The organism is Tersicoccus solisilvae (genome assembly GCF_014643255.1).
Classification (GTDB): Bacteria; Actinomycetota; Actinomycetes; order Actinomycetales; family Micrococcaceae; genus Tersicoccus; species Tersicoccus solisilvae.
In genome coordinates this window covers 562405-609312 of the sequence record NZ_BMJI01000001.1, presented here as the reverse complement: position 1 = coordinate 609312, position 46908 = coordinate 562405, and the positions used below count along the sequence as shown (strand labels likewise).

45 protein-coding genes and 1 pseudogene (1 of these 46 only partly in view) are annotated in these 46908 nt (G+C 72.9%); 13 read left to right on the top strand and 33 right to left on the bottom strand.

Features of this window, described 5'->3' with window-relative positions:
• From IEX22_RS02925 to pdhA, 8 genes are all read right to left on the bottom strand, one after another.
• Positions 1-1305: FAD-dependent oxidoreductase (locus IEX22_RS02925; protein WP_188665991.1), on the bottom strand; the 1305-nt coding region annotated here is incomplete at its 3' end.
• A 158-nt stretch (positions 1306-1463) separates the two neighbouring features.
• Entirely contained in the window at positions 1464-2117 is a 654-nt protein-coding gene (locus tag IEX22_RS02920; RefSeq protein ID WP_188665989.1) for a DUF3618 domain-containing protein, read from the bottom strand.
• Positions 2114-2542, bottom strand: a complete 429-nt coding sequence (locus tag IEX22_RS02915; protein ID WP_438816580.1) for a phage holin family protein — start codon at positions 2540-2542, stop codon at positions 2114-2116. The genes IEX22_RS02920 and IEX22_RS02915 overlap by 4 nt, the downstream gene beginning before the upstream one ends.
• A gap of 53 nt (positions 2543-2595) precedes the next feature.
• A complete protein-coding gene (locus tag IEX22_RS02910; protein ID WP_188665985.1) occupies positions 2596-3294 on the bottom strand; it encodes a hypothetical protein in 699 nt (232 codons plus the stop codon).
• Between the two features lie 248 nt (positions 3295-3542).
• Positions 3543-4379: an alpha/beta fold hydrolase gene (locus IEX22_RS02905; RefSeq protein WP_188665983.1), complete on the bottom strand. Its 837-nt coding sequence runs from the start codon at positions 4377-4379 to the stop codon at positions 3543-3545.
• A 55-nt stretch (positions 4380-4434) separates the two neighbouring features.
• Entirely contained in the window at positions 4435-5982 is a 1548-nt protein-coding gene (locus IEX22_RS02900) for a dihydrolipoamide acetyltransferase family protein (RefSeq protein WP_188665982.1), read from the bottom strand.
• The gene (locus IEX22_RS02895; RefSeq protein ID WP_188665980.1) at positions 5979-7091 is read right to left on the bottom strand and encodes an alpha-ketoacid dehydrogenase subunit beta; all 1113 of its coding nucleotides are present in this window, start codon (positions 7089-7091) and stop codon (positions 5979-5981) included. Before IEX22_RS02895 ends, IEX22_RS02900 begins: the two co-directional genes overlap by 4 nt.
• On the bottom strand, positions 7088-8329 hold the full coding sequence (pdhA, locus tag IEX22_RS02890; RefSeq protein WP_188665977.1) for a pyruvate dehydrogenase (acetyl-transferring) E1 component subunit alpha: 1242 nt from the start codon (positions 8327-8329) through the stop codon (positions 7088-7090). The genes IEX22_RS02895 and pdhA overlap by 4 nt, the downstream gene beginning before the upstream one ends.
• A gap of 266 nt (positions 8330-8595) precedes the next feature.
• Between pdhA and IEX22_RS02885 the strand changes: the two are divergent.
• The 4 genes and pseudogenes from IEX22_RS02885 to IEX22_RS02870 all read left to right on the top strand — a co-directional run.
• Positions 8596-8988, top strand: a pseudogene (locus tag IEX22_RS02885) (Lrp/AsnC family transcriptional regulator); the annotation flags it as partial.
• Between the two features lie 218 nt (positions 8989-9206).
• Positions 9207-9500, top strand: a complete 294-nt coding sequence (locus tag IEX22_RS02880; protein WP_188665975.1) for a hypothetical protein — start codon at positions 9207-9209, stop codon at positions 9498-9500.
• A 43-nt stretch (positions 9501-9543) separates the two neighbouring features.
• Positions 9544-10275: a GAF and ANTAR domain-containing protein gene (locus IEX22_RS02875; protein ID WP_229659711.1), complete on the top strand. Its 732-nt coding sequence runs from the start codon at positions 9544-9546 to the stop codon at positions 10273-10275.
• 127 nt (positions 10276-10402) lie between these two features.
• Complete coding sequence (locus IEX22_RS02870) at positions 10403-10684, top strand: hypothetical protein (protein ID WP_188665973.1); 282 nt, start codon at positions 10403-10405, stop codon at positions 10682-10684.
• A 113-nt stretch (positions 10685-10797) separates the two neighbouring features.
• Here IEX22_RS02870 and IEX22_RS02865 read toward each other — a convergent pair whose 3' ends face one another.
• On the bottom strand, positions 10798-12522 hold the full coding sequence (locus tag IEX22_RS02865) for an ABC-F family ATP-binding cassette domain-containing protein (RefSeq protein ID WP_188665971.1): 1725 nt from the start codon (positions 12520-12522) through the stop codon (positions 10798-10800).
• A gap of 280 nt (positions 12523-12802) precedes the next feature.
• Here IEX22_RS02865 and IEX22_RS02860 point away from each other — a divergent pair, with 280 nt between their 5' ends.
• Both IEX22_RS02860 and IEX22_RS02855 read left to right on the top strand, forming a co-directional pair.
• Positions 12803-13735 (top strand): glycosyltransferase family 2 protein, encoded by a 933-nt coding sequence (locus IEX22_RS02860; RefSeq protein WP_229659710.1) that lies wholly within the window; start codon positions 12803-12805, stop codon positions 13733-13735.
• Entirely contained in the window at positions 13732-14652 is a 921-nt protein-coding gene (locus IEX22_RS02855) for a glycosyltransferase family 2 protein (RefSeq protein ID WP_188665967.1), read from the top strand. Before IEX22_RS02860 ends, IEX22_RS02855 begins: the two co-directional genes overlap by 4 nt.
• Here IEX22_RS02855 and IEX22_RS15745 read toward each other — a convergent pair.
• Positions 14640-14879 carry a hypothetical protein gene (locus tag IEX22_RS15745; protein ID WP_229659709.1) on the bottom strand — a complete coding sequence of 80 codons (240 nt, stop codon included), beginning with the start codon at positions 14877-14879 and terminating at the stop codon, positions 14640-14642. The two genes, IEX22_RS02855 and IEX22_RS15745, sit on opposite strands and share 13 nt — an antisense overlap.
• Positions 14880-14959: 80 nt before the next feature.
• On the opposite strand from IEX22_RS15745, the gene IEX22_RS15985 reads away from it, so the two are divergent.
• Complete coding sequence (locus IEX22_RS15985) at positions 14960-15088, top strand: hypothetical protein (protein ID WP_268236850.1); 129 nt, start codon at positions 14960-14962, stop codon at positions 15086-15088.
• Between the two features lie 54 nt (positions 15089-15142).
• Here IEX22_RS15985 and IEX22_RS02845 read toward each other — a convergent pair whose 3' ends face one another.
• From IEX22_RS02845 to paaA, 16 genes are all read right to left on the bottom strand, one after another.
• Positions 15143-16066 carry an aminoglycoside phosphotransferase family protein gene (locus IEX22_RS02845; RefSeq protein ID WP_188665965.1) on the bottom strand — a complete coding sequence of 308 codons (924 nt, stop codon included), beginning with the start codon at positions 16064-16066 and terminating at the stop codon, positions 15143-15145.
• Between the two features lie 250 nt (positions 16067-16316).
• The gene (locus IEX22_RS02840) at positions 16317-17342 is read right to left on the bottom strand and encodes a UDP-glucuronic acid decarboxylase family protein (protein WP_229659708.1); all 1026 of its coding nucleotides are present in this window, start codon (positions 17340-17342) and stop codon (positions 16317-16319) included.
• 2 nt (positions 17343-17344) lie between these two features.
• A complete protein-coding gene (locus IEX22_RS02835) occupies positions 17345-18463 on the bottom strand; it encodes a glycosyltransferase family 9 protein (protein ID WP_188665960.1) in 1119 nt (372 codons plus the stop codon).
• Positions 18460-20007 (bottom strand): PfkB family carbohydrate kinase, encoded by a 1548-nt coding sequence (locus IEX22_RS02830; RefSeq protein ID WP_188665958.1) that lies wholly within the window; start codon positions 20005-20007, stop codon positions 18460-18462. The genes IEX22_RS02835 and IEX22_RS02830 overlap by 4 nt, the downstream gene beginning before the upstream one ends.
• Positions 20004-21917, bottom strand: coding sequence for a glycosyltransferase (locus tag IEX22_RS16070; RefSeq protein WP_188665956.1), 1914 nt, complete (start codon positions 21915-21917; stop codon positions 20004-20006). Before IEX22_RS16070 ends, IEX22_RS02830 begins: the two co-directional genes overlap by 4 nt.
• A complete protein-coding gene (locus IEX22_RS02820; protein WP_188665954.1) occupies positions 21914-22873 on the bottom strand; it encodes a glycosyltransferase in 960 nt (319 codons plus the stop codon). The genes IEX22_RS16070 and IEX22_RS02820 overlap by 4 nt, the downstream gene beginning before the upstream one ends.
• Positions 22861-24012, bottom strand: coding sequence for a glycosyltransferase family 9 protein (locus IEX22_RS02815; RefSeq protein ID WP_188665952.1), 1152 nt, complete (start codon positions 24010-24012; stop codon positions 22861-22863). The genes IEX22_RS02820 and IEX22_RS02815 overlap by 13 nt, the downstream gene beginning before the upstream one ends.
• A gap of 2 nt (positions 24013-24014) precedes the next feature.
• Positions 24015-25700, bottom strand: coding sequence for an HAD-IIIA family hydrolase (locus IEX22_RS16065; protein WP_188665950.1), 1686 nt, complete (start codon positions 25698-25700; stop codon positions 24015-24017).
• A 14-nt stretch (positions 25701-25714) separates the two neighbouring features.
• Positions 25715-27352: a carbamoyltransferase family protein gene (locus tag IEX22_RS02805; protein ID WP_188665948.1), complete on the bottom strand. Its 1638-nt coding sequence runs from the start codon at positions 27350-27352 to the stop codon at positions 25715-25717.
• 94 nt (positions 27353-27446) lie between these two features.
• Positions 27447-28550 (bottom strand): zinc-binding dehydrogenase, encoded by a 1104-nt coding sequence (locus IEX22_RS02800; RefSeq protein WP_188665946.1) that lies wholly within the window; start codon positions 28548-28550, stop codon positions 27447-27449.
• Between the two features lie 157 nt (positions 28551-28707).
• The gene (locus tag IEX22_RS02795) at positions 28708-29475 is read right to left on the bottom strand and encodes an enoyl-CoA hydratase/isomerase family protein (protein WP_188665944.1); all 768 of its coding nucleotides are present in this window, start codon (positions 29473-29475) and stop codon (positions 28708-28710) included.
• A gap of 135 nt (positions 29476-29610) precedes the next feature.
• Positions 29611-30792, bottom strand: a complete 1182-nt coding sequence (paaE, locus tag IEX22_RS02790) for a 1,2-phenylacetyl-CoA epoxidase subunit PaaE (RefSeq protein WP_188665942.1) — start codon at positions 30790-30792, stop codon at positions 29611-29613.
• Entirely contained in the window at positions 30793-31296 is a 504-nt protein-coding gene (gene paaD / locus IEX22_RS02785) for a 1,2-phenylacetyl-CoA epoxidase subunit PaaD (protein WP_188666127.1), read from the bottom strand. It lies immediately after the preceding gene.
• Positions 31297-31322: 26 nt separating this feature from the next.
• Positions 31323-32141 carry a 1,2-phenylacetyl-CoA epoxidase subunit PaaC gene (gene paaC / locus IEX22_RS02780; protein ID WP_188665940.1) on the bottom strand — a complete coding sequence of 273 codons (819 nt, stop codon included), beginning with the start codon at positions 32139-32141 and terminating at the stop codon, positions 31323-31325.
• Between the two features lie 57 nt (positions 32142-32198).
• Entirely contained in the window at positions 32199-32513 is a 315-nt protein-coding gene (gene paaB, locus IEX22_RS02775; RefSeq protein WP_188665938.1) for a 1,2-phenylacetyl-CoA epoxidase subunit PaaB, read from the bottom strand.
• 2 nt (positions 32514-32515) lie between these two features.
• Entirely contained in the window at positions 32516-33520 is a 1005-nt protein-coding gene (gene paaA / locus IEX22_RS02770) for a 1,2-phenylacetyl-CoA epoxidase subunit PaaA (protein ID WP_188665936.1), read from the bottom strand.
• Positions 33521-33719: 199 nt separating this feature from the next.
• Here paaA and ptsP point away from each other — a divergent pair, with 199 nt between their 5' ends.
• A complete protein-coding gene (ptsP, locus tag IEX22_RS02765) occupies positions 33720-35459 on the top strand; it encodes a phosphoenolpyruvate--protein phosphotransferase (RefSeq protein ID WP_188665934.1) in 1740 nt (579 codons plus the stop codon).
• A 202-nt stretch (positions 35460-35661) separates the two neighbouring features.
• On the opposite strand, the gene IEX22_RS02760 is transcribed toward ptsP, so the two are convergent.
• The 4 genes from IEX22_RS02760 to IEX22_RS02745 all read right to left on the bottom strand — a co-directional run bounded on the left by IEX22_RS02760 (position 35662) and on the right by IEX22_RS02745 (position 40086).
• The gene (locus IEX22_RS02760; protein WP_076700857.1) at positions 35662-35931 is read right to left on the bottom strand and encodes an HPr family phosphocarrier protein; all 270 of its coding nucleotides are present in this window, start codon (positions 35929-35931) and stop codon (positions 35662-35664) included.
• A 52-nt stretch (positions 35932-35983) separates the two neighbouring features.
• Positions 35984-37123 carry a mannitol-1-phosphate 5-dehydrogenase gene (locus IEX22_RS02755; protein ID WP_188665932.1) on the bottom strand — a complete coding sequence of 380 codons (1140 nt, stop codon included), beginning with the start codon at positions 37121-37123 and terminating at the stop codon, positions 35984-35986.
• Positions 37120-39282, bottom strand: coding sequence for a PTS mannitol transporter subunit IICBA (locus tag IEX22_RS02750; RefSeq protein ID WP_188665930.1), 2163 nt, complete (start codon positions 39280-39282; stop codon positions 37120-37122). The genes IEX22_RS02755 and IEX22_RS02750 overlap by 4 nt, the downstream gene beginning before the upstream one ends.
• Before the next feature lie 69 nt (positions 39283-39351).
• Positions 39352-40086: a TetR/AcrR family transcriptional regulator gene (locus IEX22_RS02745; protein ID WP_229659707.1), complete on the bottom strand. Its 735-nt coding sequence runs from the start codon at positions 40084-40086 to the stop codon at positions 39352-39354.
• 151 nt (positions 40087-40237) lie between these two features.
• Between IEX22_RS02745 and IEX22_RS02740 the strand changes: the two genes are divergently transcribed.
• The 4 genes from IEX22_RS02740 (at position 40238) to IEX22_RS02725 (ending at position 43279) form a co-directional block, all read left to right on the top strand.
• Positions 40238-40699, top strand: a complete 462-nt coding sequence (locus IEX22_RS02740; RefSeq protein ID WP_188665929.1) for a hotdog fold thioesterase — start codon at positions 40238-40240, stop codon at positions 40697-40699.
• Positions 40700-40749: 50 nt separating this feature from the next.
• Positions 40750-42078 (top strand): phenylacetate--CoA ligase PaaK, encoded by a 1329-nt coding sequence (gene paaK / locus IEX22_RS02735; RefSeq protein WP_188665928.1) that lies wholly within the window; start codon positions 40750-40752, stop codon positions 42076-42078.
• 23 nt (positions 42079-42101) lie between these two features.
• Entirely contained in the window at positions 42102-42806 is a 705-nt protein-coding gene (locus IEX22_RS02730; protein WP_188665927.1) for a TetR/AcrR family transcriptional regulator, read from the top strand.
• Between the two features lie 65 nt (positions 42807-42871).
• Entirely contained in the window at positions 42872-43279 is a 408-nt protein-coding gene (locus tag IEX22_RS02725) for a VOC family protein (protein WP_188665926.1), read from the top strand.
• A 21-nt stretch (positions 43280-43300) separates the two neighbouring features.
• Here the strand turns inward: IEX22_RS02725 and IEX22_RS02720 are convergent, their stop codons facing one another.
• Both IEX22_RS02720 and IEX22_RS02715 read right to left on the bottom strand, forming a co-directional pair.
• Positions 43301-44035, bottom strand: coding sequence for a 5-oxoprolinase subunit PxpA (locus IEX22_RS02720; RefSeq protein WP_188665925.1), 735 nt, complete (start codon positions 44033-44035; stop codon positions 43301-43303).
• A 3-nt stretch (positions 44036-44038) separates the two neighbouring features.
• Positions 44039-45523, bottom strand: coding sequence for an amidase (locus tag IEX22_RS02715; RefSeq protein WP_188665924.1), 1485 nt, complete (start codon positions 45521-45523; stop codon positions 44039-44041).
• A gap of 112 nt (positions 45524-45635) precedes the next feature.
• Here IEX22_RS02715 and IEX22_RS02710 point away from each other — a divergent pair, with 112 nt between their 5' ends.
• Complete coding sequence (locus IEX22_RS02710) at positions 45636-46436, top strand: FadR/GntR family transcriptional regulator (RefSeq protein WP_188665923.1); 801 nt, start codon at positions 45636-45638, stop codon at positions 46434-46436.
• 200 nt (positions 46437-46636) lie between these two features.
• Here IEX22_RS02710 and IEX22_RS02705 read toward each other — a convergent pair whose 3' ends face one another.
• Positions 46637-46908, bottom strand: partial view of a GNAT family N-acetyltransferase gene (locus IEX22_RS02705; RefSeq protein ID WP_188665922.1) — the 3' portion only. 223 nt of this gene lie beyond the right edge of the window; the window shows 272 of its 495 coding nt (coding positions 224-495); its start codon lies beyond the right edge, outside the window; the stop codon is at positions 46637-46639.

The following is a 46908-nucleotide window of genomic DNA, read 5'->3' as shown; positions in this document are numbered from 1 at the left end:
GTCGGCCCGGCCGGCCGCCGGAGCCGGACGCCCCGGTCGGCGCGCGAACGCCGGCGCGTGCTCGGGCCGCGGGCCGAGGGCGATCAGCCGGGCGGGCAGCGCGGAGAACCCCGGCACGTGGCGGGCGAGTCCGAGCAGCACCGCCGGCGGTGCCGTCCGCCGCCCCTGCACCGCGGGCCCGAAGATCGCCGCCTGCAGCACCCGCTGCATGGCCTGGACGAGCACCGTCGGCGGGTACCGACGCCGCTGCACCGCGGCCAGGTCCCGCGTCGTCACCGTGCCCGCGCGGAGCGGTCCGGCCAGGCGGGCGGCCGCGGCGACGGCGTCCTGAACGGCGAGGTTGATCCCGACGCCGCCGGCCGGGGACATCGCGTGCGCCGCGTCCCCGATCAGGAGCAGGCCGGGCCGGTACCAGCGACGGAGCCGGTTGAGTTTGACGTCGAGCAGGTGGACGTCGTCCATCGACGCGATCGCCGACACCCGGTCCGCCAGGTCGGGCCGCATCCTGGCGACCCGGTCGCGGAACCGCTCGACGCCCTCGTCCCGCAGCTTCGCGTCAGCGCCCTTCTCCCGGAAGTAGGCGATCTGGAAGAACGTGTCCCGCACGAGCGAGAGCATGATCTCCCCGCGCCCGAACACTGGCATCAGCGAGGAGTGCTGCCGCTCCCCCTCGTGCCGCGGCAGCCGGAACCACCAGGTGTCGAAGGGGACGGGGAACTCGCGCGGCGCCAGGCCGGCCTGCTCGCGGATCCGGGAGCTGCGCCCGTCGCACGCCACCGTGAGGGGGGCGGTCAGCCGGTGCGTGGCGCCGGTGCCGCGATCGACGTACTCGACGCCGGTGATGGTGCCGGCCTCGGTGAGCAGGCGGGTCGCCTCGGCCTGCATCCGGATCTCGAAGCCGGGCTCCGGGCGGGCCTGGTCCACGAGGAAGTCGAGCAGGTCCCACTGCGGGATCATCGCGATGTAGTTGTACGGCGGCGTCAGCCGGCCGAAGTCGGCCAGCGTCACGGTCGTGCCGCGCCCGTTCGGCAGCTCGAAGTTGCCCAGCCGGTCCTGCGGAAGCGCCGCGAAGGCGGCGCCGAACCCGAGTTCGTCCATCACCCGGATGGTCGAGGCGTGAACGGTGTCGCCGCGGAAGTCGCGGAGGAAGTCGCGGTGCTTCTCCAGGACCGTGACGCGCAGGCCCGCCCGCGCCAGGATCAGGGCGAGCATGACGCCGGCGGGTCCGCCGCCGACGACGATGCAGTCACGCTGTTCGGTCGTGCTCGTCGACGTCGTGGTCGTCGACCTGGTGTCGGTGGACATGGCGGCCTCCTGGGATACCCAATTCAACACCTGTTGAATTAACGCTACGCCCCGGGAACCGCGAGGGGAAGAGGCACGTCCCGCACACGCCGATCGCCCGGGGAGCGACTGCTCCCCGGGCGATCGGTGCTCCCTCGTCCGGCCGGACGAGAGAGGCGTCAGTTGGACTGCGCGGTGTCCTTGACGTGCTGAGCCGCCTCCGTGGACTGCCCCTTCAGGTCCTCCGCGTGGCCCTGACCCTCGTCCTTCACGTTCTGGACGCCCTCGGTGGCCGTGTCCTTGACGGACTGCGCCGCCTCCTGGACCTGGGGCTTGAGGTTCTCGCCCATCTCCTGGGCGACCGACTTGGCCTGGTCCAACACGGGGCCGGCCTGCTCCTTGACGGACGCCGCCGCGTCCTGTTCGGCACGGCTCGCGGGGATCAGGGATCCGACCAGCCAGCCGGCGCCGAGGGCGATCAGTCCGGCGGCGAGCGGGTTGCCCCGCGTGCCGCGACGCACCTGCGCCGGGGTGGACCGCACCGCGTCGGCGGCACCGTTCGCCAGCTCGGACGCCCGGTCACCCGCCTCGTGGGCGAGATCCCCGGCCCTGTCCTTCACGTCCTGCACGCCGCCACCGGAGTGGCCCGTGCCGTGGTCAGGCGAACCCATGATGGACTCCCGCACGTCCGTCAGGCGGTCGCGGACCTTGTCGGTCTGCCGGCTGACGGCCTTGGTGGGGCTGACCTTCTCGGCCAGGGCGTCCACGTCCTGGCCGAGCTCGGCCCGGGTGCGCTCGATGTCCGCGCGGATCTCATCGGGATTGCTGCTCATGGCGTCTCCTTGCTGGGGTTCAGCGTCGGGGGGATCTCCTGGACGGTCTCCTGCGTCTGCGGCAGACCCTTGACCTTCTCGAGGTTCTTCTTGCCCATCTGGGCGAGCACGGCGGCGATGATGCCCCAGATGACGGCGACGATCAGGGCGGCCCACCCGACGGGCATCAGGCTGCCCAGCGCCCACATCAGGGCCATGGACAGGAACATCAGCACGAAGAACCCGCCGATGGCCGCGCCGACGAACATGCCGATGCCGGTGCCGGCCTGCTTCGCGGAGGCGGTCGCCTCGGCCTTGGCCAGCTGGATCTCCTGCCGGAAGAGCGTCGACAGGTTCTCGGCGAAGCTCGAGAACATCTGTCCGATCGACTCGGTGCGCGCGCGGTGCTCGGCCTCCGGCTCGGCTGCGGCCGACGCGCCGCCCATCGACGTGGACGGGTCGATCACCCGCGCGTGGGTCCGGTCCTCGGGAACGGAACTCATGCACGGCCTCCCGGCTCGGTCAGCGAGGTGTCACCCGCGGGATAGATGGTGCCCGGGACCCGGTCGACCGGCGTCGTCACGACGGGCGCCGACGTGGGCGGGGCGGGGGGCACGGGGGGAGCCGGAGGACGCGGGGCGGTCGGCGCGGACCGGCGCAGGTCGGCACCGTTCGTTCCGGCGCCGTCGTCCGCGGCGTCCTTGAGCCCGCGGGTCAGGCGCCCGGCGAGCAGGCCGACGCCGGCCGCAATGGCCAGGAACGTGCCGGGACGGCGCGCGGCGAAGCGACGGACGTCCTGCAGCAGGTCCGCCGGCTCCTTGTTCTCCAGCTGGGTCGTGAACCGCTCGGCGCGGTCGGCCACGGTGGAGACCACGCGGTTCACCAGGTCGGACTCGGGCTTCTCGCCCTGCGCCACCCGCCGGAGGTCGTCGGAGATGTTCCGCGACTGCTCCGCGAGCCGCTGCTGCTGGGTGGAGGCCTGCGAGCTCGCCTCGTCCTTGAGCGAGGAGACCATGCTCTTCGCCTGCCCGACGGCCTCGTCCTTGACGTTGGCCGCTTCCCGGCGTGCCGTGCCGGCGACGTCCTTGGCCGCGTGAGCCGCAGTGTCCTTCAACTGCTGCGCCTCCTGCTGCGCGGCATCCTTGGCGCCGGCGGCTCCGCCGCCACCAGGGTGAGTGCTTTCCGGGTTCTGAGTCATCAGGATCCTTCCGGTTCCAGCTGTGCCGACACGTTGCCGGCATGGCGTGTCCCCTGATCGTAAGGGTACTTTTCATCCTGGGCCAGTAGGCAGGCCGGGATTCTCGGCCGGAATCCCGCCGGAAGCGGTCAGGATGTGACCGCGTGCGCCTGTCTCTGCGGGTCTCCCCCGCACCGACGCTGGCGGCGTCATCGTGGCCACGTCGGCGTCGACGTCGACGGTGGCGCGCCACCGTCGAGCACGGACCGTCACCGGGTCAGTCGGGCGACGGCCGTCGTGAGCTCCGCCATCGCCCGCGGCCCGCCGTGTCGTTCGTCCAGGACGATGAGCTCGCTTCCGGGCCACGCCCGGTGCAGGTCCCACGCGACGACGAGTGGTCCCGAGATGTCCCGCCGACCGTGGATCAGGACTCCGGGGATGCCGGCCAGACGGTCCATCCGGCTCAGCAGGCCGTCGCCCCCGAAGCCCGCGTGGGACCAGTAGTGGGTGATCAGCATGGCCAGCACGTCGCGGACGGCCGGGTCCTGCCACCGGGGGTCCGGCCGCCACCCGGGTTCGAGGCTGACATGCACGTCCTCCCACCGGCCCCACGCCGCCGCCGCACCGGCGCGTACCCGGGGGTCGGGATCGCGCAGCGCTCGCGCGTAGGCGTCGACGACCCGCTCGCCGCGTCGGCGCGGGACGGCCTCGGCGTAGCGCTGCCACTCCTCGGGGAAGATCCGGCCCATGGCTTCGGTGATCCAGGCGACCTTCGCGGTCGACGTCGTCGTCACCGCGACGAGCGCGACGCCGGTGACCCGCTCGGGATGTGCCTGCGCGTAGCTGAGCGCGAGGGTGGAGCCCCACGAGCCGCCGGTGACGAGCCACCGCTCGATCCCGAGACGATGCCGTATCGCTTCGATGTCCCCGAGCTGCGCCGCCGTCGTGTTCGTGTCCAGGATGTCGGGCGCCTCGGTGACGAGCGGGCGGCTGCGGCCGCACCCTCGCTGGTCGAAGGTCACGGCGAGCTGGGTGGAGGGATCGATGCGGGCACGGTGGGCCGCCGAACCGCCCGAGCCCGGACCACCGTGCGACCACCGGCACACGGCGCGAGCACCACCGCGCCACCACCGGCTGCGGCGCTGACCGCCGAGCGCCGACCTACAGCTCGGCGAGCACCGACGTGGGGTCCTCGATGGCCCGAGCGATGAACATGAGGAAGGCCGAGGCGGTCCCGCCGTCGCACACCCGGTGGTCGAAGGCCAGCGTCAGTTGGGTCACCCGGCGCACCCGCAGCCGCCCCTTGACCACCCAGGGCTTCTCGATGATCCGCCCGACACCGAGGATGCCGACCTCCGGGTGGTTGATGATCGCGGCCGAGCCGTCCACCCCGAACACGCCGTAGTTGTTCAGCGTGAACGTGCCACGGCGCAGCTCCTCCGGCGTGCACTTGCCGTCCCGTGCCCGCGCAGTCAGCGCCTTCAGCTCGGCGTCCAGCTCGCGGGCGTTGAGCCGGTGGGCGTTCGGCACGGACGGCACGACGAGGCCGCGGTCGGTCTGGGCGGCGAAGCCGAGGTTGACGCCGTCGACCGTGACGATGTGCTCGCCGTCGATCCGGGCGTTCAGCTCCGGGTAGCGCATCAGCGCGGCGGCGGTGAACCGGCCGATCAGGGCCAGCAGACCGGGCGCACCGGCCGGGTCGGCCGCCTTGAGCCGCTCGCGCAGCTTGAGCAGGCGGGTCGCGTCGACGTCGACCCATACCGTGGCCTCAGGAATCTCCCGGCGGCTGCGGCTCATCGCCTCGGCGGTCACCTTCCGCACCCCACGCATCTCCGTGCGGGCGGTGATCGGCAGGCCGCTGCGGCGGTCGAGCTCGCCGGCGGTGGCGCCCGCCTCGGCGGATCCCGGCGACGACGGGGCCGGAGACTCCCCCAGGCTGGCCCCGGCCTCCGCCGTCGTCGTCGCGGTGCCCGTGCCGACGCCGACCGCGGCCTCCACGTCGCGTCGCAGGATGAGCCCGTCCTTGCCGGTGCCGTTGACCGTGTCGAGGGTGACGCCGAGGTCACGAGCCAACCGGCGCACGATCGGGGAGATCACCGCCGGCGCGCGCCGCACGTCGGATCCGACGGGAGGCGTCTGCGCCGGGGCCGCGCCGGACACCGGCGTGGGGGCGGCGGACGACACGGCGGAACCGGACCCCCGCGGTCGCCGGGTTCGACCGCGGGCCGTGGTGCCGCTGGTGCCGTAGCCGATCAGCACGTTCCCGGAGCCGCTCTGCGCCTGGTCGGCGGCGTCACCGCCGGCGGTGTCCGGGGTGACCTCCGCGGGAGGCGTCGCGCCCGCACGCTCCTCCTCGCGGTAGCTCAGGGCCCGTTCGGCGCCGACCGTGGCGGTGCCCGGGACAGCGGTGGTGGACGCGGCGGACGCGGCGTCGGCGCCCTCATCGACACTGATGAGCGGCGACCCGACGTCGATCACGGCGCCGGCGTCGCCGTGCAGGGTCGCGACGACCCCGCCGAACGGGGAGGGCACCTCGACGACGGACTTGGCGGTCTCCACCTCGGCCACCGGCTGGTCGACGACGATCTGATCGCCGACCGCGACGAGCCAGCGCACCAGCTCGCCCTCGGTCAGGCCCTCGCCGAGGTCCGGCAGGAGAAACGTACGCACGGTGCTCGACGTGACGGATGCGGTCGTGGCGGTGGTCATCGGTCCTCCCACTGCAGGTCGTCCAGCGCGTCCAGGATCCGGTCGACGCTGGGCAGGTGATGGTGCTCGAGCTTGGGCGCCGGGTAGGGGATGTCGAAACCGGTCACGCGGCGCACGGGCGCGGCCAGCTGGTGGAAGCAGCGTTCCTGGATGCGGGCGACGAGTTCGGAAGCGACGGAGACGAAGCCCTGTGATTCGGCGACGACGACGGCGCGACCGGTGGCGCGGACCGCGGCGGTGATCGCCTCGTCGTCCAGCGGCACCAGGGTGCGCAGGTCGAGGACGGCGACCGAGCGCCCCTCGGCCTCCGCGGCGGCCGCCGCCGCGAGCGCCGTCGGCACCGACGGCCCGTAGGTCACGATCGTCGCGTCGGTGCCGGACCGGGCGAGCACGGCGTGTCCCTCCGCCCGTTCCCGACCGGAGCCGACCGACTCCTGCAGGGCCGCCAGGTCGAGCGTCTCCTTCGACCAGTACAGCTTCTTCGGCTCGAAGAACACGACCGGGTCGTCGGACGCGATCGCCTCGCGGAGCATCCGGTAGGCGTCCGCGACGGTGGCCGGCGTGAAGATCTTCAGGCCCGGCGTGTGCGCGTAGTACGCCTCGGACGAGTCGCAGTGGTGCTCGACGCCGCCGATGCCGCCGCCGTAGGGGATGCGGATGACCATCGGCAGGCTCACGGCGCCCCGGGTGCGGTTGTGCATCTTGGCGACGTGACTGAAGATCTGCTCGAGCGCGGGATAGGCGAAGGCGTCGAACTGCATCTCGACGACGGGCCGCAACCCGTTCATCGCCATGCCGACGGCCATGCCGATGATGCCGGACTCGGCCAGCGGCGTGTCGAAGCAGCGGTCCTGCCCGAACCGGGCGGTGAGCCCGTCGGTGATCCGGAAGACGCCGCCCAGGGTGCCGACGTCCTCGCCGAACACGACGACGGACGGGTCGGTCTCCATCGCGTCGGCGAGCGCGGTGTTCAGCGCCTTCGCGAACGTCACCGGGGCGGGGGCCGCCGCGGCACGGGCCTGCCCGGCCGCCTCGGCCGAACTGGCCGTGGCCGCACTGATGTTGCCGTTGGCGTCCGACGACGTCGGGATCGTCAGGGTGTCGCTCATGATGCGCTCTCCTCGTGCGCCGGCGCCTGCTCGCGGGACAGTTCGTCCGCCAGCATCGCGGCCTGCTCCCGCAGTTGGGGGGTCGGCTCGGTGTAGACGTGGGCGAACAGGTCCTGCGGGTCCAGGTCGCTGTCCGCGTTCAGGGCCGCACGCAGGGCGGTGGCGACCGCCTCCGCCTCCGCCGCGATGTCCGCCTCGGCGGCGGCGTCGAGCACGCCCGCCCCGGTCAGGTAGGTCCGCAGCCGGGTGACGGGGTCCTTGGCCGCCCAGTCGGCCACCTCCTCGTCCTGCCGGTACCGGGTGGCGTCGTCGGCGTTGGTGTGCGCCTGCATCCGGTAGGTGTGCGCCTCGACCAGCACCGGCCCGCTGCCGTCCCGGACGATCTGCACGCCGCGGCCGAGCACGGCCAGCAGCGCGGCCAGGTCGTTGCCGTCGACCCGCTCGCCCGGCAGCCCGTAGCCGACGGCCTTGTGCGCCAGTGAGGGGGCCGCGCTCTGGTGGGCCAGCGGCACCGAGATGGCGTACTGGTTGTTCTGGATGAAGAAGATCACCGGCAGGTGGAAGACCGCCGCGAAGTTCAGGGCCTCGTGGAAGTCACCCTCGCTGGTGGCGCCGTCGCCGCACATCGCCAGCACGACGGTGTCCTCGCCGCGCAGCTTGGCGGCGTGGGCGACGCCGACGGCGTGAAGGAGCTGGGTGGTCAGCGGCGTGGACTGCGTGGCCACGTGCTCGACCATCGGGTCGTAGCCGGCGTGCCAGTCGCCGCGGAAGGAGACCATGACCTTCGCCGGGTCCACGCCGCGGCTCATCACGGCGACGCTGTCCCGGTAGGTCGGCATCAGCCAGTCCTGCGCGGCCAGGCAGAAGGCGGCCGCCACCTGGCAGGCCTCCTGCCCGTGGCTCGACGGGTACACCGCCATCCGGCCCTGCCGCACGAGGGCGGAGTTCTGGTCGTTGACGCGGCGCCCGACGACGAGCTTGCGGTACGCGGCCAGCAACGTCTCGTCGTCCGGGAACGCGTACTCGTGCCCCGGCTGCACCCGGCCCTCACCGGGGGCCTGCCGCTCGCCGTGCTCGTCCACCATCTGGATCGGTGCCGCGGCGGGCAGCATGTAGTCCTCGAGGCTGATGCCGAACGGGGTGGTTCCCGGCCGCGGCCAACGTCCACCGCTCTGCGGTGTCCCGTCCTCGGCCGTGCCCAACCCGCCGACGACGTCGGCAGCCGTGGTCTCGCTCATCGTGTTCCTTCCCGGACCGCGCGGGCGCGCTGACGCCGATCTGTGACTCAGGGCACAGGGCGGTCCTGTCGCACCAGTATGCTCCGAGCAGTCAATCCGTACCGCCGATGCGGATGAAGTGAAGACAATCCGTCACACAGCGCCGTCAGCGTAGACGATATGCTCAAGGCGTCGGTGCAGGACGCCGAGCGACTGGACGAAACGACCAACGCCTCGACGGCGATCGGCAGGGAGGTCATCGGCATGGTGCTGGACGAGGTGGACCGGACGCCCGGCTGCCCGTCGCCACCCTGGCCGCCCGCGTCCACGTCTCCCGCGCGAACTGCTACACCCGGCTGAACCGGCTGACCGCGGACGGCGTGATCAGCGGCTTCACGGCCGTCGTCGACCCGATCAAGGTGGGCCTGAGCGCGTCCGCGTACGTGACCCTGCGGTTGCGGCAGCACTCGTGGCGCGAACTGCGGGCACGCCTGGAGGCCGTCGAGGAGATCGCGCACATCGCCCTGGTCGGCGGCAGCTTCGACGTCATCCTGCTCGTGCGGGCCCGGGACAACGCGGACCTGCGCCGCGTGGTGTTCGACCAGCTGCAGACCATGCCGGGCGTGCTGGACACCCAGACCTTCCTCATCTTCGAGGACACGGACACCCGCGCCGGCTGACCCGGCCGGACACGCCGCGCGTGCACTTCTTTTGTCCAAGTGAGCGCCGCTTCGTATGCTGATGATCGGTCAAGCAGCGGCCGTTCATTCAGTGTGCCGTCCTGAGAACAGGAGTTCGCCGCCGTGACCGCTTCCCGCTTCTGCGCCGTGCCGCGCTCGCTCGCGCGTGGCCGCGTCGGCGAGACGGCACCGCCGGTGTTCCCTCGGCCGGAGGGCGGATGACCGACGACGTCATCGGCGAGACGCCCGCCGTCCCCGACCTGCCCGCCGTTCGTGACATCCTCTCGGCACCGAGCCGCCGTCCGCCCGGCATCCACAGCACCTATCTGAGCCCGACCGACCCGTTCCCGGATCTGGCCGTCCTCAGCCTGCATGACCTCCAGGTCCTGCACAGTCGGGTGGCACGGCAGCAGGAGCTGGAGTACCTGCAGCTCGAAGGCCCCCATCCCGTCACCCTTGACCGGCTCGACGAACTGACGCGCGCACTCGACTCGCAGGACCACCAGCCCTGAGTGCCTCACCGGCACCGTTCCACCCGTTCCGCGAAAGGGACCCGTGTCCACTCAGACCTCCGACGACTTCCTCGCCCAGCTCCAGGAGCTCATCCTGCGCAGCGACGAGTTCACCGACTTCCTCGAGGGTTTCACCGGGGTGCTCGCGAATCTGATGCCCGGCGACATGGGCGAGCTCAGCTACGCCGTGACGATGCTGCGCGAGCGGCGGCCCGGCACGGTGTCCGCCTCCAGTGACCGGGCGCGCGCCCTCGACGAATCCCAGACCCAGCACCCCGACGGTCCGTGCCTGACCTCCCTGCGTGAGCAGACCCTCGTGCACGTGCAGGACACCGGGACCGAGACGCGCTGGCCGGCGTACATGGCGACCGCCGCCGAGGCCGAAGTAGGGTCGATCATCGCCGTCCCGTTCGAGCTCGAGGGCGAGGCGCGGGCGGCGCTCAACGTCTACGCCGGTCAGCCGAACGCCTTCGACGCCACCGCCATCGAGATGATCGAGCGCCAGACCCAGCAGGCCACCGGCGCCCTCCGGCTGGCCCTGCGGCTCGCCCGGCTCCGCGACACCGAGGCGGACCTGCGCGCCACGCTCGAGTCCCGGACCGACATCAACCTCGCGGTCGGCATCCTGATGGGACAGAACGGGTGCAGCCAGGAGCGGGCCGTCTCGATGCTGACCGCCGCCTCCAACCGCCGCAACATCAAGCTCCGCCAGATCGCGGCCGACCTGGTCGCCAGCGTCGGCGGAAATCAGGCCGCGACCCGCTTCGACGGCTGACCGCACGTCCTCATGTGAAGCGAGCGGGACAACGCCGACCAGGCTGTGTAGCCTGCATCGTGTCGGTCGAACAGTGGCCGCACGTGCCACCCCGTCGTGCGGTGGCACTGAATGAGAGGCCACTGTGATGCCGGATCTTCCCGCTCTCACCGTTTCCGTGTCCGCCCACGACGATGTCGCGGAGAACCAGAACAGCACCTTCCTGTGTCCCAGGGACGCCTTCCCGGACCTCGAAGCCCTGTCGCTGACGGCGGTGCAGGCCCTGCACAGCCGGGTCTGCCGCCAGCTCGACCGCGAATACCTGATGACGCTGGACGGGCCCAGCTGCGAGACGCTGGACCGCCAGCAGGAACTGAGCGAGGAACTGGACCGCCGCGAGCTGCAGCGAGCGAGCGTGACGGCCCGATGACGACGGGGGGCCGTCCCTCGTGGCAGGACGCACGCAGTCCCTGGTGACCGAGGGCCCTCCTCTCCGCGCCCGCCCGGCCCGGTCAGCCGGCGGCCCGTCAGACACCAGGCCCGTCAGACACCGGGGAGCGCGAGCCGGCGACCGGTCCAACGCTCCCGCAGCCACCGGTCGTGGGTGGCCATCACGACCGTGCCGTCCCACGCCGCCAGGGCCGCCTCGAGGTCCTCGACCAGGCCGAGGGCCAGGTGGTTGGTCGGCTCGTCGAGGAGCAGGACGTCCGGCGGTGACGCCAGCAGGGCGGCGAGCGCGACCCGGCGCCGCTGGCCCGGCGAGAGCTCCCGCAACGGCCGGCGCAGGTCGGCGGCGTCGAGCAGTCCGAGCTCGACCGGACCGGGCACGTCCTCTCGCCCGCCGTTCTGCGCGGCCGTCAGCACCCCGTGCGGCAGCGCCGCCCGGAACGCGTCGAGCGCGCTGCCGGCGCCGTGGGGCCGGGGATCGTGCTGGCCGAGCTTCGCGACGACGACCCCGGGCTCGCGTTCCAGCTCGCCCGATCCGGCGTCGAGACGGCCGGCCAGCACGTCCAGCAGGGTGGACTTGCCCGCGCCGTTGGGACCGGTGACCAGCAGGTGATCGCCGGACCGCAGATCGACGTCGACGGCATTCAGTCGTCCCGGCACGGCGACGGCGCGAGCCCGGATCAGGACGCCGGCCCCGGGAGCCGCGGCCGGCGTGCCCGCCGCGGTGGTCGGGGCCGCCGGAGCGGGGGCCGCCAACGCGGCCAGGCGCAGGGGCACCGGGGGTGGGGCGATCGCCTCCCGTTCGAGCGCGTCGAGCCGGGTGCGCGCGGATCGGAGCCGGTTCCCCAGCGTCTTCGCCGCGCGATCGGCGGAGAACTTCGCCGAGGCCCGCGCTTCGGTCTTCGACGTCGACCGGTGGAAGAGATCGCCCTCCTCCATCCCGGTGGCCTCCTGAAGACGAGCACGTTCCTCCTCCTGGTCGGCGTGCCGAGCGGCCCAGCGTCGGCGGACGCGCTCGCGTGCGCGCAGGTAGTCGCTGTAGCCACCGGTCCAGGCGGTGCCCTGCCGGTCGCCGCCCGCGCCGTCGGGGTCCAGCCCCGGGTCGAGATCGACGATGCCGGTGGCGACCGCGTCGAGGAACCACCGGTCGTGACTGGCCATCAGGACCGGCCCCCGCCAGCCGGTCAGCTCCCGGGCCAGGAAGTCCATGGCGTCGTCGTCGAGGTGGTTGGTGGGCTCGTCGAGCAGCAGTGCCTCGGGCCGGGAGAGCAGCAGGGCGGCCAACTGCAGCCGCCGCCGTTCGCCGCCGGAGAGTCCGGTGAGGGCTCGTTCGGTCGGGAGGGCGCCCAGGCCGAGACCGGTCAGGACGGCGGCGATCCGGGCGTCCAGGCTCCACAGGCCGGTGAGCTCGGCCTCCGCGAGCGCGGCGTCCCACGCGTCGGCCACGGCGGCGTCATCCGGAACGGCGGCCAGCCGTTCGGCCAGCTCCTCGATCCGCCCGGACAGGGCCCGGACGTCCGCGACGGCGTCCTCGACCACCGAACCCACCGTCGCCGCGGTGTCGGGCGGGGCCTGCTGGTGCAGTAGTCCGGTGGCCGCCGGCCGGTGCAGGCCGCCATGGTCCGGTGCGAGCAGGCCGGCGGCGATGCGCAGCAGGGTGGACTTGCCGCTGCCGTTCTCGCCGATCAGGCCGATGCGCTGACCGGCGTGCACCGTCACCGTCACGTCGGTGAGCACGCGGAGGTCGGGTCGAGCGGGGTAGGCGAAGCCGATGCCGTCCAGCCGCAGGGCGGGGGACGGGCGTGACGAGAGGGCGGTCATGGGGTTCCTGACGAGAAGGAGGAGACCCGCCGGGCCGCACCCCGAGGAGGGGGTTCCGACTGGACCTGACCGGCCGGAAGGGCCGGGAGCTGGGCTCGTGTCGTCGGGGCCGCGGACGCGGGGCGCTGGCTCGTCACCGGAACATGCGTGCCACCGTAGCAGGCCGTTGCGGTGACGTCACGGGCCGAGATGCTCAGTCGGCTGACCGTAGGATGGAATGCGTGTGCCGACCGCCCGATCCGGGTGTCCGGCGCCATGCCAGATCCAGGAAGGGAGAGTCGTGGCCGCCAGCGCTGAGCCCGGATCCGGTGCCACCCTCGCCGATCGGGTCACCGTCGTGATCGCGACCCGCAACCGGCGCGACGAACTGCTGGCGCACCTGCGGCACCATGAAGCCCCCGTGATCGTGGTCGACAACGCCTCCACCGACGGCACCGCCGCGGCGGTCGCGGCCGCGTGCCCCGAGGTGACGGTCATCCCCCTGATGGTCAACGCGGGTGCCGCGGCTCGCACACTCGGCGCCCAGTTCGCCCACACCCCGTTCGTGGCGTTCGCCGACGACGACTCGTGGTGGGCGCCGGGTGCACTCGCCACCGCCGCCGACGTCTTCGACGCGCACCCGCGGCTCGGCGCGCTCGCCGGGTCGCTCGTCGTCGGCCCCGACGAGGAGCAGGATCCCATCAACGCGGTGCTGGCCGCGTCGCCCCTCGGCACCCCGCCGGGCTGGCCCGGCCCGGCGCTGCTCGGGTTCGTCGCCTGCGGCACGATCGTGCGCCGGCGGGCGTTCCTCGCCGTGGGCGGTTTCGACGACGTCGTGCGGTTCCCGGGCGAGGAGGAGCGGCTCGCTCTCGACCTGGTCGACGCCGGTTGGCAGGTGGCGCACGTGGCGGAGGTGCGCGCGCACCACCACCCGTCGACGCGCCGGGAGTCCGACGCCCGCCGGCAGGCCGAGCTGATCCGCAGCCGCCTGCTCACGTCGGTGCTGCGCCGCGGGTGGCCCGTGGTTGCCCGGCAGGCCGCAGCGGCTCTCGTCTCGGCCGGCGGCTGGTGGGCCCTGGCGGGCGCGATCCGCCGCACCCCGGCCGCACTGCGCGCGCGCCGTCGGCTCACGCCCGCCACCGAGGCGTCCCTGGCGGCGTTGCGCGGCTCGGCGCCCGCTCCCGCGGCGCACGCTCCGACCGGGGAGCGGCGCGACCCCGCCGGCGCTCGATGACGACGGACGACGTGACGAGCGGCCCGGATCCGCGGGTGGCCGTCGTCATGATCACCCACAACCGGCGGGACGAGGCGCTCCGCTCCCTCGGTCGCCTGCGGGAACTTCCCGAGGCCCCGCACGTCGTCGTCGTCGACAACGGCTCGACCGACGGAACCGCGGAGGCGATCCGCGACCAGCACCCGTGGGCGGAGCTGATCGCCAGCACCGAGAACCTCGGCGCGGTGGGGCGCAACGTCGCGGTCGAGCGGCTGGACACCCCGTACGTCGGCTTCTGCGACGACGACACCTGGTGGGAGCCCGGGTCCCTGCGCCGGGCCGCCGACGCCCTCGACGCCCACCCGACCCTCGGCGTCGTCACCGGGAAGATCCTGGTCGAACCCGGAGGCACCGAGGACCCCATCAACGCCGAGCTGCTGCACTCCCCCGTCGAGACGGCCGGGTCGATGCCCGGGCCGGCGCTCGGCAGCTTCCTCGCCGGGGCGTCGGTGATCCGCCGGTCCGCGTACACCGCGGTCGGCGGATTCCACGAGCGGCTCTGGCTCGGCGGTGAGGAGGAGCTGCTGGCCGCGGACCTGGCCACCGCCGGCTGGGAGCTGTGCCACCTGCCCGACGTCGTCGTCCACCACCAGGCCTCCACCGCCCGGGACCCGCACCTGCGCCGCCGGCACGGGCTGCGCAACACCCTGTGGTTCACGTGGCTGCGGCGACCGTTCCCGGCCGTGCTCCGGCGCACGGCGCACGTGCTCACCGGGGCACCGCGGGACCGGGTGACGGCCGCCGCCGTGCTCGACGCCGTCCGCGGCCTGCCGTGGGTGCTGCGCGAGCGGCGCCCGCTGCCGGTGCACGTCGAACGGCGGTTCCGGGTGCTCGAGGCCTCGCAGCGGGCCAGCGCTGCTCGCCGCTACGTCAGCTGACGCCCGGTCTGGTCCCGGGCGGGCGCGACGGTCAGGATGGACGCAGCGCGGGCCGTCGGGGCCAGCGCGAGGGCGGGGAGACCGGCCGAGACTCGTGAACGAACCGGGGCGTTCAGCGATGCCGTGATCGCCATCGCGATCACCAACCACCACCAGATGCTGGCCGCCGTCTCCCGGGTCTCGGGCTCGGTGCTGTGGGCGAATCGGCACCTGCTGTTCTGGCTCACGCTCGCGCCGTTCACGACGGCGTGGATGAGCGAGCAGGACTTCGCGGCCGTGCCACGTCGCGGGGGGTCTGCTCACGCTGGTGCAGCCGTGGCTGGCCATCGCCGCCTACGTCGTCGTCGCCGCGATCTGGCTGATCCCCGATGCCCGCTTCGAGCGACAGCTCGCGCGCGAGGCGGACGACGCCGCGACGGCGGATCCGGCCACGTGACCCGGCGGGGTCCGGCCTGACCCTCGGGCGGCCTCGCCCCGGCGGTGGGCTCGCTCAGCCGACCACCGGGTCGGCGATCACCTCGCGGATGGTGCGCTCCTGGATCGCCCGGTGGTAGAGGTCGTACGCAGTGCCACGCGGCAGGGCCGTGATCGTGATCATCGCCTTCCACAGCGCCCAGCCGCGGGCCAGGCGCCAGTTCGTGGCCGGGAGGTCGACGACGTCGGCGAACACCCGGCGCTCCGCCGCGTCGAAGAACGTCCACGCGATGACCAGGTCGCACGCCGGGTTCCCGACGCCGCAGGTGCCGAAGTCGATGAGGGCGCTCAGCCGCCCGTGCGTGGTCAGCAGGTTGCCGACGCCGACGTCGCCGTGGAACCACACGGCCGGTCCCGTCGCCGCGGTGGCCAGCGTCTGCGCCCACACGGCGGCGCAGGCGCCGACGTCGATGCCGTCCCCACGGCCGGCCGTCGCCCGCAGGACGCCGAGGGCGGCGCGTACCTCGGCGTCGTAGACCCGCGGGTGGTCGCCGCGGAAGAAGCTGTGCCGCCCCGCCACCGGTCCACCGTCGACGGGGTGGCGCTGCAGGGCGGCGAGGACGGCGCCCAGGTCCCGGGCCAGGGCGGTCCGGTCGAGGGCCGGGTCCTCGTCGGCGGTGACGCCCGGCAGCCAGCGGCGCACCGACCACGGGAACGGGTAGTCGTCCGCCGGTGACCCGGTGGCCACCGGGGCGGGGACGGCCACGGGCAGCGCGCCGGCGAGCCGGGGCAGCACCAGGTCCTCCTTCTCGACGGCGGCGACGTACCCGGTGGCGCTGGGCAGCCGGGCCACGAGCTCGTCGCCGATCCGGAAGGTGCGGTTGTCGTTGCCCTGCGCGGGGACCGGCCGGACCGGCAGGGACGCCCACGCCGGGAACTGGGCGGCGACCAGCCGCGCCACGAGGTTCGCGTCGATGGCGGGCCGCACCTGACCGGTCATCGCCGCAGGCTACGCCATCGGCGGGCGCGGTGCCCGGCTGCATGAACTCGGCCGAGCCACACCTCACGGCCAACAGCACACCGCGCCACACGATCTAAGGAACTATCAACGCGTATATGCATGGTCCTTATACGGAATGATCGTGACAGGCTTCTGGCCCGTTCCCCGTCATCTTCGTCGGAGCAGTCCCAACCCTGACCCACGTCGGGGATCGGCACGCCCCGCCGGGCGTCGCTCCACCCTGCATCACTCAACGAGCACCGGCGTCGACGGTGTTGCCGGTCTCGTCCCTGGCACCGGCGACGTCGACCGCCTCCCGGAACCAGTCGACGGTCCGCGCCAGGCCTTCGGGCCAGTCCACCTCGGGTGCCCAGCCGAGCACCTCGGTGGCCAGCGTCGTGTCCGGGCGGCGGACCATCGGGTCGTCCACCGGCCGGCCGACGAAGCGGATCTCGGAGACCGAGCCGGTAGCCTCGATGACGTCCCGGGCGATCTGCAGCACCGAGAGCTCGTGCGGGTTGCCGATGTTCATCGGGCCGGAGTGCCCGCTCTCGGCCAGGGCGAGGATGCCCCGCACCAGATCCGAGACGTAGCACACCGACCGGGTCTGCGCGCCGTCGCCGGCCACCGTGACCGGCTCACCGGCGAGCGCCTGCCGGACGAACGTCGGGATGGCCCGGCCGTCGCTCGGGCGCATCCGCGGCCCGAACGTGTTGAAGATCCGCACGATGGCGGTGTCGACGCCGTGCGTCTGCCGGTACGCCATGGTCAGGGCCTCGGCGTACCGCTTGGCCTCGTCGTACACGCCGCGCGGGCCCACCGGGTTGACGTGCCCCCAGTAGGTCTCCGGCTGCGGGTGCACCTGCGGGTCGCCGTACACCTCGGACGTGGAGGCGATGAGGAAGCGGGCGCCCTTCTCCTTGGCGAGGCCGAGCGCGTGGTTGGTGCCGATCGAGCCGACCTTGAGGGTGTGGATGGGCAGCTTGAGGTAGTCCACCGGGGAGGCCGGGGAGGCGAAGTGCAGCACGAGGTCCACGTCGCCGGGCACGTGGATGTAGTCGGTCACGTCGCAGTGGATCAGCCGGAAGCCGGGGTCGTCGGCCAGGTGCGCGACGTTGGCGGGGTTGCCGGTGAGGAAGTTGTCCAGGGCAACCACCTCGACGCCGCGGCGGCGCAGTTCGGTGCACAGGTGGCTGCCGAGGAAGCCGGCGCCGCCGGTGACGACGGCGCGGCGCAGCGGCCGGGAGCCGGCGAGGGTCTGCAGGGAATCGGTCACGATCATCCTTCCGGGAACGGGAACGGGAACGGGGACGGGGCGGGAGTGGAGGCGGCGTCGTCCGACGGCGGCAGCTGAGCGCCCGCGGCGGCGACGACCTCGGCGACGGTCACGGCGGCGAGCCGCTCGTCGAGCGTCTCGCCGTGCGGGTCACCCCACGCGGCGGCGTCGGGGTCGCCGTGCCACAGCACGGTGTGCAGATGGGGATCGACGACCGGGCCCCAGCGCGACGGCGGCGTCGGGCCGAACAGGAGGACGGACCGGACGGCCAGCGCCGTGGCCAGGTGCGCGGTGCCGGTGTCGCCGCTGATCACCAGCGCCGCCCCGCCGACCGCGTCCGTCAGCGCGCTCAGCCCGAGCGCGCCGCCGAGGTCGCGCACGCCGTCCAGGCCGTCACTGATCGCCCCGGTCAGGTCCCGCTCGGCGGCCGAGCCGGTGACCAGCACGCGGCGCCCCCGGCCCGTCAGGTGCTCGGCGACGGCGCGCCACCGGTCGACGGGCCAGCGGCGGGAGCCGAACGCGGCGCCGGGGTGCAGCACGACCGGGGCACCGGCGGGGGCGGGCCGGTGGAAGCGCAGCAGCAGGTCCGCCGGCCCGCAGGGGCCGCCCGCGTCACTGACCAGCCGGCACCAGCGGCGCACCTCGTGCTCGTCGGCGCACCAGGCCGGCCCGTGATGGCCGACCTCGGGGCAGGAGAAGGCGATCAGCCGGGACGGACGGGTGGCGGCGAGCAGCCGCTGGCTCGCCGGACCGCGTCCGTGCAGGTCGACGGCCACGTGGCCGCCGGCGAGGGGCGGCAGGTCGACCAGTCCGGGGGTCGGCAGCACCCCGTCGACGACGCCGAGGTCGGCCAGCCACGCGCCGACCGGGCCGGGAGCGGCGAGGATCAGCCGGTGGCCGGGGAAGAGGCGTCGCAGGCCGCGCATCGGCGCGATGCCGGTGAGGGCGTCGCCGAGACCGAGGGCGCGCAGCACGAGCACGTCGCCGTCGCCGATGCCGGCGGGATCGACGGCGTGCGGGACGTCGGCGTCCACGCTGGATGCAGCAGGATCGACGGCCAGGGCCTCGGCGGTGTACGGCTCGGGCCGGCGACGCCGCCGGCCGGATTCGTCGTCGGTCATGCTCGCGTCTCTCGTCCCGCACGGGCGAGGATCGCGCTCGTCGACCGGCCCGAGAGGTACGGCAGGACGGTCACCCGTCCCCCGCCGGCGGCCACGACGTCCGCCTCGGGCAGCTGCTCGGGCAGGTAGTCCCCGCCCTTGACCCACACGTCCGGGCGCAGGGCGGCCAGCGCGGCACGCGGGTCGTCCTGGTCGAACACGACGACGGCGTCCACGCTGCGCAGGGCGGCGAGCACGCGTGCCCGGTCGGCCTGGCCCACGACCGGCCGGGTCGACCCCTTGAGCCGGCGCACGGAGTCGTCCGAGTTGAGCAGCACGACGAGGGCGTCGCCGAGGTTCCGGGCGGCGTCCAGGCAGGCGATGTGCCCGGCGTGCAGGACGTCGAAGCAGCCGCCCGTCGCGACCACGGTGCCGCCCGACGCGCGCACCCGGTCGACCAGGTTCCGCACCTCGGCCGGCAGCGCGGGGTCGGCCGGGCGCGCGGCGGCACGCTCCCGGGCGCGCAACCCGGCGCGGAAGGACAGGGCGCCCCCGGCCGCGACCCACTGGCCGGCCGACTCGACCGCCGCCTCCACCGCGGCGTCGAGGGTGCCCCCGGTCGCCAGGGTGAGCGCCGCCGTCGCGGCGAACCGGTCGCCCGCCCCGCAGGGGTCGGTGCTCTCGACGGGAGCGGCGGGGATGTGCGTCACGCCGGCGTTCGTGGCCAGGTGCGCCCCGTCGGCACCGACCGTCACGGCCACACCGTGCGCTCGCCAGCCGGCGCGGAGGGCGCGTGCCCGAGCGGCGGCATCGCCGTCCGGGCACGTGTGCTCGCCGGTCCCCCCGGTGTCGGCCCCCGTCCCGTCCGCGCCTTTCGGCGCCGCACCTGCCGGCAACGCGTCTGTCGGCAACGCGTCTGTGGGCAACGCGTCTGTGGGCAACGCGGGCGCGTGGTCGACACCCGCTGTCGCGGCCTCCGCCTCGGCGGCGTTCGGGGTGATCAGCGTGCACCCGGGCACGGGCGCTCCCCCGCGCGGATGCGGGTCCCAGACCACCGTCGCGTGAGCGGCGTGATCGGCGAGGACCTTCCGCACGGCGGGGTCGCGCGTGGTCCCGCCGCCGTAGTCGGAGACCAGCACGACGTCGGCGCCGGCGAGCACCGCGGTCAGAGCGTTCGCATCGACGTCGACCGGTGCCCCCGGCCCGCCCTCGTCGACGCGCAGCATGGCCTGCCCTGAGGAGCGGATCCGCGTCTTCGTCCGGGTGGGGCCGTCGTGCCCGAGCCGGTGCACGGTCACTCCGGGCAGCGCGTCCACGAGCTCGCGGCCCGCGGCGTCGTCCGCGACGGGCGCCACGAGGGTCACGTCGACGGCGGTGCCCTCCCGGCCGCTTCCGCCGTCGCCGGCGGCGCACAGCAGCGCCGTCAGGCCCGCGCCGCCGGGGCTGGACAGCACCGCGTCCACGTCGACCACGGGCACCGGCGCGTCCGGGCTGAGCCGGGTGCTCGTGCCGACCAGGTCGCGGTCCAGCATGACGTCGCCGACGACGACGATGCGCGGGCTCATCCGGCATCCGCCTCGACCAGCACGGCGTCCTGCGGACTCGAGCCCGGGCACGCCGTGAGCGCATCGTCGGCCCGGGGCGCCGCCGCGTGCCGGGCGTCGACCGCCGCGCAGACGGCGTGCAGCAGCATCAGGTGCATCTCCTGCACCACGGAGGTGCTGGCCGCCTTCACGGCGAGGGCCTCGTCGGCGGCGTCGGCGAGCGGGTTCGGACCCGGGCCGGTCAACGCCCACACGTGCATCCCGCCGGCGCGGGCCCGCTCGGCGGCGGAAAGGACGTTGGGGCTGCGGCCGCTGGTCGAGAGCAGCACGACGACGTCGCCGGGGCGCCCGTGAGCCTCCACCTGCCGGGCGAACACCTCGGTGATCCCGTAGTCGTTGCCGATCGCGGTCAGGCTGGACGTCTCGGCGGACAGGCAGAGGGCCGAGAGCGGGACCCGCTCGCTCTCGAACCGGCCGACCAGCTCCGCGGTGAAGTGCTGCGCCTCGGCCGCACTGCCGCCGTTGCCGGCCACGAGCACCCGCCCGCCTCGGCCGAGCAGGGCCGCCAGCTGAGCCCCCCAGCGGTCGACGACGTCGGCGTGCGCGGCCGCGTCCGCGACGGCGCGCTGCAGTTCGGCCAGGTGGTCGGCGATCCACTCGCGGGTGCCCGTGCGCGGCCGGTGCTGCCGGTCGCCGTGCGCGCGCAGCACCTGCTGGTAGACGGCCTCGGTGCGTTCGGCGACGCGGTCCCAGCCGAACAGCCGCTCGACCCGATCCCGCCCGGCCCGGCCCATCCGGGCGGCCAGGTCCCGGTCCTGGAGGACCCGCCGCAGGGCCTCGGAGGTGGCCCCGACGTCGCGCGGCGGCACCAGCAGGCCGGTGACGCCGTCCTCGACGCTGTCCAGCAGACCGCCCACGGCGGAACCGACGACGGGCCGTCCGCTGGCCGCCGCCTCGAGCGGCACCATCCCGAACGGCTCGTACCAGGGGGTGCAGGCAACGACGTCGGCCGCGGCCAGCAGCGCGGCGGCACCGGCCCGGTCGACGCGGCCGTGCAGCACGACCCGGTCCTCGACGCCGAGCTCCCGCGCCAGCGCGCCGAGCCGGACGGCCTCGGGATCCTCGTCCAGCGCGGCGGCATCGGGACCACCCGCGATGTGCAGGACGGCGTTCTCCAGGACGGAATCAGCCGGCACGGGATCGCCTGGCACCGAACCCGGCAAGGCGGCCAGTGCGGCCAGGACGGTGTCGACGCCCTTGCGCTCCACCAGCCGGCCCAGCGCCACGATGCGGGCCGGCTCCCCGGCCTCGTGCTGCGGTGGCCCGGAGGGCGCGAAGGCGGTCAGGTCCACGCCGCACGGCACGACCGCCACCCGCTCGGGGTCGGCGCCGAGCGCCATCAGCTCCCGCTTCTCGTCCTCGCAGGTCGCCAGCACGACGTCCGCGGCGCCGAGCAGGTCCGTCTCGGCGGCGAGCCGGCTCGCCGGGCTCGTGTCGGCGAGTCCCTGATGGCGCCGCTTGACGGCGCCGAGGGCGTGGAAGGTCAGCGCGAGGGGCAGCTGCAGGGCGTCCGCGGCGCGGCGCGCGGCCAGCCCGGACATCCAGAAGTGGGCGTGAACGAGATCCGGGGGACCGTCCGCGATCCAGGTCCGCGTCAGCCAGCGGCCGAACTCGTCCATGAAGGGCGCCAGCTCGTCCTTGGGCAGGGTGCGGGCCGGCCCGGCGGGCAGGTGGACGACCTGCACGCCCGGCGTCAGTTCCACCGCGTCGGGCAGGGCCACGTCGTCCCGCCGCGTGTACACCGTCACCGTGTGCCCGCGGGCGGCCAGGGCGGTGGCCAGCTGGGCGACGTGCACGTTCTGCCCGCCGGCGTCGACACCGCCGAGGGCGGCCAGGGGGCTGGCGTGTTCGGACACCATGGCGATCTTCATCGGCTCACCTTCTGAAGGAGGTCGTCCCAGTCGGTCAGGAAGCGGTCGAGGCCGTAGTGGCTCAGCGCGTGCGCGCGGCCGGCGGCCCCGGCGGCGCGCGCCTCGTCCGGTTCGGCGAGCCAGTGCTGCGCCCGCGCGGTCAGGGCGGTCAGGTCGTTGGTCAGCAGGCCGGCCTCTGCGGGCACCGCCCGGGGTCCCTCCGTGGTGGAGAGCCCGAGCACGGGCAGGCCGAGCATCATGGCCTCGATCAGGGCGAGACCGAGGCTGGTCCACCGGTACGGATGCAGGTAGGCGCGGTGACTGCCGAGCGCGTCGTGCAGTCGGTGCTGCGGGTAGTTCTCGTGCAGCTGCCAGCGACGGCCCGGCGCGGACGCGGCGAGGGCGTCCATCCCCATCCCGTACACGTCGACGGGCAGGTCCACGGCGAGATCGGCGACGAGGTCGGTGCCCGCCACCCGGCCGCGGCGCACCGGCTCGTTGACGACGACGGCCAGTGACGCGGTTTCCCCGGTGTACCGGGCGCCGGGGTCGATGACGCCGTGCTCGATCACCGCGGTCGGGGCGGTTCCGTTGTCCCACATCACGTGGTTGAAGTGGGTGACGTGGACGATCGGGATGGCGGTCTGGTCGGCCAGCGGGTGGCGGGAGGTGACGGCGTGACCGCGCGGGGCGTCGTGCTCGACGTAGACGGCGGGAAGGTCGCGGCCCGGACGACGGCCGGTCCACCGTTCGACCAGGTCCAGCTCCTCGGGCCGCTGCAGGACGACGAGGTCGATCGCGGTGTCGGCGAGTTCCTCGGGGCTCAGCTCGACGGCGTGGGCCGGCCAGTCCCAGGTGGCCGCGCGGCCGAGCCCGTCGCGGGATCGGTCGGGCAGCACGGGGATCAGGTAGGTGTGCCGGCCCTGGACGAAGGCCGTGGACCAGGAGCCGTGGACGTGCCAGGTCAGGATGCGCACGAGGTTGCCTCCTCCGTCGTCGTGTCCGTCGTCGTCTCGGTCTCCGTGGTCCTGCTCGTCGTCCGGTTCGTGGTCAGCGCGGTCACCGCGGCGACGACCTCGACGGCGCTGACCTCGCTCAGGCAGGGGTGGCCCGGCACCGGGCAGTCCCGGGCGCGGGTGTCGCGGCAGGCGGCGTGCTGGTCGCCGAGCACGATGGTCGGCACCCCGTGCGGCGCCCACCGCTGCGCCGGGACCACCGGGGAGAACAGGCTGACGACGGGCGTGCCGACCGCGGCGGCGAGATGGGCCGGGCCGGTGTTGCCGACGACGACGCAGGCCGCGGCGTCGAGCACGGCGGCCAGTTCGGCCAGCGACGTGCGGCCGGCGACGTCCACGACGGCGGCCTCCGGCGCGGCCAGGCGCGCCCGCGCGACGACGTCGGCGCACCGGTCGGCCTCTGCCGGGCCCCCGGTGACGGCGACCGGCCACCCGGCGGCGGCCAGGCCCACGGCCAGGGCCGCGGCGTGCGCGGTGGTCAGCGCACGGGACGGGACGGAGGCGCCGGGATGCAGGACCACGAAGGCGTCGGCGGCGCCGTGCTGCGGGCCGTTCGCGCCCAGCCCGTCCGGGAGCAGGTCCGCTGGGAGGGCCGGCAGGGGGCGTCGGACGGCGAGCGCACTCCCCCCGGGACCCGGGTCGGGGGCGCCGGCGGCGACCGCCAGGGCCAGGGCGGCCTCGGCCTCGTGTCCCCCGCCGGGTGGGGCGTCCCGCCGGTGTCGGACGTCCAGGAGGGAACCGGGATAGTCCTCGCTGGTTGCGGCGATGTGGCCGATGCCGGCCAGCCGCGCGAGCAGCGCCATCGGCAGCGGACTCTGGTGGAAGGACGTGAAGATCACCGCAGCGTCGTACTGCCGGGCGGCGAGGTCGTCGACGAGCGCGCGGGTCGCGGCGGCGTCGACCGGCGGCGGGGCGAAACCGGACCACGGGGCGTCGAAGACGAGCACGTCGGCCACGTCGGGCAGCAGCCGGCCGGCGGCCGCGCCCGACGGGGAGGCGAGCAGATCCACCTCGCCGAGTCCCGCGAGCGCCCGGACGGCCGGGCCGGTCAGCAGCACGTCACCGTCCGAGTCGAGCCGGACCGCCAGGATGCGGCCCATGCTCAGACCCCCGCCCGTTCGCCCGCCGGCGCCGTGTCCACTGTTCTCGTGCCGACGGTGGCCTCCGCTGCGCCCAGCGCCTGCGTGACGGCGTCGAGCAGGTCGCGGGCCACGGCGGGCGCGGCGTCGATCTCCGTGGGGAGTGTGACGTCGGTCGGCACCAGGACGGCGCGGGCCCCGGCCGCCTGCGCGGCCTCGACGTCGGCGCCGATATCCCCGATCACCACGCACTCGGCCGGGTCGACGCTCAGGTCGGCCGCGGCGGCGAGGATCAACCCGGGCCGCGGCTTGCGGCACGCGCACCCGGCCTCGGGAGCGTGCGGGCAGACGCGCACGGTGTCCAGTCCGCCCACCAGCTCGGCGACACGCGCGTTGACGGCGTCGACCTGGTCCCGGGTCAGCAGGCCGCGGCCGATGCCGGACTGGTTGCTGACCAGCCCGACCGGCAGACCCGCGGCCCGGACCCGGCGGGCCGCCTCGACCGCGCCGGGCATCGGCTCGACCTTCGTCGGATCCCCGTTGTAGGGCACGTCCCGCACCAGGGTGCCGTCCCGGTCGACCAGGACGGCGCGCACCGGTCGCGGCCACGGGCCCGTGCGCCGGTGGGCGACGACGCCGCGTACGTGGTGGGCGACGGCGGCGACGGGGATGGTGGCGCTGGTCACGGCCATCCGCGTCAGTTCGTCGCGGTACCCGGGGTCACCCGGGCGCGGGCCGGGCCCCATCCGCAGCCGCAGGAACCGGGCGGTCAGCCCGCCCCAGGCCAGGGTCCCGGCGGCGAGTGCGGCCAGTCCGGCCCGGCGGACGACGGCCTGGCCGGCGGTCGGGTCCGCGGCTGGCACCGACCGGGCGATCGCCCCGCCGACGAGTCCGTCGAGCGCGATGGCGGCGCCGAGCACACCGGTCGCCGCAGCCACGACGGTCGCGACGTGCCGGCGGAAACCGCCAGCGGGCGCCTCGGCGCGGGCGCGCCAGTCCGGCCCGTGGAGGCGGCGCATCAGGGCGTCGTCGGCGTTGCCGGCCTGCACCCGGTGGCTGACCCACGCGTCGGCGGGCCGCACCGGGTGGACGATGGACCGCTGCCCGCGGCGCAGCGTCCAGCCGGCGTCGCGGACGCGCAGAGCGAGATCGGCGTCCTCCCGGAAGGCACGCGGGAACCGCTCGTCGAAGCCGCCCACCTGTTCCAGGGCGGCGACGCGGTAGGCCATGTCGGCGGTCGCCCAGTCGGCGTCCATCAGGGCGGCGGTGTTGCGCTCCCAGTCGGTGGGCCGTCGGTCCGCGGGCAGGGGGACGTGGATGCGGCCCTGCGTGGCCGCGTCGCCGGGTCCGCAAGAGGCGAGGTCGGCGGCGAGGCCGTTCGCCCACCCGGCGGGCAGCTCGACGTCGTCGTCCAGGAAGGCGATCCACGTGACGCCGGTGCGGGCGGCGACCCGCCAGCCGCGGTTCCGCGCCGCCGCGGGGCCCCGGCCGTACCCGCGCACCACCGTCAGCGGCACGGGCCCGGCGGAGGCCGTCGGCGCGAACACCGGGGTCAGCGCCGCCACGTCACCGCGCCGGTCGTCGACGACGACCACGGCGGTGGGCGTGTTCTCGTCCTGGGCGGCCAGGGTGTCGAGCAGCCGCTGCAGGCTCGGCCGCCCGACCGAGGGGATCACGACGGCGTAGGCGGGCGCGGCGGAGCGCGTCACCGGTACCGGGGCCGTCACGGGGCCGCCCGGAAGAGGTCGGTGCGCCGGACGAGGTGCGGGCCCAGCACCAACACGGCCACCGGGGCAGAGCCGAAGAGCTCGAGCGCGTCGCGGGGGTCGTCGACCATCGGCCGGCCGGCGGTGTTCAGCGACGTGTTGACGACCACGGGCACCCCGGTCCGCTCGTCGAAGGCGCGCAGCAGCGCGGCGATGCCGGCGTTGTCCTCGTCGGTGACCGTCTGGATCCGTGCGGTGCCGTCCACGTGCGTCACGGTGGGGATCTTCTTCCGCCAGGGCTCGGCGACGTCGTGCACGAAGAGCATGTAGGGGCTGGGGATCGGCCCGCCGCTGAAGATCTCGTGCGCGCGGTCGGCGAGGACCATGGGCGCCACCGGCCGGAACTGCTCCCGGCCCTTGACGTCGTTGAGCCGTTCCAGGTTCTCCGCGTGGATCGGGTTGGCGATCAGGGAGCGGCGGCCGAGCGCGCGGGGGCCGAACTCGCTGCGCCCGTCGAACCAGGCGACGACGCCGTTGTCCGCGAGCACGTCCGCCACCTCGCCGGCCAGGTCCACCGGCGTCGTGAACGGCACCTGGGCCGTGGTCAGCCAGCTCGCCAGTTCGTCGTCCGTCCAGCTGCGGCCGAGCGCCGCCGTGGGAGCGGGCACGATCGTGTCGCCGCCCTCGGCGGCCAGGTGCAGGGCGGCGCCGAGCGCCGTGCCGGAGTCGCCGGCCGCGGGCTGGACCCACACGTCGTCGAACGGCGACTCGCGCCAGATCCGCGAGTTGGCCACGCAGTTCAGGGCGGTGCCGCCGGCCATGGTGAGGTACCGATCCCCGGTCTGCCCGTGCAGCCAGGTGGCCAGGTCGACGAGGGTCTCCTCGACGACGGCCTGGACGGAGGCGGCGAGGTCGGCGTGGTCGCCGCCCCACGTGCCGTCGTCGATCCGGGCCGGGGCGAATCGGGTCCAGTCCGGGGCCTGGGCGCGGAACCCGCCGTCGCCGGTGGCGTGCACGATCTCCCGCAGGTCGTCGAGGAACCGCGGCCGGCCGTAGGAGGCGAGCGCCATCACCTTGAACTCGTCACTGGACCGCTCGAAGCCGAGGTGCCCGGTCAGGGACTCGTAGAGCAGGCCGAGGGAGTCCGGCAGCTCCTGCCGGTGCAGGATCTCGAGCCTGCCGTTCTCGTACCGGCCGGCCAGGTGGGAGTGGGCCTCACCGCGACCGTCGACGACGAGCACACTGCCGGTGGGGTACGGGCCGGCGAGTCCCGAGGACGCGGCGTGGGCGACGTGGTGCTGAATGTAGTGGACCTTGTTCGCGTCCAGCCCGGGCAGGGCCTCGGCGAGGAAGCCCGGGGCGCGGCGGGCGTAGTCGACGCGGATCGGATCGTACGGGTCGTCGGGAATGTGCGCGGCGATCGACGGGTCGAACGAGTAGCCGACGGCGTCGAGGTCCTCGGGCCGCAGGCCGGCCTCGCGCAGCACCCAGCGCATGGCCTGCTCGGGCAGTTCCCAGGCCGAGAACGGCACCGGTCGCTTGCCGTGCTTGCGCCGGGAGAACCGCTCCTCCTCCGCGGCGGCGACCACGCGCCCGTCGATCACCAGCGCGGCCGCGGGATCGTGGAAGATCGCGTTGACACCGAGAACCTTCATGGTCCGCAGTGTACTGATGATCAGCCGGCTGCATAACCGCTTCCGGAGACGTTTGTCCGATTGGACAAGTGCTCCGTCGCGACCGGGCCTCCTCTCAGCCGGTGAGCGTGACCACCGCGCGACCGCGGATGCGCCGCTCCTCCAGGTCCCGGTAGGCCCGGCCGGCGTCGGCGAACGCGTACCGATCGGTGACGAGGTCGTCGAGCCGGATCCGCCCGTCGGCCACCAGGTCGAGCACGGCCGGCATGTCGACGGAGGCCCGGGCACCGAAGGAGCCGAGGATCTGGATCTTCCGGCGCACGACGCGCGCGATGTCGAACTGCGCCTCGACACCCACGGGCGCAATGCCGACCAGCACGACCCGGCCGCCGTCGTCGACGACGTCGACCGCGGTGCGCACGGTCGGCGCGCTGCCGAAGGCCTCGAACGCGACGTCGACGCCGTGCCCGTCGGTGAGGCGGCGCACCGCCTCGAGCGGGTCCTCGGTCCGGGAGTTGACGGTGTCCGTCGCCCCCACGCGCCGGGCGAGCGCGAGCTTCTCGTCGTCGATGTCGATGGCGATCACCCGGGACGCGCCGTGCGCGACGGCCATCTGAACGATGTTCAGCCCGATGCCGCCCGCGGCGACGACGGCGACCGTGTCCCCCGCGGTCACCTTCCCGACGTTGTGCACGGCGCCGTAGCTGGTGAAGACGCTGCACCCGAGGACGGCGGCCTGCTCGAGCGGAATCGCGTCTGGGAGCCGGAACACGGCGGTGGCCGGCACCACGGCGTGCTCGGCGAGCCCGGCCATCGAGTACATGGCGATGGGCGTGCCGTCCGCGGCGGAGAGCCGGGACGAACCGTCGTAGAGCTGCCCCTTGAGCCGGTTCTTCGCGAAGAACGTCTCGCACAGGTCCTCGTGGCCGCGGTCGCACTGGCGGCAGGACCCGCACGGCATGATGAAGCTGCAGACGACCCGGTCTCCGACGTCCAGTCCCGTCACGCCCTCGCCGATGGCCTCGACCCAGCCGGAGATCTCGTGCCCCAGCACGCACGGGGTGGGGAAGGCGACCTCGCCCTTGATCACGTGGAGGTCGGTGTGGCAGACACCGCAGGCGGCGACGCGGACGCCCACCTCCCCCGGCTTCGGAGGGCCGAGGACGACGTCCGCCTCCCGCAGGTCGGTGCCGACGGTGTCCAGGACGTGTGCTCGCATGCCGTCTCCTCGCGTTGCCGATCGTGAAGACCACTGTCCCCGATCATGGACACCAACACGACGGCCAGCAGCAGATTCGTTTCCGCCCATCCCTGCTCGGAGGGTAGCGAAAGCGGTGCACTCTGCCCACTGACGTGCGACGATGTCGCCGCAGCCGTCAGCCGTGGAAGACGGGGGTGCGCTTCTGCTGGAAGGCGGCGAAGCCCTCCGCGTAGTCGGCGGTGCCGCACAGGTCGCCCTGCGCCCGGTTCTCCGCGGTGATGGAATCCCACAGGCCGAGCCGCTCGTCGCGGATCTGCGCCACCAGCGCCTTGGAGGCCCGGAACGCGCCGGTGGCCCCGGTGGCGACCTTCGCGACGATGCCGCGAGTGGTCCCCAGCAGCTCCTCGGCGGGCAGCGCGCGGCTGAACAGGCCGGAAGCGACGGCCTCGGCGCCGCTGATCAGCTCGGCCGTGTAGATGAGGTCCAGGGTGCGGTGGGCGCCGAGCCGCTCGGTGAACAGCCAGTGGCCCCCCGAGTCGAGGGTGGCGCCGAGATTGGCGAACGGCGAGCCGATCTTCGCGGTCTCGGCGACGTAGACCACGTCGGTCGCCACCAGCAGGCCGAGCCCGACGCCGAGCGCCGGCCCCTGCACGGCGGCGAATGTGGGTGCCGGGAACGCGCTCATCGCCTTCAGCACCGGGGTGACGGTGTCCGCCAGGAAGCCATGCGCGTCGTCGGTCGCGGGGTCGACACTGGAGATGTCCCGGCCGGCGCAGAAGCCGCGGCCCTCGCCGCGCAGCAGCAGGGCGCGCACGTTCGCGTCGGCGGCCTCGGCGTAGGCCTGGCGCAGGTCCTCCAGCGCCGCCGCGTCCAGGGCATTCATCTTCTGCGGCGCGTTCAGCACCACCTCGGCGACGTCATTCGCGATGGTCAGCTCGATCACGGGCACACTCCTGCGGGTCGAAGGGATGGCGGCGAGGTAGGGCGCCAGGTCGTCAATAGATGCTCCATCCGGGGCCGCTGAGGCCCTCCGGTGAACATCTATTGACGAGCTGGCCCGGGTGGGGCGGGTGCCGGCTCAGGCGTCGTAGTCGACGGTGACGGTGTCCGAGGTGGGCCGGGACTGGCAGGTGAGCACGTACCCGCGTTCCACCTCGTCGGCCTCGAGCGCGTAGTTCTCGTCCATGTCCACGGTGCCGGAGACGACCTTCGCCCGGCACGTTCCGCAGACCCCGCCCGCGCACGCGAACGGCACGTCGCCGCGCACCCGCAGGGCGGCGTTGAGGATCGTCTCCCGCGCGCTGCGCGGGCTCTTCACCGAGCCGTGCAGGCCGTCGAGATTGAACTCGATCTCGTAGTTCTCCCCTTCCGGGTCCTCGACCACGGGCCGGCCGGCGTTGCCCTCGGGAGCGCCCTCGGGCCGGCCGGTGGTGAACAGCTCGAACCGGATCTTCTCGGCGGGCACGCCGCGCTCGGCGAGGGTGTCCCGGGCGAGCTGGACGAGGTCGAACGGGCCGCACAGGAACCACTCGTCGACCAGCGGGGTGCGGACCACGGAGTCGACGATGGTGGTCAGCTTCTCGGCGTCGATGCGGCCGGTCAGCAGCGGGGAGATCCGCTGCTCGCGGGAGAGCACGTGATGCAGCGCGAGCCGGGTGGGGTACCGGTCCTTCAGGTCGGCGAGCTCCTCGAGGAACATCACGTCCGCCGCCGCGCGGTTGGCGTAGACCAGGTCGAAGCTCGCCTGCGGGTTCCGCTTGAGGACGGCCCGGGCGATGGCGATGACGGGCGTGATGCCGGAGCCGGCGGCGATCCCCACGTAGCCGGCACGGCCGGCCGCGGCCACCTCGTCCCCGATGGCGTCGGGGTCGTTCAGGCCGGTGAGGGCGTGCTGGGAGATGAAGGCGCCCTGCGGGCTCATCACCTCGACGGTGTCGCCGGCCGCCAGCTCGCTGGTGGCCCAGGTGGAGAACACGCCGCCGAGGTCCCGCTTGATCCCGACCGTGATCCGGGAGCTGCCGTCGTCGAACGTGGCCGGCTCCGCGCAGATCGAGTAGCTGCGCCGCACCTCGCGGCCGTCGATGTCGGCGCGCAGGGCCACGTACTGGCCGGGCAGGTAGTCGTACTGAGCCGCCAGGTCCGCCGGCACGGCGAAGGTGACCTCGACGGCGTCGGCGGTCAGGGGCCGGACGGCGCTGACGGTCAGCGGGTGGAAGGAGGCACGCTTTCTCGCCGGGGCATTCTCGGTCGTCGCCGTCATCTAGAGCACCTTGAAGTAGTCGAAGGGTTCCTGGCAGTCGTTGCAGACGTAGAGGGCCTTGCAGGAGGTCGAGCCGAAGCGGGTGATCTCCCGGGTCCGCAGCGAGGAGCAGCGCGGGCACTTCACGCTCAGCGCCACGCGGATGGGACCGGCCGCGGCGGCGCGACCGGTGGGCGGGGCGATGCCGTACTCGGTGAGCTTGGCCTTGCCGTCCTCGGTCATCCAGTCGGTGGTCCAGGCCGGGCTGAGGGAGAAGTCGACCTGGACGTTCCGGTAGCCGTGCGCGGTGAGCGCGGTGACCAGGTCGTCGCGGATGGTGTCCATCGCGGGGCAGCCGGAGTAGGTCGGGGTGATGGTGACCCGGGCGGTGGCCTCGTCGCCGGTGGCCGGGACCATCGCGGCGTCCCGGAGGATGCCGAGGTCCTCGATGGTCAGCACCGGGATCTCGGGGTCGCACACGGTGGCGGCGATCTCCCAGACCCGGCGGTCCGCGTCGGTGCTCATGGTGTCGCGATCGATCGTCGGGGCGCTCACCAGGTGGCTCCCGGGTGCTTGCGGGCCAGCGACTGCATCTCGGCCAGGATGTAGCCGAGCTGCTCGTGCGGCTCGCCGCGCCGGCCGCCGGTGCTGCTGGGCTGCACGTCCGGCACGGTCAGGTCCGCTTCGTCGAACACGGCGGCGACGTCGGCGTCGAAGCCGGCGCGCAGCTGGGAGGGGCGGACGGCGACGCCGTCGAGCTGGTCGATCAGCTCGTCGTCCTCGAAGAGCTCGTCCACGTACGGCCACACGACGCTCAGCCCGTGCTCGAGCCGGCGCCGGGACTCCTCCGTGCCAAGGGCCAGCCGTAGCACCCACTGGGCCGCGTGGTCGCGGTGGTAGTCGACCTCCTTGAGCGCCTTGGCCGCGATGGCGGCCAGCGTGGCGTCGGTCGAGGCGGAGAGCCGCGTGTACAGGCCGTGCTGGTAGCAGGCGACGACGAGCTGCCGGGCGATGGTCTGCCCGAAGTCGCCGTTCTCCAGCGCCACGATCCACGCGGCCCGGAACTCCTCCTCGTCGCGGAAGTAGGCGAGCTCGTCCTCCGTCTTGCCCCACGCGGTGCCCGCGTAGGTGAGGAAGGAGCGGGCGTGGCCGATCTGGTCGAGGGCGATGTTGGCCAGCGCCATGTCCTCCTCGAGCTCGGGTGCCCGCGAGATCCACCAGCCCAGACGCTGGGCGAGGATCAGGGCGTCGTCGCCGAGGCGCAGCGCGTACTGCGCGACGGGCTCGGACGCGGTGGCACCGGAGGCGGCGATGTCCTCGGGAGTGAGGGCGTCACCGACGGAGATCCGGGTGGCGGAGTCGTTCGACATGGGATTCCTCGGGGTCGGCGGAACGGGTGCGGGCTCGACGGGGGCGGGAGCCCGGCGTCAGAGGTGCTTCACACCCTCGCTGCGCGTGTAGTAGGTGGCGTGCCGGTAGGCCTTGCCGGCGGCGGACTCGAAGAACGCGCCCTTGGCGTCCGGGTCCGACGCGGTGATCGCGTCCGCGGGGACGACCCACACGGACGTGCCCTCGTTGCGGCGGGTGTACAGGTCACGGCCGTTGCGGACCGCCATGGTGGCGTCCGGCGCGTGCAGGGAACCGGCGTGGACGTGGGACAGGCCCCGGGACGGGCGGACGAAGACCTCCCAGAGGGGCCACTCGCGGGCGTCCTGCTCGTCGGCGCTGTTCGGCTGCGACATGCTCAGGCTCCGATCAGCTCGGTCGACTGGCGGCCGGCGGTCCGGGCGGCGTAGGCCTTCGCGGCCTCCCGCACCCAGGCGCCGTCCTCGTGGGCGGCACGACGGCGTTCGAGGCGCTGGGTGTTGCAGGGCCCGCGCCCGGCGAGCACCTCCTTGAACTCGTCCCAGTCGAGTTCGCCGAAGTCGTAGTGGCCGCGCTCCTCGTTCCACTTCAGGTCCGGGTCGGGCAGGGTCAGGCCCAGCACCTCGGCCTGCGGCACGATCATGTCGACGAAGCGCTGCCGCAGCTCGTCGTTGCTGAACCGCTTGACGTTCCACTTCATGGACTGCACCGAGTTCGGGGAGTCGCCGTCCGGCGGGCCGAACATCATCAGGGCCGGGGCGTAGGTGCGGTCGACGGCGTCCTGCGCCATCTGCTTCTGCGCCGGGGTGCCGTTGGACAGCTCGAGCAGGATCTCGAAGCCCTGCCGCTGGTGGAAGGACTCCTCCTTGCAGATGCGCACCATGGCGCGACCGTACGGGCCGTAGGAGGCGCGGCACAGCGGCACCTGGTTGCAGATCGCGGCGCCGTCGACCAGCCAGCCGATCGCGCCCATGTCCGCCCAGGTGCGGGCCGGGTAGTTGAAGATCGAGGAGTACTTGGCCTTGCCGTCGATCAGCTGCTGCATCATCTCGTCGCGCGTGGTGCCCAGGGTCTCGGCGGCCGAGTAGAGGTAGAGCCCGTGGCCGGCCTCGTCCTGCACCTTCGCCATCAGGATGGCCTTGCGCTTGAGGGAGGGGGCGCGGGTGATCCAGTTGCCCTCCGGCTGCATGCCGATGATCTCGGAGTGCGCGTGCTGGGAGATCTGGCGGGTCAGGCTCTTGCGGTACTTGTCCGGCATCCAGTCCCGCGGTTCGATCCGTGAGTCCTGCTCGATGATGCGGTCGAATGCCGCCTGGCCCTCGCCGTCGACGGCGGTCTCGTCGCTGGCGACGGCGCGGAGCGTCTGATCTGCCGTGGCAGCCATGTTCATCACCTCGTGGTTGTCGGCGGGTCGGGCGGTCGGTGGTGCCGAATCGAATTACCGACCGTTCGTTCAGGATATGCGTGACGTGAGGCACCGTCAAGACGCCCGGGGCGCCGGCAGCCCCTCGACCCGACGTGTGTCCGGACGTGCCGCCCGTCTAGGATGAACGCACCATGCCAGCCAGCGCGGAGGGACTCTCATGAATCAGGTGTCCGGGGTCGGAGTCAGTGCCGGACGAGTGGTCGGGACCGTGCTGAAGATGGCACCGCCCGTGTCCGCACCGCCCGAGGGCGAGCGGCTGGCGGACGGCGCGGACGCCGCCGCCGAGGCCGCGCGGATCAAGGAGGCCGCCGGCGTCGTGAAGGCGAAGCTGCAGGAGCGCGCCGCCGCCGCGACCGGGGACTCGAAGAAGGTGCTCGAGGCGACGGCGATGATGGCGGCCGACCCGGCCCTGACGAAGGACGCCGCCAAGCGCGTCACGGACGCCGGCTCCAGCCCCGCGCGCGCCGTCTGGGACGCCGCCGAGAAGGTCGCCGACATGCTCAAGAGTCTCGGCGGGTACATGGCCGAGCGCGCCAACGACATCTACGACGTCCGCAACCGCATCGTCGCGGAGCTGCGTGGCGAGCAGCCCCCGGGCGTGCCGACCTCCACCACCCCGTTCGTGCTCGTGGCCGTCGACCTGGCCCCCGCGGACACCGCTACCCTCGATCCGGCCCTGGTGCAGGCGCTGGTGACCAGCGAGGGCGGCCCGCAGTCCCACACGGCCATCCTCGCCCGGCAGCTGGGCCTGCCCGCCATCGTCGCCGCCCATGGTGCGGACCAGATCGCCGAGGGCGCCGAGGTCTTCGTCGACGGCGCCGCCGGCACGGTGACCCTCGAGGTCGGGGACACCGAGCGCCAGTACGCGGCCACCTGGGCCGAGCGCGCCGCCAATCCGAGCGTGTTCAACGGCGTCGGGAAACTGGCGGACGGATTCTCCGTGCCGCTGCTGGCGAACATCGGCAATGCGAAGGACGCGAAGAAGGCGGCGGCCGCGAACGCCGAGGGCGTCGGGCTGTTCCGCACCGAGTTCCTCTTCCTCGACCAGGCGGACGAGCCGCCCGTGGACGTGCAGGTCAAGCAGTACGCGGACGTCTTCGCGGAGTTCCCGGGCAAGAAGGTCGTCATCCGCACGCTCGACGCCGGCGCGGACAAGCCTCTGCCGTTCGTCACCGACGACACCGAGCCGAACCCCGCCCTGGGCGTGCGTGGCTACCGCACGTCCTGGCACTACCCCGACGTGCTGACCAACCAGCTGACGGCGATCGCGCGGGCCGCGGACGCCAGCGAGGCCGACGTGTGGGTGATGGCGCCCATGATTGCCACCGCCGCCGAGTCCGCCGATTTCGCGAAGCAGTGCACCGACGCGGGCATCAAGCGGCCCGGCATCATGATCGAGATCCCGGCCGCGGCGCTGACCGCCGACAGGCTGCTGACGGACGCCACCTTCGCCAGCATCGGCACCAACGACCTGACCCAGTACACGATGGCGGCCGATCGGCAGCTCGGTTCGCTCGCCGAGCTGAACGACCCATGGCAGCCCGGGCTTCTGGCACTCGTCAAGGCGTCGGTCGACGGCGCCACCGTGGCGGGTTCGCACGTCGAGGTGGACCCCGCCACCGTCGACGCCGACCATCGGGGCGACCCGGTGCGGCCGATCGGCGTCTGCGGGGAAGCCGCGGGCGACCCGGCCCTGGCCGTCGTCCTCGTCGGCCTCGGTGTGAGCACCCTGTCGATGACGCCGCGCAGCCTGGCGAACGTCGCGGAGATCCTCGCCTCGGTGACGAAGGAGGATGCCCGCCGGATCGCCCGGATCGCGCTCGACGCCCCGTCCGCCGCCGAGGCGAAGGCCGGGGTGCGGGCGGAGATCCCGCTGCTGGAGGAACTGGGCCTGTAGGACCACCGCGCAGCCCGCTGTCTGCCGACTCCGGCTCGCACCCTGTCCCACGCATCACCCGGCTTGTTCGGGCTGGAGCGCTCCAGCCCGAGCAACCTGGTGGATGTCCGGGACCAGGTGCGGCAGGACCGAAGCAAAGCTCCCCAGACGCCGCATGGCCGGCACCCCGCGGGGTACCGGCCATGCGCGTTCGTGCAGTGGACTACTCGGCGTCGAGGTCCCGGCTCAGCAGGGCGACGAGCGCGTCCAGCGACTCCTCGGCACCGTCACCCTCCGCGCGGAGCGTGACCTCCTCGCCGTGCTCGGCCCCGAGGGTCATCAGGGAGAGGATGCTGGCCGCAGGCACCGCCTCGACGCCGGCCTTCTCGATGGTCACTTCCGCCGGCTGCTCACCGGCGGCCTGCGCGAAGATCGCGGCAGGACGGGCGTGCAGTCCGGACGAGCTGGCGATCTTGACGGAACGCTCGGGCATGGTCTACCTCCGTGGTCGAATTGACGTCGTACGTGGTGGGACTGGTTCGAAACTATCGGGCCTGGCGGTCCCGGACAAGCGAGGCGACCCGCTCGTACAGGGCGTCCTCGGGCGTCAGACCGGTGACCTGCGCGACGACGTCCTCGGCCGTCGCGGACGAGAGCAGCTGCTGCAGCTGAACGGCCTCGGCGTCCTCGGGAACGTCGAACCGCAGGGCCGCGGCCATCGCCGCCTCCAGCGCCGCCGTCGAGAGGCCGCGCTCGGCTGCCTCGGCCGCCGGCCCGACGAACCGCTCGTGCCGGCTCAGCTTGCGCAGGGGCGCCCGCCCGACCCGCTCCACCGTGTCCGGCAGGTGCGGGTTGGCGAACCGGCCCAGGATCTTCTCGACGTAGGCCTGCTGCTGGTCCTCGCTGAACCCGTGCTTGGCCACGAGCAGCGCCTTGGTCTCCTGCAGCACGGCGTTCACCGAGTCCCGGATGGTCGGGTCGGCGAGGGCGTCCGAGATCTTGTGCACCCCGGCCGCGTAGCCGAAGTAGGCGCTCGTCGCGTGCCCGGTGTTGACCGTGAACAGCTTCCGCTCGATGTACGGCGCGAGGTCGTCGACCCAGGTGACCCCGGGGATCTCCGGCTCCTCGCCACCGAACGGCGTGCGGTCGATGGCCCACTCGAAGAAGGTCTCCACCGTCACGTCCAGGCCGGCGTCCGGATCCTGGGCGGGCACGATCCGGTCGACCGCGGTGTTCGCGAAGATCGCGCGGGCATCCAGGTCGTCCCCGGTGTAGTTCTTCCGGATCTCGGCGGCGAGGATGTCGGTCGCGTTGATCGCGTTCTCGCACGCCATCACCGCCACCCGCGGCGCGTCGGCGCTGCGGGCGGCGATGCCGGCGGCGATCACCGGGGCCACGAACTTGAGGATGTTCGGCCCGACGGCGGTGGTGACGACGTCCGCCCCCGCGATCTGCTCGACGACGCCGGCTTCGTTGGTGCCCGAGTTGAGGGCGGAGTAGCCGTCGACCGTGTGGGTCGCGGACTCCTCGCCGACCTCGTGCACCCGGTAGCTCGGCGTGGCGTCGAGCGCGTCGATCAGAGGCGCCGCGACGTCGGCGAACACGAGCTCGTACCCGGCGTTGTGCAGCAGCAGCCCGACGAAGCCGCGGCCGATGTTGCCCGCGCCGAAGTGGACCGCCCTCACGCGTTGTTCACCTTCTCGAAGATGTCCAGGACCTCGCGGGCGGACCCCGCCTGCTCCAGCCGGGCCACCTGCTCCTTGTCCGAGAACACCTTCGCGATCGAGGACAGGATGTTCAGGTGCTCGTTGTTCCGGCCCGCGATGCCGACGACGAACTTGACCGGCTTGCCGTTCCAGTCGATGCCCTCGGGGTAGCGGACGAAGGAGATCGCCGACCGCTGGATGAACCCCTTGGCCTCGTTGGTGCCGTGCGGGATGGCCAGGAAGTTGCCCATGTAGGTCGGGACGGACCGCTCGCGGTCGTGCATGGCCGCGACGTAGTCGCCGGTGACGGCGCCCGAGTCGACCAGCAGCTTGCCGGACTCCTCGATCGCCGCGGCCTGGCTGGTCGCGGAACCGTCGAGCACGATGCTGCGCTCGGCGAGGATGCCGTCGTCGTTGCCGGCCGCGGCGCGCGGAGCGTCGTCCGGAGCGACCCAGGTGCCGGCCGCGGCACCCGCTGCGCCACCCGCCGCCGCAGCGGCGGGGGCGCCGGTGACGGTGTCGCCCGCGCCGGACGTGCCGGCCCCGGCGGTCGGGGCCAGCCCGGACTGCTCGGCGGTCCGCCCGTCGGTGGGAGCCGACCACACGTCGCCGCCCGCCGGGGCGGTCCCGGCCGTATCCGTGGCGGCGCCGCCGTCCCGGTTGGTCTGCTCCAGCAGCTCGACGATCTCGTCGTACCGCGGGCTGCCCATGAAGTTGTCGACGGTCACGTGCTGGGCCGACGGTGTCTTCGGTTCGGCCCGGACGGCCAGGTCCTGGTGCACGACGACCAGGTCGTACGTGTCGGTCAGGTTGGCGATCGAGGCGTTGGTGACCTTGACGTCGGTGAAGCCCGCCGCCTTGATCTTGTTGCGCAGCACCGAGGCGCCCATCGCGGAGGACCCCATGCCGGCGTCGCACGCGAAGACGATGGAGTTGATGGTGCCCTGGGCGGTCGCGACGCCGCCGCCGGTCAGCGTGGAGGCGACGGAGCTCTTCTTGCCCTTCATGGCCTCCATCCGGGCGGTGGCGTCGCCGAGGTCTCCCTCACCCTTGTCCTTGCTGGTGCGCAGGATGATCGAGGCGATCAGGAAGGAGACGGCCGCCGCGAGGATGACGGAGAGGATGACACCGATGTAGCTGTCACTCGCCGTCGCCGCCAGCACCGCGAGGATCGACCCCGGCGCCGCGGGAGAGCGCAGGCCCGAGTTGAAGATGACGTTGGTCAGGATGCCGGTCGCACCACCGCAGATCGTGGCGACGATCAGGATCGGCTTGGCCAGGATGTACGGGAAGTAGATCTCGTGGATGCCGCCGATGAACTGGATGACGGCCGCGCCGCCCGCGGAAGCCTTCGCCGCACCGCGGCCGAACACCATGTAGGCCAGCAGCAGCCCGAAGCCCGGGCCGGGGTTGGCCTCGAGCAGGAACAGGATGGACTTGCCGGTCTGCACGGACTGCTCGGTACCGAGCGGGGTGAGGATGCCGTGGTTGACGGCGTTGTTCAGGAACAGCACCTTGGCCGGCTCGATCAGGATCGACGTCAGCGGCAGGATATGCGCGCCGACCAGCCACTCGACCACGTTGGCCGCGATGGAGGTGAGGAACTCGACCACCGGGCCGATCACCCAGAACGCGAAGAACGCCATGATCGCGCCGAGGATGCCGGCCGAGAAGTTGTTGACGAGCATCTCGAAGCCCGGCTTGATCTTCCCGTCCCAGATGGAATCGACGAGCTTCATCACCCACGCGGTCAGCGGGCCCATGATCATCGCGCCGATGAACATCGGGATGTCCGTGCCGACGATGACGCCCATCGCGGCGATGGCGCCCACGACGCCACCGCGGACGTCGTAGATCATCTTGCCGCCGGTGTAGGCGATCAGCAGCGGCAGCAGATAGGTGATCATGGGGCCCACGAGGCCCGTCCAGGGCACCTCGGCGCCGTCGACCGTGTGGGTGCCGAAGCCACCGAGCTGCGGGACCGGGGTGAAGCCCTTCTCGATGAAGAGGGCGGTGATGATGCCCCAGGCGATGAAAGCGCCGATGTTCGGCATGATCATGCCCGAGAGGAAGGTGCCGAATCGCTGGACGTGCGCGCGTGCGTTGACGCCGCGCGACCTCTCGATTGTCGTTGCCATGGTTCCCTCTCAACGGTCTGCCCGCTGCGTTGCGGGGTGACGGGTCGATCTGCTGGTTGCGGGTGATGCTCAGGTCGTGGTGGGGTGCGTGATGCGCTGCAGCCATTCGAGGAACAGGCGCATCTCGCTGCTGGAGAGCTGCTCGGGATGCGACGCCTGCAGGGTCGCGTTCAGAGCGATGGCCGCCACCACGTAGGACGGCTGCTCGGGGTTGTCGGGGTCGGATCGGGTCGGGACACCGTCGGCGAGGACGGCGGAGATGGCACCGTCCCGGCTCAGCTCGCTCAGCCCCATGGAGCGGCGCTGCGCCGGCTCGGCGATGAGCATCAGCGTCACCCCCACATTGGCGGCGAGGATGCTCCTCGCCGCCTGCCGCGGGGGTACCACCAGCAGACCCAGCCGGGCGGCGTTCTGCAGGATTCCCTCCAGCACCGCCTCCGTCTCGATGACGATGGCGGGCCGCTGCTCGGGCCGGACGTTGCCGAACATCACCGAGTAGACGTCGGGTTGCTCGAGTCCGAACTGCACGTGGGCGTCCCAGAACCGGCGCACGTCCTCCACCGGGTCGTCCGAGACACCCAGACCGCGTTCCCGGGCGAGGTACTGCTCGAACCCCCGGGCGACGACGGCGTCCAGCAGGCCTTCCTTGTCACCGAAGTGGTGGTACAGGGTCGGCGCCTTCACCCCGGCCAGATCGGTGATCTGACGGGTGGAGACGGGCCCACCCTGCGCCCGGGTGAGCAGGATCGTCGCAGCCTGGATCAGGCGCTCGCGCGCGGGAAGGCTGTGGTCGACGCTGCTCACGGCGATACAGTAACACCTGTAGCGGCGCTATATGGCCCGCCTCACATCGAGCACGCCCAGGCGGGCCGCCATCCGTCGTCACGCGGTTGACATCGCCGCCTCGATCGGATTACCTAATGAACATTCGGTAATTAAAGGTGAGAGGGATCACATGGCCGAGGGCACGCCCACACTCGAGCAACTGGCCGAGCACCACGAGATCCTTCGGGACGACTTCGCCTCCGAGTGGATGGGCATCGACGTCGTCGAGGTCGCCGACGGTCGCGCCGTCATCACCATGGACCTGCGGCGCGAGATGCTCAACGGCTTCGGCATGGCCCACGGCGGCATGATCTTCGCCTTCGCCGACACCGCGTTCGCCTTGGCCTGCAACGACGTGGCCGGCAGCGACGAGACCATCACGGTCGCCTCGGGTGCCGACGTCACCTTCATCCGCTCCGCCCAGCAGGGGCAGACGCTCACGGCCACCGCCGTTCGCCGGGCGACCGCCGGGCGCAGCGGCCTGTACGACGTGACGATCACCGCCGCCGGTCCCGACGGCGAGGACCAGCTGATCGCCGAGTTCCGCGGCCGGAGCCGCACCATCCCCCAGCCCGCCCGCCGCCGGAGCTGAGCCCCAGCCCCGGCGCGACGGCGCATCGACGACAAGCGAAGGAGCCTGTTGTGACGGCCACCGCCACTGACACCACCACCAATCCGGAGGGTCTCGACCGCGAGGAGACCATCAGCCGCGACGAGCTCGAGGCCCTGCAGCTGGCCCGGCTCCAGCAGACGGTGCGCTCGGCGTACGAGAACGTTCCGCTGTACACGCGCAAGTTCGACGAGGCCGGTGTCCACCCGGACGACCTCAAGGAGCTCGAGGACCTGCGGAAGTTTCCGTACACCACCAAGGCCGACCTGCGGGAGGCCTACCCGTTCGGCATGTTCGCCGTGCCGATGAACCAGGTGGTCCGGGTGCACGCGTCGTCGGGCACCACCGGCCGGCCCACTGTCGTCGGCTACACGCGTCAGGACATCGACACCTGGGCCACCATGGTCGCCCGCTGCCTGCGCCTCTCGGGCGTCCGGCCCGGTGACATCCTGCAGAACTCCTACGGATACGGCCTGTTCACCGGCGGCCTCGGCGCGCATTACGGCGCCGAGAAGCTCGGCTGCACCGTCGTGCCGATGTCGGGCGGGCAGACCGAGAAGCAGATCCAGATGATCCAGGATTTCGAGCCGCGCGCCATTCTGTGCACGCCGACCTACCTGCTCACCATCATGGACGCGATGCGGACCAAGGGCATCGATCCGCGCAGCACCTCGCTGAAGGTCGCGGTGCTGGGCGCGGAGCCGTGGACGGCGGAGATGCGGCGCGAGCTCGAGGCCGGGTTCGACATCGACGCGTGCGACATCTATGGCCTCAGCGAGGTGATGGGACCCGGCGTCGCCGGCGAGTCGAACGAGACCAAGGACGGCGCCCACATCTGGGAGGACCACTTCCGCCCGGAGATCATCGACCCGTTCACGGACGATGTCCTCGCCGACGGGGAGCACGGCGAACTGGTGTTCACGTCGCTGACCAAGCAGGCCCTGCCGATCATCCGGTACCGGACCCGGGACCTGACCCGGCTGCTGCCCGGCACCGCACGCCCGTCCCACCGGCGGATGGGCCGGATCACCGGGCGCAGCGACGACATGATCATCCTGCGCGGGGTCAACATGTTCCCCAGTCAGATCGAGGAGATCGCGCTGCGGATCCCGGGCCTGAGCCCCCACTTCCAGCTGCACCTGACCCGGCCGAACCGGATGGATCAGCTCACGGTCAAGATCGAGCGGCGCGACGACTGCACGGTCGAGGACGCGCGGACGGCCGCGGCCGAACTCGGCCGGCAGATGAAGATCCACATCGGCTCGACGGCGACCATCGAGATCTGCGACCCGGGCTCGCTGGAGCGCTCCAGCGGCAAACTGCGCCGGATCTACGACCTTCGCGAGACCGGTCAGGCCTGAATCCCCGTGCGACACTGACTGCCATGCCTGAGACCACGCCCGCCCAGCCGCGCGCCGCGGCACGCACCGCCTCCCGCCCGTCGGCGCGGGGCGCGTCCCGGCGCGGCCGGCCGGGATACGACCAGCAGACCGTGCTGCGGATCGCCGTCGACGTCTTCAACCGGCACGGCTACGAGGCGACGTCGATGGGCCTGCTCGCGGACGAGCTCGGGGTCTCGAAGTCGGCGATCTACCACCACGTGCCCGGCAAGGAGGAGCTGCTGCGGCTCGCGCTGGAGCGGGCGCTGGGCGGGCTGGAATCGACGCTGCACCAGCCCGGCGCGACCACCGGGACCGCCGACGAGCGGCTCGAGTTCGTCGTCCGCGGCACGGTGAGCGTGCTCGTGGACGAGCTGCCGTTCGTCACCCTGCTGCTACGGCTGCGCGGCAACACGGAGATGGAGCGGCAGGCGCTCGAAAGACGCCGGTACTTCGACCGGCAGATCGCCGTCCTGGTGGAGCAGGCCAGCACGGAGGGATCCGTGCGCAGCGACGTCGCGCCGCGGGTCGCGAGTCGGCTGCTGTTCGGCACGATCAACTCGATCGTCGAGTGGTACCGGCCCGGCGGCGCGCTGAGCCAGCAGGAACTGGCCGACGACGTCGTCGCCATCCTCTTCGACGGGCTGCACGAGGGTCGCGAACGCCGGCCCGGACTGGACCGCGACCGCCGGGGCGTCATCGGACTCTGAGCGCTGCCGCCCCTGACAGCATCGAGGCGCTGACAACGGGGCCACCGGGGGCGTTGACTGGGGACATGGACACCACTGCACCCTCCCCGCAGGTCTGGCCCACCCTGCAGGCGCAGGACGCCCGCGGGCTGATCGACTACCTCGTCCGCGTCCTCGGCTTCGAGGAGACCGTCGCGTACCCCGACGACGACGGCACCATCGACCACGCGCAGCTGGACTGGCCCGAGGGCGGCGGCATCATGCTCGGCTCCCACAAGCCGGAGGGCCCGTTCACGCTGGAGCCGGGCACGTTCTCCGCCTACGTGGTCAGCGCCGACGTCGAGGGCCTGCACCGGCGCGCGGTCGAGGCCGGCGGCATCGACGTCTCCGAGCTGACCCGGACGGACTACGGCAGCACCGACTTCCGCGCCTCCGACCCGGAGGGCAACACCTGGACCTTCGGCACCTACCCCGGGGAACCGCGGAAGGGCTGAGGCGCGCGGCCGCGCTGCGCCCTACTCGGCACCCGTCGCCAGCGCGATCCGCACGTCGCGGGCGACCTGCACGGCCGAGGGCAGGTCCGAGTGGACGCAGACCGACGCGGGATGGACCGGGATGTCCGTGCCGTCCAGGGCGGTGACCGTTCCCCGCCGCACCGCCTGGAACACCCGTTCCCGCACGTCCTCCGGGCGACGCGGGCGGGGCGTGCGCTCGACCACGATCATGCCGTCGGGCCCGTAGTCGAGATCGACGTACAGCTCCGGGACGAACCGCACGCCGGCGTCGGCGCAGACCGACTCGTGAGCGGTTCCGGCCAGGCCGTAGACCGGCACGTCGTACTGTCGTGCGACATCGCAGATCGACCGCATCAGCTCCTCGTCGGTCGCGCACATGCCGAAGAGCGCCCCGTGCGGCTTGAGGTGATCCAGCGGCACGCCGTGCCGGTCGAGGAACCCCACCAGGGCCCCCACCTGGTAGCGCACCAGGTCGCGCCCCTCCGCCGCGGTGATCGCCATCGTGCGGCGCCCGAAGCCGGCGATGTCGGGCAGACCCGGATGCGCGCCGATGGTCACGCCCGCGGCCACCGCGGCCCGCACGGTCCGCTCCATCGTGCCGGGGTCCCCCGCGTGCATGCCGCAGGCGACGTTGACCGTGTCGACGATGTCGAGCAGCTCCTCGTCGTGTCCGAAGGCATGGATGCCGATGGACTCCCCGAGGTCCGAGTTGATGGTGACGGGTCCGGTCGTCATCGGTTACAGCTCCGGCGCGGACCAGCCGCGCAGGGTGTTCTCGGCCGCGGCGGCGAGCCGGAGCAGCTCGTGCTCCCCGTAGGGCGCGGCCATCAGCTCGAGCCCGACCGGCAGCCCGTCGGACGTGCGCCCCGCGGGCACCGTGACCGCCGGGAACAGGAGCTGGGACGCGATCACTGTGTTCGTCGGATAGGTCAGGCAGGTCCAGCGGTCGGCGAAGATGTCCTCGTGCGTGGGCGCCGGGAGCTTGGCGTCCGGGAACGCGATGGCATCCAGCCGGTGCTCGGCCATCACCCCGAGGACCTGCCGCTGGAATGCGCTTTGCGCGAGCACACGACTGACGTACTCGGCGTCCTGCAGCGGATCCTCAGGGCCGGCGACGATCGCCTCGAGGAGATCGAGCTTCTCGTGATACTGGCCGTCCTCCACGAGCTGCCGCATGGAGGCGATGCCCAGGCCGGGCCGCGCCGCGACGAACGCATTCATGTCCGCCTGCGACCGGGTCGTGTACAGGGACGTGAAGCCGACCTGCTCGTCGAGCTCGTCGATGGTGATGTCGACGAGCTCGGCCCCGGCGTCCCGCATGGACGCGAGCGCCGCCTGAACCGTCTCGGCGACGCGAGCACCATCGGGATCCGTGCCGTCCGGGAACGCCTGGCGCAGGACCCCGATCCGCTTGCCCGTCAGCGAGGCGCTCTCGAGCCCATCGGCGTAGGACCGCCCGGATCCCGCGACGACGGTGGCCGCCGTGTAGTCGTCGGCGGGGTCGAAACCGACCAGCACGTCGAGCAGGCGCGCCGCGTCCTGCACGGACCGGGTCATCGGTCCGGCCGTGTCCTGCGGCGTGACGAGGGAGGACATGCCTGCCCGGCTGATCAGACCGGGGGTCACACGCACGCCGACGAGTCCGCAGAAGGAGGCGGGCAGCCGGATCGATCCGCCCGTGTCCTCGCCGATGCCCACGAGGGCCAGGCCGGCGGCGACGGCCGCGGCGGTCCCGCTCGAGGAGCCCCCGGGATCCCGGGTGAGGTCGTACGGGTTCTTCGTGACGCCGCTGCGGGAGGACGTCGAGAACCATGAGGTGGCGAAGTCCGGCATGGTCGTCTTGCCGAGGATGATCGCGCCGGCGTCGCGCAGCCGTGCGATCGCCGTCGCGTCCCGTTCCGGCCGGTAGTCGCCCGACGCGGCGCTGCCGAAGGTCGTCGGAAGGTCCCTCGTCTCGATCTGGTCCTTGACCACGACCGGCACGCCGTGCAGCGGGCCGACGAGGCGGCCCTGCTCCGCCAGTTCGCGGTCGAGTCGCCGCGCCTCGTCGAGCGCGGTGGTGGAGACCGAGATGATCGCGTTCAGCTGCGGGCCCGACCGATCGATCTGTTCGATGCGTTCGAGGCAGGCTCGGACGAGGTCCTCGGTGGTGTAGTCCCCCGCGCGAAGGGCGGCGTGGACGTCGGCGATGGTCAGCCGGCCGGCGAGATCGGGAGTCGTCATGTCACGGTTCCTCACGGGAAATTCCCATTGTCCAACATTCAACATCCAAATTCTTACCTTGACTGCGGACCGCTGTAAAGAGTGTGCTTCCATGGAGCCGAGAGGAGGCCGCATGACGAGCTTCGAGCCGGAGCAGTTGGGGCGCAGGAACGCGTCGGGCCAGATCGCCCGGCAGCTGCGCAACGCCATCTCGCAGGGCGTGTGGCAACCGGGCGAACGGCTCCCGACCGAGCAGGAGCTCGCCGACACGTTCGACGTCGCCCGGGCGACCGCACGCGAGGGCCTCAAGCTGCTGTCGGCGACCGGCCTGGTCGTGTCGGCGCGCGGGAGCAACGGCGGGACCTTCGTCTCGCTGCCCGACGCGACGCACGTGGCCGAGCAGCTCAGCGACGCCATCCAGCTGTGGTACCGCGCCGGCAACGTCTCCGTCCATGACGTCGACGAGGCGCGCTGGGTGCTCGAGATGCACTGCGTCGAGCTCGCGGCACGCCGTCGCACCGACGCCGACCTGGCCGCGATCCGCCGACCGGTCGAGGCGTCGCGCGATCTGACGATGGACATGGCCGCCTGGCTCGACCTCGACCTCGAGTTCCACACCGCGATCACCAGGGCAGCGAAGAACAAGATCCTGGAGCTGGCGATGACGTCGGTGCACCTCGCCCGGCCCGCGACCAACTCGGTGTTCGTCGAGTACCTCGACCGCACGCTGGTCACCGAGCAGCACGACGCGATCTATCGGGCCATCGCGGCCTCGGATCCGCAGGGTGCCCAGACCGCGTTCCAGCGCCACGTCACCTACCTGGACCAGACGCGCCGCGAGGCCCTGGACGACACGAGCGCGGCCGATGTCCTCGTGGCGACGCTTCCCGAGCTGGGTCACTCCGCCGTGGTCGAGACCGACCCCTCCTCCTGACGGCCACGTCGCCCGCTCTCTGCGCGTGGCGCCGAGTGGACGGAAAACGCTGTCGAACCGCCGAATCGGCGCATCGTCCGTCCACTGGACGACCGAATCCCGCCGAGTGGACGGAAAGTGCGCTCCATGACGGTGCCGCACGACATCGTCCGTCCACTCGAGTGCGGGAGACCCCGGCACCCTTCGGGCCGGGACGCGGATCAGGCCCGGTCGAAGTCGATCTGGAAGTACACCAGCCGGCCCGCGCGGCGGACCTCGCGCATGCCGGCGCGGAGCATCACGGCCTGGGAGGCGATGTTGTCCGGCGTCGTCGTGGCCTTCACGGTGGCCACGCCGGCGTCCCGCGCGATCCGCAGCGCCTCGGTGACGGCCTCCTTGGCGTAGCCACGGCCGCGAGCGCCGGGCACCAGCCCGTAGCCGAACTCGACGACGCCGTCCTTGCTGGGCGGGCCGAAGAAGGCGACGCCGCCCA

Coding starts and splice junctions, on each gene's coding strand:
- IEX22_RS02920 (WP_188665989.1), bottom strand. CDS start 2,117: ATGAGCAGCAATCCCGATGAGATCCGCGCGGACATCGAGCGCACCCGG.
- IEX22_RS02915 (WP_438816580.1), bottom strand. CDS start 2,542: ATGGGCGGCGCGTCGGCCGCAGCCGAGCCGGAGGCCGAGCACCGCGCG.
- IEX22_RS02910 (WP_188665985.1), bottom strand. CDS start 3,294: ATGACTCAGAACCCGGAAAGCACTCACCCTGGTGGCGGCGGAGCCGCC.
- IEX22_RS02900 (WP_188665982.1), bottom strand. CDS start 5,982: ATGACCACCGCCACGACCGCATCCGTCACGTCGAGCACCGTGCGTACG.
- IEX22_RS02895 (WP_188665980.1), bottom strand. CDS start 7,091: ATGAGCGACACCCTGACGATCCCGACGTCGTCGGACGCCAACGGCAAC.
- pdhA (WP_188665977.1), bottom strand. CDS start 8,329: ATGAGCGAGACCACGGCTGCCGACGTCGTCGGCGGGTTGGGCACGGCC.
- IEX22_RS02880 (WP_188665975.1), top strand. CDS start 9,207: ATGACCGACGACGTCATCGGCGAGACGCCCGCCGTCCCCGACCTGCCC.
- IEX22_RS02870 (WP_188665973.1), top strand. CDS start 10,403: ATGCCGGATCTTCCCGCTCTCACCGTTTCCGTGTCCGCCCACGACGAT.
- IEX22_RS02865 (WP_188665971.1), bottom strand. CDS start 12,522: ATGACCGCCCTCTCGTCACGCCCGTCCCCCGCCCTGCGGCTGGACGGC.
- IEX22_RS02855 (WP_188665967.1), top strand. CDS start 13,732: ATGACGACGGACGACGTGACGAGCGGCCCGGATCCGCGGGTGGCCGTC.
- IEX22_RS02845 (WP_188665965.1), bottom strand. CDS start 16,066: ATGACCGGTCAGGTGCGGCCCGCCATCGACGCGAACCTCGTGGCGCGG.
- IEX22_RS02835 (WP_188665960.1), bottom strand. CDS start 18,463: ATGACCGACGACGAATCCGGCCGGCGGCGTCGCCGGCCCGAGCCGTAC.
- IEX22_RS02830 (WP_188665958.1), bottom strand. CDS start 20,007: ATGAGCCCGCGCATCGTCGTCGTCGGCGACGTCATGCTGGACCGCGAC.
- IEX22_RS16070 (WP_188665956.1), bottom strand. CDS start 21,917: ATGAAGATCGCCATGGTGTCCGAACACGCCAGCCCCCTGGCCGCCCTC.
- IEX22_RS02815 (WP_188665952.1), bottom strand. CDS start 24,012: ATGGGCCGCATCCTGGCGGTCCGGCTCGACTCGGACGGTGACGTGCTG.
- IEX22_RS02805 (WP_188665948.1), bottom strand. CDS start 27,352: ATGAAGGTTCTCGGTGTCAACGCGATCTTCCACGATCCCGCGGCCGCG.
- IEX22_RS02800 (WP_188665946.1), bottom strand. CDS start 28,550: ATGCGAGCACACGTCCTGGACACCGTCGGCACCGACCTGCGGGAGGCG.
- paaE (WP_188665942.1), bottom strand. CDS start 30,792: ATGACGGCGACGACCGAGAATGCCCCGGCGAGAAAGCGTGCCTCCTTC.
- paaD (WP_188666127.1), bottom strand. CDS start 31,296: ATGAGCACCGACGCGGACCGCCGGGTCTGGGAGATCGCCGCCACCGTG.
- paaC (WP_188665940.1), bottom strand. CDS start 32,141: ATGTCGAACGACTCCGCCACCCGGATCTCCGTCGGTGACGCCCTCACT.
- paaB (WP_188665938.1), bottom strand. CDS start 32,513: ATGTCGCAGCCGAACAGCGCCGACGAGCAGGACGCCCGCGAGTGGCCC.
- paaA (WP_188665936.1), bottom strand. CDS start 33,520: ATGGCTGCCACGGCAGATCAGACGCTCCGCGCCGTCGCCAGCGACGAG.
- ptsP (WP_188665934.1), top strand. CDS start 33,720: ATGAATCAGGTGTCCGGGGTCGGAGTCAGTGCCGGACGAGTGGTCGGG.
- IEX22_RS02760 (WP_076700857.1), bottom strand. CDS start 35,931: ATGCCCGAGCGTTCCGTCAAGATCGCCAGCTCGTCCGGACTGCACGCC.
- IEX22_RS02750 (WP_188665930.1), bottom strand. CDS start 39,282: ATGGCAACGACAATCGAGAGGTCGCGCGGCGTCAACGCACGCGCGCAC.
- IEX22_RS02740 (WP_188665929.1), top strand. CDS start 40,238: ATGGCCGAGGGCACGCCCACACTCGAGCAACTGGCCGAGCACCACGAG.
- IEX22_RS02730 (WP_188665927.1), top strand. CDS start 42,102: ATGCCTGAGACCACGCCCGCCCAGCCGCGCGCCGCGGCACGCACCGCC.
- IEX22_RS02725 (WP_188665926.1), top strand. CDS start 42,872: ATGGACACCACTGCACCCTCCCCGCAGGTCTGGCCCACCCTGCAGGCG.
- IEX22_RS02720 (WP_188665925.1), bottom strand. CDS start 44,035: ATGACGACCGGACCCGTCACCATCAACTCGGACCTCGGGGAGTCCATC.
- IEX22_RS02715 (WP_188665924.1), bottom strand. CDS start 45,523: ATGACGACTCCCGATCTCGCCGGCCGGCTGACCATCGCCGACGTCCAC.
- IEX22_RS02710 (WP_188665923.1), top strand. CDS start 45,636: ATGACGAGCTTCGAGCCGGAGCAGTTGGGGCGCAGGAACGCGTCGGGC.